Here is a 45,596-nt window from a genome sequence, read left to right as displayed (position 1 = left end):
AACTCCTCCTATATAGTATAGTCGAATATTGCACCTATATATAAGGACATAAAAAAAGCGGCTACTATATAATAGTAGCCGCTTTAATATTTTATTCACCTCATTCATTATGGATGACAAGTAGGATCTAAATAATTTTTCTTACCTGAAGGACAAACTGGAATCTTATCAAACGCATATGGCTTACCTGTAAGAGGATCTTTAATTTCCAATTTAGTACTATACCCATCTCCATCATCATCGGTATCTAAGAAATCAGGAATCCCATCCTGATCTGTATCATCCGGATACTCACCTTCCCTATCAGGGTACTCCGTTTTACTACGCATATCACGCACATACCCATCTCCATCTTTATCCTCTAAATATGACAAAATTCCATCTCCATCATGATCTAAACGCTGCAATGCATATAATTTAAAACTAAAAACCAAAGGAGTATAAGACGGTATTGACCCACCACCTCCAGCGTAATATGCTAATCCCGAAGGCAAGAACATAATTCCTGCTCCAAAATCATTATATTTTATCGCACCAGTTTCAGTATCTCCTACTGCAGTACCAACTTTAAAGTTCGGAAAAGTTTCCCCCCACCCTTTTATCGTTTGAAACAAATTCAAGAAAGTCTGCGGAAACACCACTTCTTCAAACTGAGTAGCTGTTATAACAGAAGGCTCACCTGCTGTTGTCGCAGCTTTTTTACTTAAGTAGGTTCCATTATAAGAAGTCAAAACCCCATCAACATTACATGGCGATTCTCCCGTCCCTTCTCGCAATACCATATAGTACAACTTATATTTAACACCATGTAGATCTACAATCTTAGATTTTAAAGTTGGAAATGTAGGACTATTCAAATACGACTTTATAGATCGCTGAGCTGGATCTGCTGCATCAGTAATTTTTTCAATTTTTACATTTTGATCTTCCGTTTCCCCAGGCTTATTAGTAACTATAATGTAATTTTTATCTAAATAATCTTCAATATCAGCAATATCCGTATTATACTGCTCTGTATAATCTCTTAGAGGCTCTATAGACGCCGAATCGCTTTTAGAACAAGAAAATAGAGAGAGAGTTGCAATAGTTAAAATAAAATAATATTTAATTTTGTTCATTATTGTTGATTTTTAGGTGCGCAAGATACAATATTGATTTATTTTTGTAAAGAATTTAACTCCGATTTTTGAAAATTTATGAGAATAGATAAATACCTATGGTGCGTGCGCTATTACAAGACTCGAAATTTAGTCACCGAGGCATGCAAAAAAAACCACGTCACAGTGAATGGCCAAGTTGCAAAACCTTCTAAAGAAGTTTTTCCGACAGACAAAATTACATTTCGAAAAGATCAAATTACTCAAATCATAACCGTTCTTGACATCCCAGAGAATAGAGTTGGCGCGAAACTTGTCGATATATACAGAAAGAACGAGACTCCTGCTGAAGCATATGCTCATCTGGAATTACTAAAACTATCCAAAGAACATTACCGAAAAAACGGAACAGGTAGACCAACCAAAAAGGATCGCAGGGATATTGATGAATTTGGAAACGACATCACTAACGACGAAGACGAATCTGAATAACACCTAAACTACACGCATTTAATTTTTATTATTTTAAAAAAAACTACAATGAGCAAAAACATCATCTTAACAAACCAAGAAATCGAACATAAAATTAAACGAATTGCCTATCAAATATACGAAACATTTGTAGGGGATGATGAAATCGTGATTGCCGGGATCGCATCCAATGGTTTTATATTCGCTAAAAAATTAGCGACAGCATTAGAATCCATCTCTACCATTAAAGTATCTCTTTGCGAAGTACAGATAAACAAACAAAAACCCGAATCCCCTATAAACACCTCTCTCTCCAAAGATCAATACGCCAACAAAGGATTAGTTCTTGTAGATGACGTATTAAACTCAGGAACCACTCTAATATATGCTGTCCGACATTTTCTAGATGTTCCACTAAAGAAATTCAAAACTGCCGTTCTAGTTGACAGAAACCACAAAAAATACCCTGTGAAAGCCGACTTTAAAGGAATATCTCTTTCAACATCTTTACTAGAACACGTACAAGTTGTATTTGATGATAACAATAACGATTATGCCTTCTTAAGCTAAAAGTTCAAGAATATCAGAAATCGTTTCGTCTATAGTCTTCTCATCTACGCTCACCTTGTATTTGGCTTGATTGTAATAAAAACTCCTTTCAAAGAGATGTGTCGCTATAAACTCTCTCATCTCGTCCTCATTTTTATCAGCAATAAGTGGGCGTTTACTCTTATTATGTAGTAAGCGTCCATATAATGTATCGATAGATGCTTTTAAATAAATAGAAATCACCCCTTCTTTATTCAATAATTCATGATTATCAGCATAACAAGGTGTCCCTCCTCCTAAACCTATAATGATTTCTTCTGGCGATTGTAGCAATTCCAAGAATGTTTCATGTTCCAATTTCCTAAAATATATCTCTCCATGCTTATCAAAAATCTCATTTATGGTTAAATTAACCTTATTTTCGATGCATTTATCCAAATCTAAAAATGGAATTTCTGTAATATTCGATAATTTTTGAGCAATTGTTGACTTACCGCAACCCATATACCCTAATAACACAATTTTTTTCATACTAATAAAACCTTATAAACTAAGACATTGGAAATTTTTCCAAAAAAAAGACAAATTTATAACAAAAATGCTTGGAAACTTCGAAAATAACTCCTTATATTTGCACCCGCATTCAAGGAAAGAATATGACTCGATAGCTCAGTTGGTAGAGCACATCACTTTTAATGATGGGGTCCTGGGTTCGAGCCCCAGTCGGGTCACAAAATTTGTGATTTAACAAAATACTTTCCTTGATAGCAAGACTCGATAGCTCAGTTGGTAGAGCACATCACTTTTAATGATGGGGTCCTGGGTTCGAGCCCCAGTCGGGTCACAAATAAGGTCGAGTAATAGGTACTTGGCCTTTTTTTTTAGGCCACGTGGAGAAACGGTAGACTTGCCATCTTGAGGGGGTGGTGCTCGAAAGGGCGTGTGGGTTCAAATCCCACCGTGGTCACGAAACTCGTGATCAAACATAATATTCATTGATAACAATGACTCGATAGCTCAGTTGGTAGAGCACATCACTTTTAATGATGGGGTCCTGGGTTCGAGCCCCAGTCGGGTCACAAAATTTTTGTGATTAAACAAAATACTTTCTTTGATAATTAATGACTCGATAGCTCAGTTGGTAGAGCACATCACTTTTAATGATGGGGTCCTGGGTTCGAGCCCCAGTCGGGTCACAAAAGGTCAAGTAATTAATTTACTTGACCTTTTTTTTTGACATTATAAAAAAACAATAACCTTACTCTTATTGAAGTAAACACTATTGTTATTGTAATTCAAGCTTATAACAAAAAAGCAAAATGTCAATATTGATATTTTGCTTTTTTTGTTATAATAAACAATCCCAAAACACGTTAAACATTCTAAACCTACTAATTAATTTTTATATGAAACACTCATTACTTATTTTATTATTTTTAGCAACAAGTGTAAGCTGGAGCCAATCTGGATCAGATTATTTTGATCAAGCTTTAAGGAAAGCGGAAAACGGAAACACAAAAGGCGCAATAGTTGACTACACTAAAGCTATTAAACTAAGAGCAAACTTTACTGAGGCATACCAAAACAGAGGCGTTGCGAAATTTAAACTAAATGACATAAAAGGAGCTCTTGCAGACTTTAATAAAACAATCGAATTAGACCCGATGAACGCTGATGCTTTTACTGGAAGAGCTAATGTAAACTACAAGCTAAAAGACTTTCAAGCAGCTATTAAAGATTGTACTTCATCAATTGCTTTAAACCCCAAAGACTATATAGCCTATAACTTAAGAGGTACTTGTTACACTCAAGTTCAAGATAAAAAAAATGCTTGTAAAGATTTTACAAAAGCTATAGAATTAGGCAGTCAAAGTGCTAGCAAAAACAAAGCTACTTTCTGCAAATAAAAAAGCATAAAAAAAGCACCCAACTTTTCTTTTTACAAAGTAAAAGTTGGGTGCTTTTTTTTGTATTCTAACTTATCCTTATATTTGATAGGATATTGAGCTATCAATCTGACCTAGCTTAGTCTAAAACTTATTCTATACAACATATATGTCGATCCTGAAAAAGATAAACACTAAAGCCGAAACCGATAAGAATTCTGGTTTTGGAACTAACTCTAATAATTATGGAGGACGCTTTGTAAATAAGGACGGTTCTCCAAATATTGAAAAAAGAGGAATGCATCTATTACGTCGTATTAGCTGGTACCACACCATGATCGATATGCCTACTTGGAAATTTATGTTTATTTTATTTTCCTTTTATATCTCTATCAATTTCATTTTTGCAATTGTCTATTATGCAATTGGCATTGAACACTTAGACGGAATTGTTGCTTCTCAAAGCGAATGGGCAAAATTTGGGCAAGCATACTTTTTTAGCGCTCAAACTTTCACAACCGTAGGCTACGGACACATTAGTCCCACAGGTTTCCTTACAAGCTCCCTATCGGCAGCTGAAGCATTAATAGGTTTACTAAGTTTTGCTATTGCAACTGGGTTATTCTTTGGAAGATTTAGCAGACCAACAGCATTTCTTAAATTCTCACATAATGCTTTAATTAGTCCTTACAAAGAAGACAAAGCTTTAATGATTCGTCTTGTTCCTTTTAAAAATACAAACTTTACTGATGCCGAAGCTAAAATCACTCTAGGGATTAGTATTGAAGAAAATGGCGTAATGACTAACAAATTCTATTCTCTAGAATTAGAACTAAATCGGATAAATGCCCTTACACTTAGTTGGACATTGGTACACCCCATAACCGAGAAAAGCCCATTGTATAAATTTACAAAAGAAGACTTTGCCTCTACCCATGGAGAAATTTTGGTGTTCATTAAAACTTTTGATGATATGTACAGTAATACTGTTGCAGCTAGAACTTCGTACACCTTTAAAGAGGTATTGTATGGAGCTAAATTTGACCCAATGTACAATCGAAGTAAAGACAATACCAAAACTGTATTACATCTTGACAAACTCAACTCCTATCAGTCTATAAATTTTGAATAAGCCAAAATCAATTATTTTCTTATTTTAAGCATATTTATAGAAATTAAGCTAAATTTGTTTATCAAATATCAATTAATGATAAACAACATAAAAAGTGTTTTTAGCATAAAAGACCTTGAAAACCTTTCTGGAATTAAGGCACACACCATTCGCATTTGGGAAAAGAGATACAACATCCTTGAACCTATGCGCACCGAAACCAACATTCGTTTATATGATTTAGCTAGTTTACAAAAACTTCTAAACATTACACTACTACACGAATATGGTTATAAGATCTCGAAAATAGCAACTTATCCTCAAGAAAAAATTCCACAATTAGTTAGAGAAATCATTTCTAACAAAAACGCAAAAAATCACGCCATTAGTTCCTTTAAAATGGCAATGATGAATTTTGATCAAGAATCATTCTTTAATACATTTAATTGGTTAACCACTGAAAAACCTTTTAAAGAAGTTTTTTATCAAGTGTTTATCCCGCTATTGAATGAATTAGGCTTACTATGGCAATCTGAAACCATATCGCCTGCTCATGAACATTTTATAAGCAACTTAATTAAACAAAAGCTACACATAAATACTGAGAAACTTCAAGTTCAAAAACCAACAAAAACAGACAGAATATACGTGCTTTCATTACCAATGAATGAAATTCATGAACTTGGATTAATGTATATACAATACGAAATTCTTCTTCAAGGTTACAAGACAATTTACCTAGGCGAAAGTATGCCTATAGAAAACCTAAAAGAACTCAACAATCATTTTGACAATATCACTTTTGTTTCTTATCTCACCATACAACCTGACCGTAATATTGTCAATCAATATGTAAGCACTATGAGTTCGGAATTATTAAACAACTCCAACGAAATATGGCTAATTGGCAAAATGGTAGAATACATTGAAACCGAAAATCTAAATCAAAAAGTCCACATTTTTAACTCCATTGAAGAATTAGTGACGCAGATATAATATTTTTGTTTAATTATTTTGTAATTTTGTTAAACAAATGAAAAAAACAATCTCAATTATAGGTTCTGGCTTTTCGGCTTTATCTGCTTCTTGCTACTTAGCCAAGCACGGATATGACGTAACCATTTATGAAAAAAATGCCACTATTGGTGGTAGAGCCCGACAACTAAAAAGCAATGGTTTTACATTCGATATGGGACCAAGCTGGTATTGGATGCCTGATGTATTCGAAAATTTCTTTAATGATTTTGATAAAAAGACAGCTGATTACTATGAGTTAATAAAGCTTAATCCTGCATATCGCGTTTATTTTGGAATTAATGAATTTATAACTATCACTGATAATTTAGAAGAAATTGCTGCAACCTTTGAATCTATTGAAAAAGGAAGTGGGAAGAAACTCGTTACTTATATATCACAAGCCAAAAGCAATTATGATATTGCTATAAAAAAATTAGTATATCGACCTGGAGTTTCTGCTTTAGAATTGATAACACTTGAAACTACACAAAAGTTGAATCAGTTTTTTGGAACAGTCAGCAAAGATATCCGCAAGAAATTTAAAAATGAAAAACTGATTCAAATTCTAGAATTTCCAGTTTTATTCCTTGGTGCAAAACCATCCAACACTCCTTCTTTTTATAATTTCATGAATTATGCTGACTTCGGGTTAGGAACCTGGCATCCTAAAACCGGAATGTATGATGTTGTTCGTGGCATCGAAAGCCTTGCTAAAGAACTTGGAGTCACTTTTAAAACTAACTCTAACATTGATAAAATCATAGTCAAAAATAATATTGCAACTGCATTAATTGTTAATGACGAAATTATTACATCTGATATAGTTTTAAGTGGTGCCGATTATCAACATACCGAAACATTATTAGACAAAAAGCATCGAGCTTATTCGGACTCCTATTGGGAAAGCCGTGTTTTTGCTCCTTCTTCTCTCCTATTTTATATTGGATTTGATAAAAAAATTCAAACCATTTCGCATCATGCTTTATTCTTCGATGTAGATTTCAACCAACATGCTATCGATATTTATGATGATCCCAAGTGGCCAGAAGCTCCATTATTTTATGCCAACTTCCCATCGGTAACTGATAAAACAGCTGCTCCTGAGGGAATGGAAAGTGCTTTTTTTCTAATTCCGCTTGCTCCTGGAATAGAAGATACTGAAGTACTTCGAGAAGAATATTTTGATAAAATAATTACTCGTTTTGAAGCTGTCACTCAACAATCTATTAAAAACAATATCATATTTAAGAAGTCTTTTTGTAAAAATGACTTTATCGAAGATTACAATGCATACAAAGGCAATGCATACGGAATGGCTAATACCTTATTACAAACTGCCTTTTTAAGGCCTAAACTAAAAAGTAAAAAAGTAAAAAATTTATACTTTACTGGACAATTAACCGTTCCTGGACCTGGCGTCCCTCCTGCTTTGATATCAGGAAAACTAGTATCCGAATTAATAAACAAATCCTTTTCATCATAAAAATATGAAACAGTTATTTGATAATGTCTCGTTTAAATGTAGCAAACTGATAACCCAAAGCTACAGTACTTCTTTTTCCTTGGCTGTATATATGTTAGCTCCAAGCATAAGAGATGCAATTTATAGCATTTATGGTTTTGTACGTTTTGCCGATGAAATTGTAGATTCGTTTCATGGGTTTGATAAAAAATATCTAATTGATGATTTTGAAAAAGAATATTATAAAGCAATCGCAACTGGTATAAGTCTTAATCCTATTTTGAATTCTTTTCAGCAAACTGTAAAACAATACAATATCTCAGATGATTTAATCCAGTCTTTTTTAAAAAGTATGAAACTAGATTTAGTAAAATCTGACTATACTAATAAGGAAGAAATTGAAGATTATATTTATGGTTCTGCCGATGTTGTAGGTTTAATGTGTCTTAAAGTTTTTGTTTCTGGTAGTGATTCAAAATACGAAAAGCTAAAAATGGAAGCAATGCGATTGGGTTCTGCTTTTCAAAAGGTGAATTTTTTGAGAGACTTAAAAGATGATAATCTAATTTTAAACCGGAACTATTTTCCTGGAATCGATTTAAACTCATTTGATGAAACTTCAAAAAATAAAATCATAGAAGAGATTGAAGAAGATTTTAAAATAGCCTATCAAGGAATTACAAAACTTCCTGTCGAAGCTAAATTTGGCGTTTATACTGCTTACATATATTATAAAAAGCTTTTGAAAAAACTAGAGAACACCCCTTGTCATGAGATTGGGAATGAAAGAATTCGAGTTTCTAATTATTCTAAAGCCGGATTACTAGCCAAATCTTTTGTTTCTTATAAACTGAAAATGGTATAATTTTTAATAAAAACACAACAATGATTTTCTTTTTAATTTTTATAGGTACGTTTCTCTTTATGGAATGCGTTACTTGGTGTACTCATAAATTCGTTATGCATGGTTTTATGTGGTATTTTCATTCTGATCATCATCAGCCTAAATACACTAATGTGTTTGAACGAAACGATATTTTCTTTGTGATTTTTGCAATCCCTAGTATTTTACTATTCTATTTTGGAACTATAGATGGCATCAATTATTTGTTTTTTATCGGGTTGGGATTGACTTTTTATGGATTTTGTTACTTCATGGTTCATGATGTATTGATTCATCAACGCTTTAAATGGTTTAAAAACACCAAAAACAAATATCTTATCGGGTTAAGAAAAGCGCACAAAGTACATCATAAACATTTGGGCAAGGAACATGGTGAATGTTTCGGGATGTTGTTTGTGCCTTTTAAATACTACAAAATCTAATAAAGAATCATGAAAGTATATAAAAAAGAATCTGTTCAGCACATCAATGCTAGTTTAGAAGAATGTTGGGCATTTTTTTCGAATCCCAATAACCTACAAGTAATTACTCCTACGAACATGGGTTTTGTAGTTACCGATTATGATAATAAATTGGTATATGCCGGACAAATCATTCAATATAAAATAGCTCCACTTTTAGGGATTAAGCTAAACTGGATGACTGAAATTACGGTTGTAAAAGAAAACAGCTATTTTATAGACGAACAACGTTTTGGTCCTTATGCATTATGGCATCACAAACATTTTTTTGAAGCTACTGCAAATGGAACTCAAATGACTGACATTGTACATTATGCTCTTCCGTTTGGTTTTATCGGACGCATTGTAAATGCACTTGTTGTGAGAAATGAACTGAAATCAATTTTTGAATACCGCCATAAGAAGGTTGAAGAAATTTTTAATATTAGATAATGGGTAAACAAAAAGTTAGTGTTTTTTGGTTTCGACGTGATTTACGATTGGATGACAATCGCGGATTATTTCATGCGCTTGAATCCGATTTTCCAGTTATTCCATTGTTCATTTTTGATGTGGCAATTTTGGATAGCTTACCAAAAGATGATTCCAGAGTTAGTTTTATATATGATTCTTTAGAAAAAATCAATACCGAATTAAATACTATAGGAAGTTCTCTTTTGATAAAAAAGGGAGAAACTACTGAAATTTGGAAATCTCTCATCGAAGAATTCGATATTCAGGAAGTGTTTTTTAATAAAGATTATGAGCCATTTGCCATAAAAAGAGATTTTATAATCTCTGATTTATTAAAACAAAATAGTATTTCGGTACTTTCTTATAAAGATCATGTACTATTTGAAGAAAAGGAAATCACTAAATCGGATGGTTTACCTTATACTATATATACGCCTTATAAAAATAAATGGTTAGAAAAATATAAAGTTCTGGGTCAAGCCAAAGAATATAACGCAACAAAGCTTTTTTCAAATTTTCATACAAGTCAATTTGTATTCCCAACAATAAACCAAATTGGTTTTGAAAAAAGTGCTATAAAAGTACAACCACATAATTTAAAAAACATTTCGAATTATCAAGAAACAAGGGATTTCCCTGCATTAGATTCAACCTCTTACCTTTCCCCTCATTTACGTTTTGGCACTGTTAGTATCCGAAAATTAATAAACTGGGCTGCTCATACAAATCAGGTTTTCTTAAGTGAATTAATATGGAGAGAGTTTTTTATTCAAATTTTATTTAGTTTCCCGAATGTTATTAACCATAATTTTAAATCGGCTTACGATGGAATACAATGGTTAAATAACGAGAAAGATTTCCAGCGTTGGTGTTCTGGAACTACTGGTTATCCAATGGTCGATGCTGGAATGCGACAACTTAATGAAACTGGATATATGCATAACAGGGTTCGAATGGTTGTTGCCAGTTTTTTATGCAAGCATTTATTGATCAGCTGGCAATGGGGCGAAGCCTATTTTGCCGAAAAATTACTTGACTATGAATTGGCTTCAAATGTAGGTAATTGGCAATGGGCTGCAGGAACGGGCTGTGATGCTGCTCCTTATTTTAGAGTTTTTAATCCCGAAATTCAACTCAAGAAATTTGATGAAAAGGGAATTTATATCCGAAAATGGATTCCTGAATTTGATTTGGGGTACAATGAACCTATGATTGAACATGCTTTTGCAAGAGATCGTGCGATTGCAACTTATAAGAAAGGAATTTTGAGATAATAATCCGTTTGGTGTAATTATTTCGTCTATTCTGCTCGGGTAATAAAAGTTTTATTTAACACATAGAAACATAGATTTTATGTAAAAAAAAGAGCGAAAAAAGAAATACATTTCTTTCACATAGCTAGCTTTGTGTATTTTAAACAAGTGAAACGCCTATTTTAAGAATACCAAAATCTATGTTTCTATGTGTTAAAACTAATCGTATCCAACGGGTAGTTAATATCTAAATTTTAAAGCCTCTGTCTGAGTTTGAACTTTGACAGAGGCTTTATTTTTTTTTTGTTTCTAGTCCAGATGGGAACGACATCCTCTTGTGGTGGTGTTCACCACAAGAGATATAGTGTCCCGATAGCTATCGGGAAGCTGGATTAAGCTCCTAATATTTCTGATAATTATTTACTTGGATTTTTGCTTTTAGATCAAACATTAAATTATATAACCCGAAGAATGTTCTGTTCATATATATAAAATGTTTCGAACCGCGATTTCCGTTCATCTTTTTGAGGTTTGTATCTTTTGAGAAACGTTCGCCTAACTTAGCTATATTATCAAAAAATTCTTCATCAGAAAAATCGAATGTATCTGACTGGAATGGTTTTGTAAATAATGATAATAAATCATGGAACATTCCTGTAAAATATTCTATTTCTTCTTTGCTATCATCTGTTCTAAGAATTTCTAATTCGAATAGTTTTTGATTAAAAAGTTCTTTATCTGTAATAACTTCTTTATTGATTAACTCAAAATAGGGTATGTAAAAGTCATTTGGAATTTGTTTCATACATCCAAAATCTAAAGCTACCAACTGATTTTTATCGTTTACCAAGAAATTCCCAGGATGCGGATCGGCGTGAACTTTACGTAATATATGAATTTGGTACATATAAAAATCCCAAAGTGCCTGACCTATAAGATTAGATTCTTCCTGATTTGGTTTCTTGGCTGTATATTCTGAAAGATGAATTCCGGTCATCCAATCCATTGTGATGATTTTATCTGAAGAAAACTCTGGATAATAGTTAGGAAAAACTAGATTTTCTATCTTTTTACAGGCTTCAACAACTTCTTGACTTTGCTGTAATTCTAACAAATAGTTCGTTTCTTCTATTAATTTATCTTCTACTTCTTTAAAATATTTATCAGAATCTTTTCCTTGTAGGTTAAACATTCTTATTGCCATGGGTTTTACCAATGCCAAATCAGAAGAAATACTATTAGCAACTCCTGGATATTGAATTTTTACTGCTAGTTGTTTTCCATTTTTTACAGCCAAATGCACCTGACCTATACTCGCAGCATTTACTGAGTTGGGATTAAACTCATCAAAAATTTCATAAGGGGTTTTGCCAAAATTAGTTTTAAACGTTTTTAGCACTAAAGGTGCTGAAAGTGGCGGCACTGAAAATTGTGACAAAGAAAATTTTTCGACATAGGCTTGTGGCAAGAAATTCTTGTCCATGCTTAACATTTGCGCTACTTTAAGTGCACTTCCTTTTAAGCTTTTGAGTCCGTCGTAAATGTCTTCGGCATTATTCTCGTTTAGTTTATCGCGGGTTACATCTGGATTTACAATTTTTTCTCCGTAGTACTTTAAATAATTTACTCCAATTTTAGCTCCTGTTTGAACAAGTTTGCTCGCTCTTTCAATTTTGGAAGTTGGGATATAGTCGATAGTTTTCATTGTTTGCTATATATTTTTTCTTTAAAAATAAATTTCCCAAAATCAAGCAAATGATTCAATGGTGTTACATTCATCAATTCAAAAGAAACATTTACAGATTTTTCGATAAAAAGATCTGTTTTTTCAAAAGCGGGAGATGCATCATCTACCCAAAATTTAAGCGTAAGCAAAAGTTGCATCCATGCTGTTTCCTGAATTGCTTTTTCCTGAAAATTTTGAAGCTTCTCTTGCTGAACTCGATAATCATCTGTTATAATGAGACTGATATATTTTTTAAAACTATCACGAAGTGTAGTTAATTTTACTAAGTTTTTTATCGGATTAGAATTACTTTTCAAAGCTTGAATAACATAACTACGGTTTGCAGTTAGCAATTCAAAAAAAGTAAAATAAAAACTGAGCATTTTATTCTTCATATCATACTCTTGGTACTCTGGGTTTTTATCTAATAATTCAAGTGTGTTTTCGAAAAAAAGATTAAAAATTTCTTTCTCTAATCCTTCAAATGTTCCGAAAAAAGTATAGAATTCGGATTCTTCAAAATCATTTGCTTTAGCAAAATGGAAAACCGATTTGGGATTTTGCCCATGTTCTAAAACGTAATTCATATATAAAGAAACAATTTTATCTTTTGTCAATATCTCTTTTTTAGTTCCCATAGCACTTACTTTTTTTAATTGAGTATAAAGATAAGCAACGTTTAATTATATTTACGTAATGCTAAACAAAACAAGGTGTTAAATATATTATAAACTATTATGAGTAAAAATGTTTTATTAACTGGCGGCTCTGGTTTTATAGGAAAAGAACTTACTGCGTTATTGATTAGCCATGGGTATTCGGTCTCTATATTAACTCGCACCGAAAGAAAACCTAGCAAAGATATCACCTATTATAAATGGAATATAGAAAACAACTATATCGATGAGGCTTCAGTTTTAAAAGCAGATTACATTATTCATCTTGCTGGTGAAGGTATTGCTTCAAAAAAATGGACTGATAAACGCAAAAAAGAAATTATAGATAGTAGAGAAAAACCTATTGAGCTCATTTATTCTGTTTTAAAAAAGAATAATAAATCCTTGGATGCATTTATATCAGCATCGGCTGTTGGTATTTATGGTGCTTTTACAAGTGAAACTATTTGTACCGAAGAAACTCCCGCAGCAAATGATTTCTTGGGAGCAACTTGCCAAAAATGGGAAGCTGCTACCGGATGCATCAAATCACTAGGAATCCGCACTGTTATAATACGAACTGGTTTGGTTTTGGGTAAAGATGATGGGTTCTTAAAAAAATTGGTTCCAATTTTTAAGTATGGTTTCGGTTCTATTGTAGGTACAGGAAAACAATATATGCCCTGGATTCATATTGATGACTTATGCAGCATTTATCTTCTTGCAGTTACAAATACCAATATGAATGGTGCCTATAATGCAGCTGTAACTGATGACACTACTAATGCTATTTTTTCTAAAGCTTTGGCGAATGTATATGGTTATTTTATTTGGTTACCTAAAATACCAGCTTTTGTAGTACGATTAATCACAGGAGAAATGGGTAAAATTATATTAACCGGACAACGGGTTTCTTCTAGAAAAATAGAAAATGCTGGTTTTAAATTTAAATATTCAAATTTAAAACCAGCACTTTTAGTGTGTTTAAAATAACATTTATTTCATTATTCCTACCAAACTTGTATTTACCTTTTTGGATATTTTACTTTCTATCATTGATGGTATCTTAATATTAAAATCATCTGTATTAAGTGGAAAATCTGAAATAATTTCTATGCCTTCGGGTACTTTTTTAAGTTTTGCACTTACTTCTATTTGTTTTATTTTACCATGAATTTGAAGTTTCCCTTTAATGATGTATTCCTTTGGCGTTTCAGTAATATCTTTCATGTCGAATTTCCCAATTTTACCTTTAAAAATAGCTTTCGGATACCGATCACTTTCGATATAATTTTGATTAAAATGAGTTTCCATTAAATCCATTTTAAATCGAAAATCTTTCATCACAGCCACGCAAACAAAACTACTTGTTTCTGGCTCCATAACCATAATTACCGATTTATTGACTGCGTTTACCTCTTCAAAGAAAGGTACTGAAGCTTCAAAATTAATAACACCTATTGAAGTTCTTATTTTATCTTGTGCTGCAATAAAATTAGCGGTAAGTAATAAAATTAAAAAAGTACTTTTTTTCATAATCTTCAGCAATTAAGATTAAACACATTGCATGACATTTTTTGAAAAAAGCCTATTGACAAAAACAAACCAACAACAGACATAAATCAAAAATAGAACTATTCTGAAAAGAGATTAGGTCATTAACGATAGTTAAATGCTCTTTCTTAAAGTTACGAATTTTAATCTACTTTGGTTCTTAAAACAACGCTAAAACTTACACGAAAAACTATTTTAATTTAGTTCTAATAAAACATTGTATTTACTTAAACTTGCCAATGTTTCGATTGAACTATAATTATATTCTTCTGCATGATTTTCGACCTCTTTTTTGACTTCTATATGTTTCAGAGCTTTACAAAAACGTCTTACTTCTTCAAGATTTGACAAAATAAGTCCTGGAACAAGAACACTCTTTCCTTCTTTATCTTTAGCAACCATTGTAAAGTAAGAAGAATTACAATGTTTTATAGCTCCTGTTTGAATATTTTCGGCCTCGACACGAATACCCACAATCATTGAACTTTTACCTACATAATTAACAGAAGCTTTCATAGTTACCAATTCTCCTACCTCAATAGGCTTTAGGAAATTGACTGTATCTACTGAAGCTGTTACGCAATAATTACCTGAGAATTTTGATGCACAGGCAAAAGCAATCTGATCTAGCAATGATAATATGTAGCCTCCATGTATCTTACCGCTAAAATTAGTATGCGACGGAAGCATTAATTCGGAAATGCTTATTCTTGAACAGGCTACTGTTTTAAAATTTGTATTTGTACTCATATTCTATATTATTTTACATTAAATGGGGAATCTTCTTTTTCTACGGCCTTTACAAAGAAACGCGTTTCTCCCCACCAAGGAAATGTTTTATATTTTTCGACATACTCCAATTTTACATAACCTCCTTGAAGCACTTTTAAATCTTCTATAACTTTTTTGTCACCATCTAAAACGGAGAAAGAGAATATTTGGGCTCCAGAAATCCCTTGACTCAGTTCTCCTTCCCATGTTTTCATCATAACTCCTTTATGACTGAGCCTGATTAATTCACCCGAACGGATTCCTGTACTATAAGGTACATAATAAATAAAACTAAAATACCCAATTAGAGCTATAGCTGCAATACCAATGATAATTCCCAGAAATCGTTTCATCCTAATATTTGTTTAATAATTTAGTTTTCGTTGTTATTTGCTCTTGCCAATATATTCTCTGGAAGTGACTTTTTAGCCTTTGCTCCCATTTTCTTCAACTTTTCTACGCTTGTAATTAAATTCCCTCGTCCTTCGACTAATTTACTCATAGCATTTTCATATTCGGTTTTTGAATCATTTATTTTATTACCTATTTTAATTAAATCGGCAATAAAACCTTCAAACTTATCATATAATGCTCCGGCTTGTCTAGCTATTTCAAAGGCATTTTCTTGTTGTTTCTGATTTGCCCACATGCTATCGATAGTTCGCAAAGTCGCTAATAATGTAGTTGGTGTAACAATTACAATGTTTTTTTCAAAAGCTCTATTATATAAGGTAGCTTCTTCATTTAGCGCTATTGCAAAGGCTGGCTCTATTGGTATAAAAAGCAATACAAAATCAGGACTTTCTATTTGATATAAATCATGATAATTTTTATTTCCGAGTTGCTCAACATGACGTTTTATAGAATTCACATGCTCTTTTAAATAATCTGCTTTTAAGCTATCATTTTCTTCGTTAATCCATTTTTCATATGCTGTTAAAGAAACTTTAGAATCTACAATCATTTTTTTACCATCTGGTAAATGAATCACAACATCGGGAAGTACGCGAAGGCCTATCTCATTAGTAAAACTTTGTTGTACTTCGTACTCTCTTCCTTTTTCTAAACCAGATTTTTCGAGAACTCGTTCCAAAACCAGCTCTCCCCAATTCCCTTGCATTTTACTATCTCCTTTTAAGGCTTTGGTCAAGTTCAGCGTTTCTTTACTCATTTGAGCATTCATTTCACTTAATCCTATTATTTGCTGACGTAAAGCCGCATGATAATCAATACTTTCTTTATGTGTATCTTCTACTTTCTTTTCAAAGCCTATTATTTTATCTTGTAAGGGCAACAAGATATTTTTCATATTTTCATTATTCTGCGCAGTAAATTTTGTCGATTTTTCTTCGAGTATTTTATTTGCAAGATTTTCAAACTCTTTGGTAAATTTTTCCTGAAGTTGTTCTACTTCATTTTTTTGTTCTTTATGACGTTCCCATAAATTTTCAAAATCAACTTCTTTTTTCGAAAGCTGAATCGCAAGGCTATCTTTTTCTGTTCGAATAATTTCTTTATCAGAATTTGTTGCTTGAAGTTGTTTTTCGAAATTATTTTTTTCTGATAGAAAATGTTCTTTTTGCTGTTGGAATTGATTTGTCAAAGCAATTAACTTTTCGTTTAAACTTACTTTCTCTGATTGAAATCGTGCGGAAAAAATAAGTTTACCTATAAAAGCCCCAATGAGTAAAGCAATAAGAAAGACCAATAAAAAAGGAAACAGATTCAACATATAGAGACTTTTATAAAAGAGTAAAAATACACAATAATAACTACTCTCAAAGAAGAGAATCTTTTTTTGAGTTTTAAAATTTTCCCATTATACGATCTTATTTCAAACACAAAAATATTTTTTATAAAAAAACTTCAACTTCGACGCAACCTTTTCCACTTTATATCATCTACTAATGTATAATCTTTTAAAATATTAAAAATGAAGAAAATTATTTTAGGCCTATTTGTTGCTTTGGGGATCAGTTCTTGTTCTTTGAACGCTGATAATGAATATCAAAGCTGTGGTGATTATAGTAATGTTACTTTTTCTGGTTTTCCTTTAGAATGCAACTATACTATAAAAGAGATGCCAGCTAAACCTATGGCTGTAGCAATAAAAACGCAAGAAAAAATGGATTCTTTTTTTATCAAAAATACGAATCCTTGTCCTACATCAGTAACTCCAGTAAATCCTAATATCGATTTTACCAAAAATTATTTGATTGGTATTTTTTCTGGACCAAAACCAACTGGTGGATATGAAATAAAAATTAGCTCTATAGTAGAAAACACTTGTGAAATAATAGTACAATACTATGAAAAAGAGCCTCTTCCAAATGAAGCAGGTAATACCCCTGCAACAAATCCATATGATTTTGTTTTAATTCCAAAAACTGACAAACCTATCTACTTAAATAAAGTAAGCCAAAACAAAAATTTTGTTGTTATAGGAAGTTATAGCAGTCAATGTACGGGTCCTGATTGTCAATTATTTTTTAATATCAATAATCTAAATGTACTTCAATACTTTAATGTAGTTGTTGGTCAATATGATTTTAGCAAATACAACTTTCAAACATTGAACAAAAAAGGAGATTATTCTGATTTTGTAAAACTAGTTCCTACTGAAATTTTAAATCTAGATGGTGGAACTAAGACTTATGGCAGCCCAGATTCTACTGACCAAGGAGGAATATTCTTTGAATTAAGTCAAGGCAACAAAGTCACTAAAGTATTCATAGACAACAACAATACACCAGATCAAAGCCCAGAAATAATTACATTTAAGAAAGCAATTAAAGATAAAATTGCAGTATTAAGAAACTAATCTAACTTTGCACGTTAAACAATTAACATAAATTTATTAATTTCTTAAAAAATGAAAAAAATAATCTTAGCTCTTCTAGTTATTATTTCTGTCTCGACTTATTCTGCAAATGTAATTTTTAAGTCTGATAAAATAACTAAACTTCATGGAAGTTGGACTTGGCAAAAATCTACAGGTGGACAAAACGGTAGCTACACCTCAACTCCAAAAAGTATTGGGAGCACTAAAAAACTTGTTTTTACATCTGAGGGAAAAGTGATTACATATAAAAACAATGTTGAAATAAGAAATAGCAGATATCTTATTACTAAAGGTATCAGCGTATTTGACAATCTAGAGCGTGATTTAATCACTTTTGAAGGAATAACTTATGTTATCGAAAAATTAGATTCTAACAATCTAATTATTATAAACAATTTCCCTGACGGATACAGCTCTACTTACAAGAAGTAGAATATTAAATATACAAATACCTTATTGCAATCTAATTTACTTTAAAATTATTTTTTGGAAGACAATTTAGACTTACTTATAAAAAAGTGCATTGACAATGACAGAGGAGGGCAATTGAGAATTTATCAATTGTTCTCTCCTGTATTGTATGGAATTTGTCTAAAATACATGAAGAATGAAGATGATGCAAAAGATGTCTTTCAAGAAGCATTTATAATCGTTTTTCAAAAAATAAAGCAATATAAATTCGAAGGTAGTTTTGAGGGATGGATGAAACGAATTTTCATCAATAAACTCATAGAAACTCTAAAAAAGAGAAAAAGAGATTATCTTTTTTTGGATGTTTTTGATTCTGAAACAGAAATCATCGAAGAGGAAGAACTAGAAGCTATTCCGATATCACAAGAAAAACTAATCGAATATATTCAGGATTTACCCGACCAATACCGAATGGTTTTTAATCTTTTTGTTTTCGAAAAGATGAAACACAAAGAGATTGCAGAAATGCTACAAATTACCGAAGGGACTTCTAAATCAAACTTAAATAGGGCGAAAAAAATATTACAAACAAAAATTTTGGCCGTATTAAATTTTAAAATAGCATGAAAAAGAAAAAAATAGAAGATGTTTTTTCTTCAATAGAAAATTTTTCTAGTGTACCGCCACCAGAATTATGGGCTATGATTGAAGAAAAACTAGACAAACCTAAAAAGAAAAAAGCAACAGCCATTTGGTGGTCGTTAGCTGCTAGTCTTTTAATAGGTTTAGCCATCACGTCTGGTCTATATTTTAACTCAAATGAAGATGACACTTTGATAAAGAATAATAATGTTGTTCTAGATAATCAAGAAAACAACTCGAAATCAAATACAACCCCGTCTACTATTAATACTACTCCTTTAAATAGTAAAACGACAATAACTGTTGCTGAATCTGATAATCCGGTAACTAATAAAACATTAAACAAGAATCAAGAATCGACTAAGAACACAACAACTTCAATCAATAAAAAAAATAAGCCTTCAATACAATTAAACAATAAAACTATCTCAATAGCGGAATCATCAAAAAATAACGCTAAAACGTCTTCATCTAAAGTGAATAGTACTGAAGTTGATAACAATTTAAACAGAGATAAAAATGCGATAATTACTTCTAGCAACGTACAATCAACAAAAATTAACGAAAGTACTTCTTCAGCTAGTCCAAACAAAACTGAAGTTGGTAATACCATAAACAAGAATAAAACCGAAACAATTGTTTCAAATAACAATACGCAATCATCGTCAAAAAACGGCACAAATAATTCTTCCGCTGACCCAAATAATACTAAAATTGGTAATACGATAAACAAGAATAAAACCGAAGCAATTGCTTTAAATAGTAATATCCGATCTGCGTCACAAAATGATACCAATAGTTCTCTATATAAACAAAACATTACTGAAGTTAATAGCAATTTAAAAACAGATCAAAAGAAGGAATTAGCTCTAAATACTAGCTCTGAAAAAGATCTTATATCTTTTAACGATTCATTGAATAAAGTACAAATTGCACTTGAATTACAACAATTAGAAAACAGATTAAATAATAAGGAAGATAAAGAAGAACCAAAAGCTGAAAAAGATCTTTTAAAAGAAAAATGGTCAGTGGGTCTTTATGCGGGTATTGTAAACTCTCAAAGTTATGGCAATAAAAAAACATTGGGTAATGATATTGAATCAAAACAAAATACTGGATATGGTGTTAAAACAAATTACAAACTCAATAAAAAATGGGCTGTAAGTTCTGGTTTCAAAATCAATGAATTAGGACAATCTGTAGCTAACGTTTCTTATTATAATAAAAACCAAAACACATTAGCTGCTGGAATTACAAATGATTTTTTTGCTTCAAATCCAAGTGTTGAATATATTTCGACAAATAGAAATTATGTTTTTTCATCTGACAATAGCAATCAAAAAGTTCAAAGTAGTGGAACAAGTAATCTAACTGGTAATATTGACCAACAATTACAATACCTAGAAATGCCTCTTGAAATTTCTTATTCTATTTTAAGCACAAGCAAAGCAGCTATAATGCTTAACACGGGCGGTTTTATAGGAAAGTTAATTTCTAATGAAATTTTCTTAGATGGTAATTCAATAGGAGGCAATCTAGATGTAAATAACTTCGTATATGGTTCTAAACTAAGTAGTACTTTACAATATGAAATACTTAAACAAACACGCTTATTTGTTGAACCTGGTCTAAATTATTATATCAATCCACTAAAAACACAATCGTTTAACCAATTTCAGTGGGGTCTGAATTTTGGGGTTAACTTTGGATTTTAATTCTGGTTTTTGTTTTAACAACAATTGCATACTAGATTATATTCAAAAAAAAAGCTAGATTCTGAGGGTAGAATCTAGCTTTTTTAATTTATACTTTATTGTTTACTTTTTTATAATCTTATCTCTAAAAATAACTTTATTATTTTCTGTTAAAGTGTAAATATAGATTCCCGATTTTAAATCACTTATCTGAATTACTGAAGTACTATTCTCCTGTCCTCCATTTACATCAACTGGTTTTCCTATCATACGACCAGTAATATCATAAAGTCTTAATTTAAGCTTCTTGTCTTCATTAGTTTTTACAAGAACATTTACAACATCTGTTGCTGGATTAGGATATGCTTTTACTGCAAAACCATTCTTAGTTTCAAAATCTATAGTACCTAAAGTAGATCCTTTTAATTCGAAACGAGCAATTACTGGTCCGTGATCCGATGTTGTATTTACATAATTATTTATATCAGAACGAGGATCATATACTGCGATAGAATTAGCGATATATTCACTATTTAATTCATTTGATATCATGATATGATCTAAGAACCCACCTGAACTCAAGAAACTAAAAGCTCCTGCTTTACTAATATCTAAAGTAAGTGCATTATAATTTGCCGTATCATCTACAAACATTTTATATGAAGAAGGATTTGGTGCAACAACAGATGCTTTTACATCATCATTATAATCTCCCAAAATAATTAAATTAGACTTTGAATAATAACGATCTAAACTATCCTTTAATACTTGAGCATCGTATTTACGCATGTTGTATTTACTAATATCACTTCCGCTATTTGCACGTGCATGAAGATCTACTAAATTAATTAGTTTTTTTACTCCTCCAATATTTGTTTCTATTTGTACCATATAAGGTAAGCGCCCTGATGAGAAAAAGTTAGCATTGGTACCTGGATAATTTACTAACGTTTCAGTTCCATTACGAAGTCCATCATAAAAATCCTTAAACATTACACGCTCCTTTGTAACCGTTGCTGTTTGAGTATTATAAATCACAACTAATTTTTGCGCAGGAAAATTAGGATCAGCAGCATTAAATGAATAAGACCAACTAGGCGAGGTTACTTTATTAAATGTTTTACCACCTACACTTATTTGCTTAATTAATTCATCCATTGCTTTGTCATCAGACACTTCTTGTACAGCGTAAACATCGGCATCTAACTTAATCATTGCTTTTGCAACATTGGCAATTTGTAATGCATTGTCTATTGGTCCAAATTCTTTTCCAGAAGTATCTTTTACGTCAGTTCCAAAAAATTCAAGATTATAGGTTACAACATCAAAAGTATCAGCTTTTGGCAAAGAAGAACCTTTTACTGTCCCAATATTTTCATCTAATGAAGTTCCTGTTACTCTTAATGTACCAGTAATAGTTAATTCTTTTGTTAAAGGTGCAAATCTTGCATAAATTGTTTTCCCTAGCAATGCATCGGCTTCACTTACAAGAACACTTGATGAAAAGCTAGAATCATTAAGAGATAGCTGATAACCTGCAGGTGCAGTAATAGTAACATCACCGTAACCACCAGCTTTAAAAACAAAAGTTTTACTAGTAGAAACTGCATTTGGGCTCACATCTCCAAAATCTAAATTAGGATTTGAAGCTACAAATCCCGGCTCATTTGTTATAGCTACATCATCAATTGTCCATTCAGCTGCATTACCAGTTCCTCCACCTATTGTAGTTTCGTAAACCCAGGCTACATAAGTGTGATCTGTTTTATATGCACCTAAATCAATATATTGTGATTGCACATAAGCAGCTGTTGTTGCAGGAAAATTACCGTCTATTTCAGTCCAATTGGCAGTGTCGGGGCTACTTTTCCCATCATAATTTGTAGAAACCATTAATTTTAAACTTGGTCCTGCAAAATATTTACGAGAATAAAATGATAATAGTGGATATTTATCGAAACTATTTAAACGTAATCTTGGCGAAATCAACCAATCTTTACTTGCTGTTCCAGTATCAGCGTATCCGTTCATTACTACAGCTCTTGGAGCTGAATTAGCATTTGCATCTGTGCTTTCCCATGTCTTAAGTGGCCCAGCTACATTATAAGCTGTCCAACCGCTATTGGTAAAAACATTGATATCATTAAAGTTCTGAATATATGGGTTAATTCCAAAACCTGATACGGTTACTATTTTAGTACTTGCTCCTATAGATTCATTAGTAATTCCCCCCATGAAACTACTAACTGCATTTGGCGTAAAACGTACATAAACTGTTTGTGCTACATTTCCAGCAAAATCTGCTACATTATAAGTTACTGAAGTTTGAAAGTCAACATTATCTTTCGAAACTCTAAAATTAGCCGTTGCTGTAACTATTAATGGAGCGCTAATATTAGAGGCTTGTAATTGATAACTTAAAGCTGATGAACTAAAATTTTGCTCTACAGCTTCATCAAAATTAATTGCAGTAATACTAGTTGTTAATTTAGGTGAAACAACAGCCAAAGTAGTAACATCAATTTTGTTCGCTGTTGCTTGTAAGTTATTATATGGATCTTCAGAAATAGAGTAAACACTATATGCTGTATTTAATGTTAAACCTGTGATAGTTTTTGAATAAATCAATGCTTTATCTGTGATATCCAATACGCCAGATTGTAAAGCTGCTGTTCCGCCTGCGTTCAGACCACTTTTTACTTGTGCTGCTGTAGGTGCAGCGTCGCTAGCTGGCACTACTACATAATATGTTTTTCCTATCTCATTTATTTGATTGTGAAAATCAAACTCATCCGATAATACATTATCAACTTTTGGAAACCCCGCTACGTTTACAGGAGCTACTTTATCACTTCTGATATCTATATTATCGATTGCAAAAGAAGGACGTGAACCTCCTCCTCCAGCTTGTCTCGATATCCATCGAATCTGAACTAAAGGTTGATTATCGCATTCAGCAGGTAAAGTCACTTTTATTAATTGTGAATTTTGCGGATCAGTAATGGCAGTTATTTGTTTTGTTGTATTATTAGAATAAACTGTTGATAATAATGAAACGAAAGGAGTATTATTACCAATTCTGTATTGCAAAACCATTTCATTAATACGTGTATTAGCTGTAGCTGGTGGAATATCATAAGGATTACGAATTGTCATTGCATCATATTGAACTTGAATTCCTGTTGCATTAGTACTACTAAAAGCAAAACCAATAGCTTGATCCAGGCTTCCAGTATTAAGAAAACCAATTTTTTGATCATAGTTATAAATAGCACCTGTTCCAATATTTGCTGCACCAACAACCAGAGGTTTATCTGAAGCTATAACTGCAGTAGTATTAAAAGCTCCCCCTGGTGTTGTACTTACATTCCATCCCTGAAACCCCAATGGGTATGTTGTGGGTTTAGTCGTTAACTCAGAAAAATCTTGTGTATAAGGCAGGCCCTGAGGTGGAGGATTGCTTCCTGCTTGTGCAAAAATATTTGCAGAGAAGCAATAAAAAAAACTTAAAAAAGCCATTAAATGGCGCAAAGAGTAGCGGTTTTTCATACGTTAAAAATTAGTGTTTTTAGAGTTCAAATTTATAGTCTTTAAAGTTAAGCGAATATTATAAAACTTTAAAGTTATTGTTTAAAACTTTACAAGCATTTAGCATCAAATGACATAGTTTTTATCAAATATTTTAAACATCATCAATAATTTGGCGGCATAAGCAAATATTTGACATAATTTTTATTTTTATCTGATTATCAAAATCGCTTATTTTAACAAGATAACACGCCTTATTATTAAATTAAAGATTGTTATAATCCTGTCTTATATAAACTAAAAAAGCCAATAAAAAATCACTTTTTATTGGCTTTTAATTATGATGACCTATTTTTATTCATCTAGCTTATTATTTCCTCGATTCTTACGATTGTCTGGATTTGAATTAGGATAACGATTAGGAGTAATATCCGAGTTTCTATCTATATTCTCTACTGTTTTCTTTGCTTCTTTCTCTGTAGAAACTCCTCTACTCGAGCTTTCACTATCATCTAACTCAATTATTTTTTTAGGAGAAATGGCTACAGAACTTCCATCAACCTTGCGCGCTCGTTCCACCACTTTCTTATTTCCGTCAGCATCGGTTACTTCTTCTTTCTCCAATTTTGTAACGATAGTTTTAGGCTTATGAGAAATATCCTTACCGCTAAAATCTTCGTTATGTTCTTGCTTATTATTCATTTTTTTTGAACCTAAATCTTTACTTTCCATATCATTAAATTTTAGCATTAATACCTTAATATTACGCATTTTAGATTCTAAAAATTAGTCATTTAACATAGCTTTTGGTTTATCAAATGATTTGTCTCTTTAATTTTCTATAAAATAAACTTATCCTGACTTACTCAAAATTCATATTTCTTAGACTCTTTTCTGCAGTATATCTTTTGCACGTAACCTCATCATTATCAAAATAGTAACTAATTACACTCCAAATTACTTTTCAAAATTGTATTTTTATTATTAATTCTCTAATCATATATCATGAACTTCTTCAAAATCAAAACTAGTTGGTCTAATGCTGAGTTTATTGTATTAAAACTTTGTATCGCTTCAGCATATATTTTAATTGGAACTTATTTCCATGATTTTTTTAGTAACTATTATACACCTTTAATCATCTTATTTGGCATTACAGTAATCTGGTCTGTTTATTTGTGGTTAACCAAAATGAAAAACAGTAAGCAGGAATAGGGATAAATTGGAATTACTGGAGAAACAAAACTATCTTTGCACAAAAATTTCAGCATGTCACATCAGCATTTTATTCTTTTTAAACCATATGGTTATTTAAGTCAGTTTATATATGAACTAAAAAGAAAGAAAAAACTATTGGGTGAATTACATAATTTCCCAGATGGTACAATGGCTATTGGCAGACTCGATGAAGATTCGGAAGGCTTGCTTTTGTTAACTACCGATGGAAAAGTTAGTGAACAAATAAGAAGCAAAAAAGTCGATAAGGAATACTATGTTCAAGTAGATGGAATTATTACTCCTGAAGCAATTGAAGAATTACAAAAAGGAGTAGAAATTGGCTTTGATGGCGGAAAATACATAACCAAACCTTGTTCTGCTTTTATCGTTACCGAAATTCCTGATTTTGGTCCTAGAGCAAAAAAAATCCGAGACGAGCGACATGGACCTACTTCATGGGCATCAATTACAGTAAATGAAGGTAAGTTTAGACAAGTGCGAAAAATGACTGCTGCCGTAGGTTTTCCTACTTTAAGATTGGTACGTGTTCGTATAGGAAATGTATATTTGCAGGACTTAAAAGCTGGAGATGTCTTAGAAGTTCCTGATTTTAAATTAGAAAATAATTCAATATGATAATTAGAGAATGTGTCAATTAGATAATTCTTTTGAAATACTTTAATTTTCAATCTTTTAATAAATATAAAATGCTAAACATAGTTCTCGTAGAACCCGAAATACCTAATAATACTGGAAATATTGGTCGCTTGTGCGTAGGTACTCAAAGCCGATTGCACTTAGTTCATCCTTTTGGATTTGTTATAAATGATAAAAACTTAAAACGTTCCGGACTCGATTATTGGATTCACCTTGATGTAACCGAATATCAGAATGTAGCGGAATGGAAAGCTCAAATTCCAGATTTATCACGCGTTTTCCTTATGAGTTCTCATGCCGAAAAATCATATCTTGAAACTGATTTTCAAGATGGCGATTGGTTGGTTTTTGGTAAAGAAAGCGTAGGATTAAGTAAAGAAGTTTTAGAACAGTTTGAGAATCATCTTACGATTCCTATGTCGCCATTAATCCGAAGTTTTAATATTGCAAATTCTGTTGCTTTTGTGGTTGGTGAAGCTAAGAGACAAATTGGTTTGAAGATTTAATGGATTATTTATTCATTTAATTGAATCTGATACCGATTTCCTGCAAGGTTTTTTCAACCTTGTAGGTATTAAAATGTTTTTTCACGCAAATTCGGGAGATTAAAGCAAATTTAATTTTAAAATTAGTCCTAAATAAATCTGCGTGAGGAAAAATTTAGTCACAAATCTCCGTCTGTTCGACTTTAAGTCTCGAGTCAAAAAAGTGTTTTTGGGACTTTGATAAAGAATTGCAAAATTAAAAGAATTAGATAGAATTAAAAGATTACAATGATTCTCTCTTTAAGAAATCTCTATTATATTTATACCTATAAGGTTGAAAAAAACCTTGCAGGATAACGCTCGAAACTCCTAGCCCTGATAGTAGCGGCATCCTTTTATTTTTTTCCTTTAAAAAAATAAAAGATATAGCGAATAGCAGGATTAGCTCCTGAAAAATCTAAGTAATTACAAACTTTCCTTTTTCGGCATCAAAAGTAATATGGTCGTCTTTAAATAATGTGGCAAAACTTCCTGTTGCAATTAAGTTACAAGGTTCGTCCTGTATAACTGTTTCAGGTGTCATAATAATCATTTCGTCGCTTAACTGAATAGCCAAATCGATATCATGTGTGGAAAATAAAATGCATTTTCCAGTTTCATTTGTTAGTTTCTTAAGCAATTTAAACAAAGCTACTTTGTGCAATAAATCAAGATGCGTTGTAGGTTCATCCAAAATAATAAGCGGTGTATCTTGTGCCAAAGCTCGTGCAATTAATACTTTTTGTAATTGTCCGTCGCTTATTTCGTAATGCTTTTTATGTGCTAAATGACTTATTTGCGTGAGTTCTAATGCCTCATTTACTTTGATGATATCGTATTCTGTTAAAGTTCCGATCCAGTTGGTATAAGGTTGACGACCTAAAGCCACCAACTCAAAAACGGATAAATTACTTGACGGCAGCTTTTCAGTTAAAACGATACTTAAATTCTGAGCTAAATCGAGTGGTTTATATTCAAATACATTCTTATCATTTAATAAAACTGTTCCTGATAACGGATGTTGAATTCCTGTTATTGTTCGTAACAAAGTCGATTTCCCGATTCCGTTAGCCCCAATTAAAGCAATGAGCTTCCCTGGTTCTAAGTTCAAGTTCAAGTTTTGGGCAATAGCCACAGAGGCTTTCTTGGTCTTATAGCCAATACTTAAATTTGAAGTTGATAAGATAGTTTTCATTTTTTAAGGTACTAAGGTGCAAAGTAACTAAGGTTCTAAGGTTTTAATGCTAGACTCAGATTATTAAAATCCTTTTTAATATGTAGCAAAACGTTTACTCAAAATTTCTTTTTCGAACTAATAACCAAATAACTACTGGTGCTCCAATTATCGACGTTATTGCATTGATAGGTAATGTGGTTTCTAATCCTGGTAATTGCGATGCTATATCGCAAAACAACATAATTATCCCTCCATAAAAAAGGGTACTCCAATATAAAACAGCATGATTACTGGTTCTAAATGTAAGCTTGGCAATATGAGGAACGGCTAGTCCTATAAAAGCAATTGGTCCTGCGAATGCGGTGACGCTCCCTGCTAAGATACTTGTGGCAAGAATAATTATAAGTCTTGTTTTCTTGAAATTAAGTCCCATGCTTTTAGCATAATTCTCTCCAAGAAGCAATGCATTTAATGGTTTAATGCTAAATGCACTTAAAAGCAAACCAATACCAACACTAACTGCTAAAACTACAATAGACGACCAAGAAAGATTTCCCAAGCTTCCTAATGACCAAAAAGTAAATTTTTGTAATTGTTCTGCCGAACTAAAATAAGTTAGAACGCCAACAATAGCACTGGTAAAACTACCAAACATAAGTCCTACAATTAAAATAGCCATTGTATTTCGCAATCGTTGTGATACTAATAAAACCAGAAACAAAACAGAAATACTACCTAATGTCGATGCTAACACGATTCCGTAGCTTGATAACAAAATTGTGTTTAAAAAAGAAGGTAATAAACCCGCTCCTAAAATTACAATCGCTACAGCTAATATCGCTCCAGAGCTCAATCCTAAAACATCGGGACCTGCTAATGGATTTCTGAATAACGTTTGCATCAGTAATCCACTTGTTGATAATCCTACACCTACTAATACAGCAGTAATTGCTTTGGGCAAACGGTAATTAATTATGATATATTCCCATGTCGATTTGCTTGCTTCTCCTCCTGTTAAACTAGTATAAACTTCTTTGAACGGAATTGTAATCGATCCTAAACAAATATCAAGAAAGAATAGTAACAAAAGTGCTAAACCAAGTATAAAGAACAAAATTGTATTTCGTTTTTGATTCGCCAATTGAAATTAGTTTAATTTAGACGCAAACGTAAATTCATAACTAGGCAATAACTCAGGATGAAATATCTTGATGTAATCTTTAAGAACCAAGTCCGGTCGGCTTGGCGCTAGTTCATAATAAACTGTTCCTCCTGTTGCTCCAAATTTGCTCTCGAATGTATATACATTTTTTGTTTTAAAAGCATCAAACTGGCTGTAATGTGGATTGCTTTTTTCTAATTCCGTCAATGATTTAAAAGAACCTGTTGCAATCCAAACCGAAGCAGTTTTAGCTTTGTCTAATATTTTTTCAAATGATAATCCTAAACTTCCTGTTCCTTCAAGATTTGCCCACAAATAATCGGCTTTGGCATCGGCCATAAATTGTGCCACCCAGCTATTTCCTTTGGCAACATACCATTGATCCATATACATAGAACCGTATAAAACTGTTGAAGTTGCTTTCTTAGATTCTACTAATTTCTTAGCTTCTTTATAACTCGTTACGATTTTATCAAAAAGTTCTTTGGCTTGTGCTTCTTTTCCAAATAATGCTCCGTAAAGTTTAATCCACTCCGCTTTTCCTAGTGGAGATTGCTCCATCCAATCGGCTTGAATAAGTACTTTTAAACCGCTTTTTTGTAAATTATCTAACATCGGATTGTTGTTATCTACCCCAAAAGTGACAATTAAATTTGGTGCTAATTCGATAAGTTGTTCTATATTTAGTTTTTCGTTTTGACCAACATTCTTAACCAAACCTTTATCTATTAATTTTCTGGTTTTCTCAGAAGAAACATAATCGGTATGCGGAAAACCTACCAAATTGTTTTCGACATCCAACATTTCTAAAAACGGAATATTGGTTGTTGATGTTACTACAATTGTTTGTAATGGTACTTGAATGGTTGCATAACTTTTTAAACTATCTGGTATAACTCCGTCTTTTTCTTTTAATACATACGTATAATCTTTCCCCGCATCTGGCCAAGGATTTGAAACTTTTACAACCGAATATCCTGTGAATTTATTAATAGAAAGTCCCGAAGCGTATTCGATACTGTTTTGTCCTATTTCGCCTTTTATCTCTAATGTACTTTCGTTTTTCTTGCATCCTATTACTACTAAAAATGAGATAAGAAAAACGGCTTTATGTAATGATGACTTCATATTTTACAGTTTGAATAGGGACAAAGGTAGCGCAATTTCTAAATTTCTTGTTCACTTTTAAACGTAAAAAATTGAACAAATACTATCTTTACAGGATGAATGGCCTTAAAGTAAAAAATTGCTCTAGCTGCGGAACTGCATTTAATTGTGGTGATTCTCCCGATGGAAACAAATGTTGGTGTAATGACTTCCCTCCTATTTTCGTACCTTCGGAAGTTGTGGATTGTCTTTGCCCAAATTGTTTTAAAAATGCTTGCGCTGTAAAAATAGATGATTTTGTAAATACAATTACACCCGAAATTGCTGTTGACAATAAAGCTTCGGTTTTACCTAAAAATAATACGCTGATTGAAGGAATCGATTATTATCTGGAAAATGGAAATTATGTTTTTAAGGAATGGTTTCATCTAAAAAGAGGAAGCTGTTGCGGAAATAAATGCAGACATTGTCCCTATAAATAATTGTAAATTATTAATTGTTAGTTGTTAATTATGAAAAACAATATTGTAAAAGATAAGAGTTTTGATTTCGCTATTCGGATAGTTAAATTATATCAATACTTATGTGTCGAGAAAAAGGAGTTTACACTTTCTAAACAACTTTTAAGATCGGGAACAAGTATTGGCGCTATGGTTCGAGAAGCTGAACATGCTGAAAGTAAAAATGATTTTATCCATAAATTTGCGATTGCTCAAAAAGAGGCCAATGAATCTGATTATTGGTTAGAATTATTAAAAGCAACTGATTATTTAAACGAGAAACAATTCGAAACCATTTATAATGATGCAATTTCAATATTAAAACTTATAACTAGCATTTTTAAAACTACTAAACAACAGCTTACAATTAATAATTAACAACTAATAAATTAATTAAATGCTTGCGTTAGGGATAGTAGCGGCATCCTTTTATTTTTTTCTTTAAAAAATAAAAGATATAGCGAATAGCCCGACCGAAGGGAACGCCCTTCTTAAATTTACAATTCATAATTAACAATTATAAAAATGGTTTACTTGATTACTGGTGGGGAACGTTCGGGGAAAAGCGGTTATGCACAAGAACTGGCTTTACAACTTACGAATACGCCAATGTATGTGGCGACGGCTCGAAAATGGGATGAAGATTTTCAGAACAGAATAGACAGACACCAACAAGAACGCGACGAACGCTGGACGAATATTGAAAAGGAAAAACACTTGAGTGAAATTGATTTTTCGGGTAAAGTAGCTTTGATTGATTGTGTAACACTTTGGTTAACGAACTTTTTTGTAGATACTAAAAACGATGTTGCATTATCTCTTGATGAAGCGAAAGCTGAATTTTTAAAAATTGCCAATCAGCCAGATGCAACTCTGATAATTGTAACTAACGAAATCGGAATGGGGCTTCATGCTGATACGCACGTAGGAAGAAAATTTACTGAATTACAAGGTTGGATGAATCAGTTTCTTGCTAAAAATGCCGATACTGTTGTACTAATGGTTTCTGGAATTCCGGTTACTATAAAAGGGAAATAAAAGCTGAGAGCTTTCGGCTTTGGGCCATCAACCTAGACCTTTGTACCTTTGAACCCATATTGCTTTGAACCTCTTAAAAGAAAAAACATGAGTTATTTAGATGATATATTAAAATCACGCCGTGATACACGCCATTTTACAAATGATGAAGTTCCTGACGAAGTTATCCAGAAAGCTTTACAGGCTGGACATTGGGCGCCGTCGGTTGGCTTGACAGATGCAACTAAATATTATATCATAAAATCTGATGAAGTTAAAAAAGCTATCAAAGATTTATTTCTAGATTACAATAAAAAAGCCGAATTATTAACCGATGACGAGGAGCAAAAAGAACGTTATAAATCCTTAAAACTAGAAGCTATCGAGGAAGCACCTATTGGGATGATAATTGCTTATGACCGCTCGGTACTAAATAACTTTACTATAGGAACTGTTGGTAGTAATGAAGCCGTAAAATTTAGTTCGGTTTGCGCTGCGCAAAATATATGGTTGTCACTTACGGAGCAAGGTTACGGCATGGGATGGGTTTCTATCTTAAACTATTACCAGTTCAAGAAAATAATTGACTTGCCCGAAAACATAGAACCCCTTGGTTACTTCTGTATTGGTAAGCCCGCAACAAACTACGATAATCAGCCGATGTTACAGCAATTAAACTGGAAACAAAAATCGGAAACTTTCGAGTGTACCGAAATCAAAGCCACAAAGGAGATCTTTATTCCGAAAGCAGATTTTGAAAATAAATCTAAAACGGCATCTTCATCTTCCCTTAGTGAAGCATTACAACATAAAATTGACTCAAAAACTAAACCTCTTGGCGCTTTGGGAATTCTGGAAAAGTTAGCATTACAAATCGGAACTGTTTTTCAGACTTTAGAACCTGAGATTATAAAACCTAATATTGTAGTTTTCGCAGCTGATCATGGAATTGCGAATCATGGTGTGAGCGCATATCCGCAAGATGTTACCCGACAAATGGTTGGTAATTTTCTTGAAGGTGGCGCTGCAATTAATGTTTTTTGTAAACAAAACAATATTGAACTTTCTATCGTAGATGCTGGTGTAAATTATGATTTCCCAACCAATGCGAATTTAATTAATGCTAAAATTGCCAAAGGAACACAGTCGTTTTTACATGTTCCCGCAATGAGCGAAACCGAACTGCAATTGTGTTTCTTAAAAGGTTCTGAAATTGTAGATTCTATTGCAAAAACTGGAAGTAATTGTATTGGTTTTGGCGAAATGGGTATTGGGAACACCTCTACTGCTTCGGTTTTGATGAGTGTTTTGACTGGTTTTTCTATAATTGAATGTGTTGGAAAAGGTACTGGTGTTGATGAAACCAAATTAATTGAGAAACAGGAAATCCTAAAAAAAGCTATTGGAAATTATTCCGGTCAAACCGAATTAAAAGAGCAACTCGCCTATTTTGGAGGTTTTGAAATTATGCAAATGGCTGGTGGAATGTTAGCCGCATATAAAAACAATATGCTAATTCTTGTAGATGGTTTTATTTGTACTGTAGCTTTTTTAATTGCTTATAAAATAAATCCTGATATTAAGAAGAATGCTATTTTCTGTCATTCTTCAACTGAACAAGGCCACCAGAAACTATTAGATTACCTTGAAGCCAAATCGGTTTTGCAACTAGATTTACGCTTAGGCGAAGGAACTGGCTGCGCAATTGCTTTACCTATATTACAATCGGCTGTTGCTTTCCTTAACGAAATGGCTACTTTTGAAAATGCTGGGGTTAGTAATAAATAGTAGTTTTTTAAATAAAATAAAATGCCATTTATAAAAGTATATATACATTTAGTTTGGAGTACTAAAAATAGAATTGCCTATTTAGATTCAGTAGAATTGCGCCGAAAAGTTTGGCAACATATAAGAGATAATGCAAAAGAGAAAGGAATTTATATTGATTTCATAAATGGATATTCAGACCATTGTCATTGTCTTATTTCATTAGGTGTTGACCAAAACATCCAAAAAGTAATACAGTTACTAAAAGGAGAATCCTCATTTTGGATTAATAAAAATAAATTGACTAAAGAAAAATTTGAATGGCAAGATGAGTATTTTGCTGTATCAGTTTCTGAGTCAATCATAGATAAAGTAAGGGATTATATTAAAAACCAAGAAATACATCATGCTAAAAAAACATTTCAGGAAGAATATGAAGAATTTATTCTCAAATATGGTTTTCAGAAAATAAGTAATAAATAAAGATTTGGCTAAAGCCAACAACATAACAAATTCTATATCCTCCAGATAAATCTGGAGTCAATTCAATTTCTAAGATTGTCGATGTATTTTATTGACAATCTTAGAAATTGAATTGCCAACATCTTTAGATGTTGGTTAATAATTATGATAATCAAATTGGCTTTAGCCAAATACTAAACAATTAATTTTTGAATGAAAAAACAACTCCATATATTTTTTACTGCATTAATGTTCTACACAAGGATTCCTTGTCCTAAAAACATCGACCATAATCCTGATTATCTTAATAAAGCCAGTCGCTATTTTCCTTTGATTGGTTGGATTGTTGGAGGGATTTCTTTTCTGACATTTTATGGCGCTTCTTTTTTAGTTTCAACTGCAGCATCTGTAATTATAGGGATGATTGCCGGAATCTTGACTACAGGAGCATTTCATGAAGATGGATTTGCTGATGTCTGTGATGGGTTTGGCGGAGGCTGGACCAAAGAAAAAATTCTATTGATAATGAAAGATAGTGCCATTGGTGCCTACGGAGCCATTGGTGTAGTATTACTATTTTTATTGAAGTTTCAATTACTTTCAGAACTAGTAACCATAGAAACAATTACCAATCAGCAATCGGTATTAAATATACTTTTATTCTTTATTGCAGGTCATTCTATTAGTCGTTTAGCTGCAATAAGTATTGTATTTACACATGAGTATTCTCGTGAAGATGCTACGAGCAAAAGCAAACCTATTGCCAAAAGCTTTAGCTGGAAAGAAGTTTTAGGTTCTTTCTTCTTTGGTTTATTACCTCTTCTAGTACTTTCCTATTTTCAATATCAATTATTATTGGTCGTAATCCCTGTTTTTCTGGCTCGTTATTTTCTGGCTCGTTATTTCCAAAAATGGATTGATGGTTATACTGGAGATTGTTTAGGTGCGACTCAACAAGTCTGTGAAGTTATTTTTTACTTAAGTGTTATAGCAATATGGAAATTTATTTAGTTCGTCATACCGAAACTGTTTGCGAAAAAGGAATCTGCTACGGTCAAACTGATGTAAATATTGCAGAACCTTATGATTTGATTTTTGAAAGCATTGCAAAGCAATTACCGCAAGACGCATTGCTATACACAAGTCCGTTGAAACGTTGCGTATTACTCGTCAAGTATATCCAACAAGAAACTAAAATTTCAAATTATAAAGAGGATAAACGCTTGATGGAAATGAATTTTGGCGATTGGGAAATGAAAAATTGGAACGAAATCTCTCAAGAAGACTTAAATCCGTGGATGGAAGATTTCGTAAATATTCGAATTCCAAACGGAGAATCTTTCATCGATTTACATGAAAGGGTCACTCATTTTATGAAAAACGAAATACTTACAAAAACCACACAAAAGATTATTATCGTTGCGCATGCCGGAGTTGTTCGAAGCATTCTATGCCTTTTAAATTCTCTACCTCTAAAAGATGCTTTCCAAAACAAAGTCGATTTTGGGCAAGTAATAAAAGTTGAAATCTAAATAGAATCAGCTCTTGTTTTATTTACGAATAGCGTTAAATAACCAAACCGAATTGATTTATAAGCTTTTTTAACTTTATATTTGCATTCACATTAAGGTTGTGTATAATTTTTGAGACACATTAAAAGGGAATCAAGTAATTGAAGATTGAAAACATCAAAATCAACATTCGAAAATCTTGAGCTGTACCCGCAACTGTAAACTTAGTTCCGCAAGGAATGCTAGTTGTTAACTACAAAACCACTGTTTTAGGACGGGAAGGAAAACAACGAGACGTAAGCCAGGAGACCTGCCTTTGTTAACAAATATCGAACTCTCGGGAAAAAGAGTTTAGAAATTATGACATTACAAAAGTTTTACATCTGCCTTTCGCTCTTAGTTTGCCAATTCATTTTGGCACAAAATGATTCTATAACAAAATTAAAAGAAGTTGTAGTTTCGGATACTAATCTCAAAAAATTTTCTGATTCACAGTCGATTCAAGTACTTAATGATTCTATTATCAATAGAAATCAAGCTTCTCTAACTTCCCTTTTAAATTATAATACTGTTATTTATTTTAAAGAAAATGGTTTGGGCATGACTTCTGCTCCATCTTTTAGAGGAACTACTGGCGCACAAACTGCTGTTATCTGGAATGGAATTAATATTAATTCACAGTTTTTAGGTCAAGCTGATTTTAATACAATCGGAACAAGAGATTTTAATTCTATAGCTGTAAAAGCTGGAGGAGGAAGTATACTGTATGGTAGCGGCGCTATCGGTGGAAGTATTCACCTCAATAATGATTTGAGTTTTAAAAATAATTTTTCCAACCATTTATTTTTTAGTGGAGGAAGTTATGATACTTACAGTGTAAATTATCGTACTGATATTTCATCAAAAAAATATAGCCTTCAGGTTAGCATTTCTAGAAACAGTTCAGAAAATGATTTTAAATATCCTGGAAAAAGCGATCAAAAAAACCTTAATGGAGAATACTATAACTCGAGTATGAATACAACATTCGGTTATAGAATAGACTCTAAAAATACCTTAAAATTATACAGTCAGTTTTACGATGCAGAGCGTCATTTTTCATTAACCTCTCCCAATGAAACGAAAACGAAATACAATGATTTCAATACCCGCAATCTTTTAGAATGGGAAAGTACATTCAATCGATTTACTTCTAAGTTAAGAGTAGCACATATTGGAGAATCTTATAAATATTTCCCAAATATTGCTTCAGATTCTTTTACTTATGGAAAGGTTGAAACTTCTATTATTAAATATGATTTAGCTTTTGACATAAATGATAAAATCAAACTAAATTCTATTATTGATTATAATCGTAATAAAGGACATGGATCTAATATTGACAATGTGAGTAGAGAAATAGGCTCCGCTAGTTTATTATTACAGCATTTCGTAACTGATAAATGGGATTATACCGCCAGTGTACGTCAGGAATTAACGGATAATTACGGAAATCCTTTTCTTTTTTCTTTAGGAACAAGATATCAATTTACAGATTTTTATCGTGTCAAATTAAATGCTTCAAAGAATTTCAGAATGCCTACTTACAACGATTTATTTTGGGAAGGAAGCGGTAATCCTGATTTAAAACCCGAAACTTCTTATCAGGGAGAAATCGGCAATGAATTTTTTACAAAAAATTTCTCATTATCTGTAACTGCTTATTATAATTCTATTAAAGATTTATTGCGCTGGATTCCTTCTGAAGGCGGAGGAGATACTTGGTCGCCAGAAAATACAAGTAAAGTAAGAGCTTATGGTGCCGAAGTGCTTTTGGAATGGAGAACAAAAATAGAAAACCATAATTTTACTCTTAACGGAACTTATGCTTACACCGTTTCGGAAAGCAAACAATTAATTAAAGGAGAATTATTATACAAACAACTTATATATGTTCCTTATCATAAATTAACTGGATCCGTTTCTTATAATTGGAAAAGAGTTTCTTCTTATTTTCAATACTTATATAACGGAGAAGTTTATAGCACACCATTTAACAATCCCGCAACCAAAGTAAAACCTTATAACATTGGTAATCTAGGAATTGATTATGACTTAGGAAAAAAGAATAGCTACAAACTTGGATTTCAAATACTAAACATTTGGAACGAAAATTATCAGCCCGTTATTAGCAGGCAAATGCCTGGAAGAAATTACACAGTATATATAAATCTTAACTTTTAAAAAAAATGAAAAAATTAAACAAACTATTTTTAGCTGCAATTATAAGCTCTGCATTTTTTGCTTCTTGCAGTAGCGACGATGATAATACCCCACAAGAACCAAGAGGAAATTATGAAAGTGGAATGTTTATTCTGAATGAAGGACAATTTAAAAACACTAATGCATCCGTTTCTTATTTATCAGATGATTTAAAAATCGAAAATAATGTATTTTCATTAGTTAATTCAGGAGCAAAATTAGGCGAAATAGCTCAAAACATTGGATTAAACGGTGATTTTGCTTATATTGTTGTTAACGTTTCTAATAAAATAGAAGTCGTAAACAGATATACTTTTAAGAGTGTCGCTACAATTACAACTGGCTTAGATAACCCTAGATATATTGCTTTTGCAAACGGAAAAGGATATGTAACAAACTGGGGGAATGGTGACATTGCCACAGATGATTATGTAGGCGTGATTGACCTTACTTTAAACACTGTTACTTCTAAAGTTTCTGTAATTGAAGGTCCTGAAAAAATAATTGAGAATGATGGAAAACTTTATGTAGCGCACAAAGGCGGGTTTAAGTTTGGAAATTCTATATCTGTAATTAATACTTCAAACAATACTGTTACAACAAACTTTCCTGTTGGAGACTTACCAAACGCATTAGTAAAAGACAATGGAACTTTATATATCTTATGTGAAGGAAAACCATTCTATGCCGATGTAGAAACTGCTGGAAAAATTGTTAAAGTAAATTTAAGCACTAATGCTGTTTCTTCAACAATTAATTTCCCTGGTATAACACATCCTGGATTCTTAGCTATTGAAAATAATAAACTGTATTATACTATTGGAACTGATATTTACTCTGCCGCAACTAGTATAACAACTCTACCAACTACTCCAATATTTAAAGCAACTAAGACTTCTAATCTTTATAGTTTTGCAGTAAAGAACAATAAAATATATGTTGCAGATGCAGTAAACAATCAAGATCCTGGGAATATTTATATTTATTCTTTAACAGGAACGCTATCTAATGAATTTAGTACTGGAGTCTCACCAAACGGATTTTACTTCAATGACTAATTAAAATCATTCTCTACTTACTTTCAATAAAAAAGGCTTTCTAACGAAAGCCTTTTTTATTAATTTATTCTATCCTTTATCTATCTTGTAACGCTCTCAAAAGTCCTTCCGGAGCTTTATCCAAATACATTTGATTACGAATACCATCTATTGATTTTGAATCGGTAAAATATTCAAATTCTTTACCTTCTTTGGGCGGAATCATTTTACCAGTTCCTGTAATTTTAGAAACTGCAGCACCTAATAACGGCTCAGTAGTATAATCTCCTAAAACCCCCAACGCATTTACAGATTCTAATACACTATATGTTGGTGTTAATCCGTTAGTATACTCTCCAAAATCTACTGAGTTAACAATCTTCAATACAATAGGCTGCATAGCATATTTATGACTTGGATTTCTATTGGTTTTACCAAAAGTAGGCGAATCATAAAGGGTAACCGACCCCACATTTTTACCTATAGTAACATCACCTATTTGCACTACATCAATGTATGGCTTTAAGCCATTAATAACCAACTCACTTGCAGATGCTGTACTTTTAGTCGTTAATATATATACTCGAGTTAAATTCAAACTATTCAAAGCAACTCCATTAAATTTATCTACAAACCTATTATTAAGTAATTCCGGATCTTCAGTTTCATAATACCTATTGAGTTTACTATTCCATTTTTGTTTAGAGAAAACCTTATTAGTAAACTGTCCTGTAATCATGCTTGCCAATCGGGTTGCCGTTTGCACAGAACCTCCGCCATTATATCGCAAATCAAGCACTAACTCGGTAATACCTTTCCCTTTTAATTCTCCAAATGCTGCATTTAGTTGATCATCATAGTTGCCATAAAAACCATTATACATCAAATACCCTATTTTATATCCATTTTTTTCAATCACATTATTGATAAAAATTGGATTTTCATCCAAAACTGATTTAGTAAGCGTTACCGATTTCCCATTTGGCACAAATGTCGTTCCATTATAATCCGTTAAATTTATAGTATAACTATCTGGCGCAAGCAACGTTTTATAATTATCGTAAGTAATTTGCGTTCCGTTAATACCATAAAATAAATCGCCGCGTTTCACTCCTTTGCTTGCAGCATCCGAGTTAGGAAGAATATAACGTACAAAACCAATCAAATCATTAGAACCTTTGGATTTTGGACTTAATTTAAAATCTATTCCATTATTTTTTGATGTTCCCTGAAGTTCCTGTTCCAACACCGTATAATCATCAACAATCCAACTAAATCTATCTATTGACGGATCTACACGTAAAGAATTAAACAATGTTTCTGGATCTGGATACCCTCTTAAAAAAGAATTTAGTGCTTCTTGATTATTATTAAAACGATCATCGGCTAAATTAGGAACATCCCCTTGCCATAAATAATACTGATTCAATCCTTTCCAGATAAAATCCTGTACCTGCAAACTATTAGGAGCGGCCACGTCATCTTGATCCTGACAAGCTTGAAAGCAGAATATAGCTAAAAATAATAATATTGCAGTTCTAAATATTGTCTTCATAGTAATAGTGTCAATATAATATTAACGTAAAAATACTACCTTTAGTTTTATTTAATGCACATTTGTAACAAAAATAATTCTGTTTCGTCTTGATACTATAAGCGAACCTATAATTTGTAATTTTTATGAACCAAATCGTTTTCATTCAGTTAGTAAATCCTTTTAAAGACAAAGTATTTCGTCTGGCAAAACGATTACTCACAAGCACAGAAGAAGCTGAAGATGCTTCGCAAGAGATTTTAGTAAAACTATGGAATAAAAAAGAAACCTTAGACACTTATAATAATGTTGAAGCTCTTGCCATGACAATGACAAAAAATTATTGTCTCGACCAATTAAAATCAAAACGAGCCAGCAATCTTACTCTTGTACATACTAATTACACAGATAGAGAACCGCGATTAGATCAAAAAGTAGAAGATAATAATAGTTTAGAATGGGTAGAAAAAATAATGAGTCAATTACCTGAACAGCAACAAATTTTAATTCAGTTACGAGATGTCGAACAATATGAGTTTGAAGAAATCGCTAAAATAGTTAACATGAACGAAACGGCTATACGCGTAGCACTTTCAAGAGCTAGAAAAAAAATAAAAGAATCTATGCTTAATACACACCAATATGGAATCAGATAGAATAGAAATAATATTAGAAAAATACTTTCAGGGAGAAAGCACTATTGCCGAAGAAAATGAATTAAAAAATTACTTTTCTTCTTTGAATGTTGCGCAGCATTTAGAACAATACAAACCAATTTTTGGTTATTTCTCTCAGGTAAAAGAACAACGTTTAACGCAAGAAATTCCACTCCAAACTAAAAAACGTAATGTTGCGTGGTTATCAATTGCTGCTTCGGCTGTCCTTTTACTAGGAATAGGTTCTTATTTTTACCTCAACAACACAAATAATACAACTCCTGTTGTTGCAAAATCAGAATTAGGAACTTATGACTCTCCAGAAGAAGCTCTGGCTGCAACCCAAAAAGCGCTCGCTATGGTCTCTCACAATGTTAATACTGGTATAGAAAGTGTCCAGTATATTAAAGAATACGAACAATCAAAAAACTTAATTTTCAAACAAAATAAAATTAGATAAGATGAAATCAACAATTCACGAAAACAGAAAAACTAATAGACAAAGCCTAAGTAAAAATTTCATACTAACATTAGTTTTCGCATTAGTTAGCCATGCTTTTTACGCACAAGGAGCTTTTGATAAATACGATGGTCAAGACGATGTGACGTCTGTAATTGTAAACAAAAAAATGTTCGATTTAATGAGTAAAGTAAAAGTAGATGCTTCTGATAAAGATACACAACAGTACTTAAACCTCATCAAAAAACTAGACAACCTAAAGGTGTTTACAACACAAAGTACTAAAGTGGAAGCCGACATGAAACTTACTGCAGATAAATACATAAAATCAGCAGGATTAGAAGAATTAATGCGAGTAAATGATAGCGGAAGAAACGTAAAAATTTATGTGAAATCTGGGTCAAGTGCCACTCAAATAAAAGAGCTATTCATGTTCATTGATTCAGGTAAAAATGAAGATACCGTTTTACTATCTCTAACTGGTAATTTTGATTTAAACGAAATCTCAGTACTTACTGATAAAATGAAATTACCAGGAGGTTCTGATTTGAAAAAAGCATCTAAAGGAAAAAAATAACATGAAACAGATAACCAATATTTTAGTTTTTTTAGGATTATTACTTATAGTAAGCTGTAATTCTGACTCTACATTGCAGAAATATTTTGTAGAAAACACAGAAAACAAAAATTTCATTGCACTAGATATTTCGCCAAGTATTCTCAATATAAACAAAGAAAAGCTATCTGCCGAACAAAGCGAAGCATTGAACTCTTTCGACAAAATGAACATTCTCGCTTTTAAACGAAATGATAAAAATCAGGCTGAATATGAAGTAGAAAGAACCAAAGTAAATACTATTTTAAAGAATCCGAAATACCAGCAATTAATGAAATTCGGTTCTGGGAAAGACGGTGCCTCAGTAAGCTATGTTGGGACTGACGAAAACATTGAAGAATTTGTAGTTTACGCCAATAGAAACGAAAATGGTTTTGCAGTAATTCGCGTTTTAGGAAAAAACATGAATCCAAACAATATCATGACATTAATGACCGTTCTTAAAGAATCTAATATAGATATGGAACAACTTAAACCGTTACAACAACTGATTAAATAATTCTTACTTTAAAAACAAAAAGCTCCAATTATGGAGCTTTTTTTATATCAGAATTTGAGATTATTTACTCAAATACATTTTTCTTCTTGAATACAATTCGTAGAATTGATCATCTTTTAAGTCGTCAATGAACAAGATACTTTCTCCTGTAGATTTCATCTCTGGTCCTAATGCTTTATTTACATTATGGAATTTACTAAAAGAGAATACTGGTTGTTTAATTGCAAATCCTTTTAATTGTGGATTAAACTTAAAGTCAGTTACTTTATTATGACCTAACATTACTTTTGTAGCATAGTTTACATAAGGTTCTCCATAAGCTTTTGCAATAAATGGTACTGTTCTCGATGCTCTAGGATTAGCTTCGATAATGTAAACCGTATCGTCTTTTATAGCGAACTGAATATTTATTAAACCTACAGTTTTTAAAGCTCTAGCAATTTTTATAGTATGATCTTTTATCTGTTGCATCACGAATTCTCCCAAGTTAAAAGGAGGCAATGTTGCATTACTATCTCCTGAGTGAACTCCACAAGGCTCAATGTGTTCCATGATTCCAATGATATAAACATTACCATCAGCATCACAAATAGCATCAGCTTCAGCCTCGATTGCTCCAGCAAGATAATGATCTAAAAGTAATTTGTTTCCAGGAATAGTTTTCAATAAATTGATTACGTGCTCTTCAAGTTCTTTTTTATTGATTACAATTTTCATTCCCTGACCACCTAATACATAAGAAGGACGAATCAATAATGGGAAGTCAAGCGTATCTGCCAAGGCCGAAGCTTCATCAGCAGTTTCTGCGATTCCAAATTGCGGGAAAGGAATATTTAATTCAGTCAATAATTCTGAAAAACGTCCTCTATCTTCAGCTAAATCTAAGGCATCAAAACTAGTTCCGATAATTTTTACTCCGTATTTAGATAATTTTTCAGCTAATTTCAAAGCAGTTTGTCCACCAAGCTGTACAATTACTCCTTCTGGTTTTTCATGCTGAATGATATCGTAAATATGCTCCCAGAAAACTGGTTCAAAATATAATTTATCAGCAGTATCAAAATCAGTCGAAACTGTTTCAGGATTACAGTTAATCATGATAGTTTCATAACCACATTCTTTAGCAGCCAATACCCCGTGAACACAAGAATAGTCAAATTCAATTCCTTGTCCGATACGGTTTGGTCCTGAACCTAAAACTATTATTTTCTTTTTATCCGTAACAATACTTTCGTTATCTACATAACGTTCTCCATTTGCTTTTTCAATTTCTGCTTCAAAAGTCGAATAGTAATAAGGTGTTTTAGCTTTAAATTCGGCTGCACAAGTATCAACCAATTTAAACACACGATTAATATTCATTCCCATTCTTAAAGTATGAACTTCGCTTTCCAAACAATTCACCATATGAGCAATTTGTCTGTCGGCAAAACCTTTTTGTTTCGCTTCAAGCAAAAGTTCTTTTGGTAAAGTAGCTACCTTATAGTTAGAAATTTCTTTCTCAAGTGTATAAAGTTCTTCATATTGTTTCAAGAACCACATATCTATTTTTGTAATTTCATGAATACGGCTCAATGGAATTCCCATTGCAATTGCATCATAAATTACAAAAACACGATCCCAACTTGCAAAAGTTAGTTTCTCGATAATTTGTTCGTAGTTTTTATATCCTTTTCCATCAGCACCTAAACCATTACGTTTAATTTCTAATGACTGAGTTGCTTTGTGTAAAGCCTCTTGAAATGAACGTCCGATTCCCATAACCTCACCTACAGATTTCATCTGAAGACCAAGAGTTCTGTCAGCACCTTCAAATTTATCGAAGTTCCAACGAGGAATTTTTACAATTACATAATCCAAAGTTGGTTCAAAAAGAGCCGAAGTTGATTTTGTAATTTGATTTTGTAATTCATCCAGATTATATCCTAACGCTAGTTTAGAAGCAATTTTTGCAATTGGATATCCAGTTGCTTTTGATGCTAATGCTGATGAACGAGATACACGTGGATTAATTTCAATCGCAACGATATCTTCTTTTTCATCTGGCGAAACTGCAAATTGCACGTTACAACCTCCTGCAAAATTCCCAATACTACGCATCATCAGGATTGCATAGTCACGTAATTTTTGGAATGTTGCATCAGATAATGTCATTGCAGGTGCAACTGTAATCGAATCTCCAGTATGAATTCCCATTGGGTCCATATTTTCGATAGAACAAATGATTACTACGTTATCATTTTTATCTCTCAAAAGCTCTAATTCATATTCTTTCCACCCCATTAAAGCTTTATCAATTAAAACTTCATGTATTGGAGAAGCCTCAAGTCCTCTTGTTAAAAGCTCATCAAAATCTTCTTTTTTATAAACAATAGCCGCTCCAGTTCCTCCAAGAGTAAATGAAGGACGAATAACTAATGGAAAACCAAATTCCTGAGCAATTTCTTTTCCTTCTAAATAAGAAGTTGCAGTTTTTGCAGGTGCCGTTGGTACATTAATTTTTTCAAGAAGTTGTTTAAACTGCTCTCTATCCTCGGTAATATTGATCGCATTTACATCAACACCGATTAATTTCACCCCAAAATCTGCCCAGATTCCTTTTTCATCAGCTTCCAAACATAAATTCAATGCCGTTTGTCCACCCATTGTAGGTAAAACAGCATCAATTTGTGGATGTGCTTTCAAAATTTCAATAATCGATTTTGTAGTTAGTGGCTTCAAATATATATGATCGGCCATACTTGGATCGGTCATAATAGTCGCTGGATTTGAATTTATCAAAATAACTTCAATTCCTTCTTCACGAATAGAGCGTGCTGATTGCGATCCTGCATAATCAAATTCGCAAGCTTGACCAATAACAATAGGTCCTGAACCTATTATTAAAACTGATTTTATTGATGTGTCTTTAGGCATTTTAATTGTATTGTGTAGTTATATTTTCGCTTAATGTTTAACTCTAC

Annotated in this window: 46 protein-coding genes, 5 tRNA genes and 1 riboswitch; of the genes, 36 read left to right on the top strand and 15 right to left on the bottom strand. The window is 32.2% G+C overall.

What is annotated here, in order from left to right; translation table 11 throughout:
• Nucleotides 1-107 precede the first annotated feature (107 nt).
• Nucleotides 108-1,118: an FKBP-type peptidyl-prolyl cis-trans isomerase gene (locus OIU80_RS18355; protein ID WP_264288426.1), complete on the bottom strand. Its 1,011-nt coding sequence runs from the start codon at nt 1,116-1,118 to the stop codon at nt 108-110.
• Between the two features lie 78 nt (nt 1,119-1,196).
• Here OIU80_RS18355 and OIU80_RS18350 point away from each other — a divergent pair, with 78 nt between their 5' ends.
• Together OIU80_RS18350 and OIU80_RS18345 are read left to right on the top strand one after the other, a co-directional pair.
• Nucleotides 1,197-1,589, top strand: coding sequence for an RNA-binding S4 domain-containing protein (locus OIU80_RS18350; RefSeq protein WP_195738429.1), 393 nt, complete (start codon nt 1,197-1,199; stop codon nt 1,587-1,589).
• A gap of 48 nt (nt 1,590-1,637) precedes the next feature.
• The gene (locus OIU80_RS18345) at nt 1,638-2,138 is read left to right on the top strand and encodes a phosphoribosyltransferase family protein (RefSeq protein ID WP_264288425.1); all 501 of its coding nucleotides are present in this window, start codon (nt 1,638-1,640) and stop codon (nt 2,136-2,138) included.
• Here OIU80_RS18345 and OIU80_RS18340 read toward each other — a convergent pair.
• Nucleotides 2,130-2,648, bottom strand: coding sequence for a shikimate kinase (locus tag OIU80_RS18340; RefSeq protein WP_264288424.1), 519 nt, complete (start codon nt 2,646-2,648; stop codon nt 2,130-2,132). The genes OIU80_RS18345 and OIU80_RS18340 overlap by 9 nt on opposite strands.
• Before the next feature lie 127 nt (nt 2,649-2,775).
• Here OIU80_RS18340 and OIU80_RS18335 point away from each other — a divergent pair.
• The 13 genes from OIU80_RS18335 to OIU80_RS18275 all read left to right on the top strand — a co-directional run bounded on the left by OIU80_RS18335 (nt 2,776) and on the right by OIU80_RS18275 (nt 10,685).
• Nucleotides 2,776-2,848 (top strand) — tRNA-Lys (locus tag OIU80_RS18335).
• Between the two features lie 40 nt (nt 2,849-2,888).
• Nucleotides 2,889-2,961 (top strand) — tRNA-Lys (locus OIU80_RS18330).
• A 40-nt stretch (nt 2,962-3,001) separates the two neighbouring features.
• A tRNA-Leu gene (locus OIU80_RS18325) sits at nt 3,002-3,084 on the top strand.
• Nucleotides 3,085-3,123: 39 nt separating this feature from the next.
• Nucleotides 3,124-3,196 (top strand) — tRNA-Lys (locus OIU80_RS18320).
• 44 nt (nt 3,197-3,240) lie between these two features.
• A tRNA-Lys gene (locus OIU80_RS18315) sits at nt 3,241-3,313 on the top strand.
• A gap of 210 nt (nt 3,314-3,523) precedes the next feature.
• Nucleotides 3,524-4,024, top strand: coding sequence for a tetratricopeptide repeat protein (locus OIU80_RS18310; protein WP_264288423.1), 501 nt, complete (start codon nt 3,524-3,526; stop codon nt 4,022-4,024).
• A 148-nt stretch (nt 4,025-4,172) separates the two neighbouring features.
• Nucleotides 4,173-5,135: an ion channel gene (locus OIU80_RS18305; RefSeq protein WP_264288422.1), complete on the top strand. Its 963-nt coding sequence runs from the start codon at nt 4,173-4,175 to the stop codon at nt 5,133-5,135.
• A 75-nt stretch (nt 5,136-5,210) separates the two neighbouring features.
• Nucleotides 5,211-6,110 carry a MerR family transcriptional regulator gene (locus OIU80_RS18300; RefSeq protein WP_264288421.1) on the top strand — a complete coding sequence of 300 codons (900 nt, stop codon included), beginning with the start codon at nt 5,211-5,213 and terminating at the stop codon, nt 6,108-6,110.
• A 37-nt stretch (nt 6,111-6,147) separates the two neighbouring features.
• The gene (locus OIU80_RS18295) at nt 6,148-7,614 is read left to right on the top strand and encodes a phytoene desaturase family protein (RefSeq protein WP_264288420.1); all 1,467 of its coding nucleotides are present in this window, start codon (nt 6,148-6,150) and stop codon (nt 7,612-7,614) included.
• Between the two features lie 4 nt (nt 7,615-7,618).
• Nucleotides 7,619-8,458, top strand: coding sequence for a phytoene/squalene synthase family protein (locus OIU80_RS18290; protein WP_264288419.1), 840 nt, complete (start codon nt 7,619-7,621; stop codon nt 8,456-8,458).
• A 20-nt stretch (nt 8,459-8,478) separates the two neighbouring features.
• Nucleotides 8,479-8,919, top strand: a complete 441-nt coding sequence (locus OIU80_RS18285) for a sterol desaturase family protein (protein WP_035628707.1) — start codon at nt 8,479-8,481, stop codon at nt 8,917-8,919.
• Nucleotides 8,920-8,928: 9 nt separating this feature from the next.
• Nucleotides 8,929-9,390 (top strand): SRPBCC family protein, encoded by a 462-nt coding sequence (locus tag OIU80_RS18280; RefSeq protein ID WP_264288418.1) that lies wholly within the window; start codon nt 8,929-8,931, stop codon nt 9,388-9,390.
• On the top strand, nt 9,390-10,685 hold the full coding sequence (locus OIU80_RS18275; protein WP_264288417.1) for a cryptochrome/photolyase family protein: 1,296 nt from the start codon (nt 9,390-9,392) through the stop codon (nt 10,683-10,685). Before OIU80_RS18280 ends, OIU80_RS18275 begins: the two co-directional genes overlap by 1 nt.
• A 379-nt stretch (nt 10,686-11,064) precedes the next feature.
• Here the strand turns inward: OIU80_RS18275 and OIU80_RS18270 are convergent, their stop codons facing one another.
• Nucleotides 11,065-12,369, bottom strand: coding sequence for an ABC1 kinase family protein (locus tag OIU80_RS18270; protein ID WP_264288416.1), 1,305 nt, complete (start codon nt 12,367-12,369; stop codon nt 11,065-11,067).
• Nucleotides 12,366-13,028, bottom strand: a complete 663-nt coding sequence (locus OIU80_RS18265) for a TetR family transcriptional regulator C-terminal domain-containing protein (protein WP_264288415.1) — start codon at nt 13,026-13,028, stop codon at nt 12,366-12,368. Before OIU80_RS18265 ends, OIU80_RS18270 begins: the two co-directional genes overlap by 4 nt.
• 99 nt (nt 13,029-13,127) lie before the next feature.
• On the opposite strand from OIU80_RS18265, the gene OIU80_RS18260 reads away from it, so the two are divergent.
• The gene (locus OIU80_RS18260; RefSeq protein ID WP_264288414.1) at nt 13,128-14,039 is read left to right on the top strand and encodes a TIGR01777 family oxidoreductase; all 912 of its coding nucleotides are present in this window, start codon (nt 13,128-13,130) and stop codon (nt 14,037-14,039) included.
• 3 nt (nt 14,040-14,042) lie between these two features.
• Here the strand turns inward: OIU80_RS18260 and OIU80_RS18255 are convergent, their stop codons facing one another.
• The 4 genes from OIU80_RS18255 to rmuC all read right to left on the bottom strand — a co-directional run bounded on the left by OIU80_RS18255 (nt 14,043) and on the right by rmuC (nt 17,103).
• Nucleotides 14,043-14,582 (bottom strand): YceI family protein, encoded by a 540-nt coding sequence (locus OIU80_RS18255; RefSeq protein WP_264288413.1) that lies wholly within the window; start codon nt 14,580-14,582, stop codon nt 14,043-14,045.
• Between the two features lie 213 nt (nt 14,583-14,795).
• Complete coding sequence (locus OIU80_RS18250; protein ID WP_264288412.1) at nt 14,796-15,350, bottom strand: acyl-CoA thioesterase; 555 nt, start codon at nt 15,348-15,350, stop codon at nt 14,796-14,798.
• A gap of 8 nt (nt 15,351-15,358) precedes the next feature.
• Nucleotides 15,359-15,724: a hypothetical protein gene (locus tag OIU80_RS18245; protein ID WP_039112203.1), complete on the bottom strand. Its 366-nt coding sequence runs from the start codon at nt 15,722-15,724 to the stop codon at nt 15,359-15,361.
• Nucleotides 15,725-15,744: 20 nt separating this feature from the next.
• Entirely contained in the window at nt 15,745-17,103 is a 1,359-nt protein-coding gene (rmuC, locus tag OIU80_RS18240; protein ID WP_264288411.1) for a DNA recombination protein RmuC, read from the bottom strand.
• Between the two features lie 201 nt (nt 17,104-17,304).
• Here rmuC and OIU80_RS18235 point away from each other — a divergent pair, with 201 nt between their 5' ends.
• From OIU80_RS18235 to OIU80_RS18220, 4 genes are read left to right on the top strand one after another with little or no spacing between them, the layout of a single operon-like run.
• The gene (locus OIU80_RS18235; RefSeq protein WP_264288410.1) at nt 17,305-18,192 is read left to right on the top strand and encodes a protease complex subunit PrcB family protein; all 888 of its coding nucleotides are present in this window, start codon (nt 17,305-17,307) and stop codon (nt 18,190-18,192) included.
• A gap of 51 nt (nt 18,193-18,243) precedes the next feature.
• Entirely contained in the window at nt 18,244-18,645 is a 402-nt protein-coding gene (locus OIU80_RS18230; RefSeq protein ID WP_264288409.1) for a hypothetical protein, read from the top strand.
• Nucleotides 18,646-18,699: 54 nt separating this feature from the next.
• The gene (locus OIU80_RS18225; RefSeq protein ID WP_264288408.1) at nt 18,700-19,251 is read left to right on the top strand and encodes an RNA polymerase sigma factor; all 552 of its coding nucleotides are present in this window, start codon (nt 18,700-18,702) and stop codon (nt 19,249-19,251) included.
• Nucleotides 19,248-20,981: a hypothetical protein gene (locus OIU80_RS18220; RefSeq protein WP_264288407.1), complete on the top strand. Its 1,734-nt coding sequence runs from the start codon at nt 19,248-19,250 to the stop codon at nt 20,979-20,981. Before OIU80_RS18225 ends, OIU80_RS18220 begins: the two co-directional genes overlap by 4 nt.
• A 102-nt stretch (nt 20,982-21,083) precedes the next feature.
• Here OIU80_RS18220 and OIU80_RS18215 read toward each other — a convergent pair whose 3' ends face one another.
• Nucleotides 21,084-24,509, bottom strand: a complete 3,426-nt coding sequence (locus tag OIU80_RS18215; RefSeq protein WP_264288406.1) for a T9SS-dependent choice-of-anchor J family protein — start codon at nt 24,507-24,509, stop codon at nt 21,084-21,086.
• 333 nt (nt 24,510-24,842) lie between these two features.
• Nucleotides 24,843-25,220 (bottom strand): hypothetical protein, encoded by a 378-nt coding sequence (locus tag OIU80_RS18210; protein ID WP_264288405.1) that lies wholly within the window; start codon nt 25,218-25,220, stop codon nt 24,843-24,845.
• Between the two features lie 273 nt (nt 25,221-25,493).
• On the opposite strand from OIU80_RS18210, the gene OIU80_RS18205 reads away from it, so the two are divergent.
• The 3 genes from OIU80_RS18205 (at nt 25,494) to OIU80_RS18195 (ending at nt 26,869) form a co-directional block, all read left to right on the top strand.
• A complete protein-coding gene (locus tag OIU80_RS18205) occupies nt 25,494-25,703 on the top strand; it encodes a hypothetical protein (protein ID WP_264288404.1) in 210 nt (69 codons plus the stop codon).
• A 54-nt stretch (nt 25,704-25,757) separates the two neighbouring features.
• Nucleotides 25,758-26,342, top strand: a complete 585-nt coding sequence (locus OIU80_RS18200) for a pseudouridine synthase (protein WP_264288403.1) — start codon at nt 25,758-25,760, stop codon at nt 26,340-26,342.
• A gap of 71 nt (nt 26,343-26,413) precedes the next feature.
• Nucleotides 26,414-26,869, top strand: a complete 456-nt coding sequence (locus OIU80_RS18195; protein WP_264288402.1) for a tRNA (cytidine(34)-2'-O)-methyltransferase — start codon at nt 26,414-26,416, stop codon at nt 26,867-26,869.
• A 436-nt stretch (nt 26,870-27,305) separates the two neighbouring features.
• On the opposite strand, the gene OIU80_RS18190 is transcribed toward OIU80_RS18195, so the two are convergent.
• From OIU80_RS18190 to OIU80_RS18180, 3 genes are all read right to left on the bottom strand, one after another.
• Entirely contained in the window at nt 27,306-28,082 is a 777-nt protein-coding gene (locus tag OIU80_RS18190; RefSeq protein ID WP_264288401.1) for an ABC transporter ATP-binding protein, read from the bottom strand.
• Nucleotides 28,083-28,176: 94 nt separating this feature from the next.
• Nucleotides 28,177-29,205, bottom strand: a complete 1,029-nt coding sequence (locus OIU80_RS18185) for an iron ABC transporter permease (protein WP_264288400.1) — start codon at nt 29,203-29,205, stop codon at nt 28,177-28,179.
• 6 nt (nt 29,206-29,211) lie between these two features.
• On the bottom strand, nt 29,212-30,354 hold the full coding sequence (locus OIU80_RS18180; protein ID WP_264288399.1) for an ABC transporter substrate-binding protein: 1,143 nt from the start codon (nt 30,352-30,354) through the stop codon (nt 29,212-29,214).
• A 71-nt stretch (nt 30,355-30,425) separates the two neighbouring features.
• On the opposite strand from OIU80_RS18180, the gene OIU80_RS18175 reads away from it, so the two are divergent.
• The 9 genes from OIU80_RS18175 (at nt 30,426) to OIU80_RS18135 (ending at nt 38,889) form a co-directional block, all read left to right on the top strand.
• Complete coding sequence (locus tag OIU80_RS18175) at nt 30,426-30,815, top strand: DUF5522 domain-containing protein (protein ID WP_319004977.1); 390 nt, start codon at nt 30,426-30,428, stop codon at nt 30,813-30,815.
• A gap of 30 nt (nt 30,816-30,845) precedes the next feature.
• Nucleotides 30,846-31,211, top strand: coding sequence for a four helix bundle protein (locus tag OIU80_RS18170; protein WP_264288398.1), 366 nt, complete (start codon nt 30,846-30,848; stop codon nt 31,209-31,211).
• Between the two features lie 147 nt (nt 31,212-31,358).
• Nucleotides 31,359-31,871 (top strand): bifunctional adenosylcobinamide kinase/adenosylcobinamide-phosphate guanylyltransferase, encoded by a 513-nt coding sequence (cobU, locus tag OIU80_RS18165; RefSeq protein WP_264288397.1) that lies wholly within the window; start codon nt 31,359-31,361, stop codon nt 31,869-31,871.
• 87 nt (nt 31,872-31,958) lie between these two features.
• Nucleotides 31,959-33,638 (top strand): nicotinate-nucleotide--dimethylbenzimidazole phosphoribosyltransferase, encoded by a 1,680-nt coding sequence (gene cobT / locus OIU80_RS18160; protein WP_264288396.1) that lies wholly within the window; start codon nt 31,959-31,961, stop codon nt 33,636-33,638.
• Nucleotides 33,639-33,659: 21 nt separating this feature from the next.
• Nucleotides 33,660-34,100, top strand: coding sequence for an IS200/IS605 family transposase (tnpA, locus tag OIU80_RS18155; protein WP_264288395.1), 441 nt, complete (start codon nt 33,660-33,662; stop codon nt 34,098-34,100).
• 192 nt (nt 34,101-34,292) lie between these two features.
• Nucleotides 34,293-35,090: an adenosylcobinamide-GDP ribazoletransferase gene (locus OIU80_RS18150; protein ID WP_264288394.1), complete on the top strand. Its 798-nt coding sequence runs from the start codon at nt 34,293-34,295 to the stop codon at nt 35,088-35,090.
• The gene (cobC, locus tag OIU80_RS18145) at nt 35,075-35,611 is read left to right on the top strand and encodes an alpha-ribazole phosphatase (RefSeq protein ID WP_264288393.1); all 537 of its coding nucleotides are present in this window, start codon (nt 35,075-35,077) and stop codon (nt 35,609-35,611) included. The genes OIU80_RS18150 and cobC overlap by 16 nt, the downstream gene beginning before the upstream one ends.
• A gap of 78 nt (nt 35,612-35,689) precedes the next feature.
• A riboswitch (cobalamin riboswitch) is annotated at nt 35,690-35,922 on the top strand.
• 28 nt (nt 35,923-35,950) lie between these two features.
• Nucleotides 35,951-37,813, top strand: a complete 1,863-nt coding sequence (locus tag OIU80_RS18140; RefSeq protein WP_264288392.1) for a TonB-dependent receptor plug domain-containing protein — start codon at nt 35,951-35,953, stop codon at nt 37,811-37,813.
• Nucleotides 37,814-37,818: 5 nt separating this feature from the next.
• A complete protein-coding gene (locus tag OIU80_RS18135; RefSeq protein ID WP_264288391.1) occupies nt 37,819-38,889 on the top strand; it encodes a YncE family protein in 1,071 nt (356 codons plus the stop codon).
• Nucleotides 38,890-38,965: 76 nt separating this feature from the next.
• Here OIU80_RS18135 and OIU80_RS18130 read toward each other — a convergent pair whose 3' ends face one another.
• Nucleotides 38,966-40,423, bottom strand: a complete 1,458-nt coding sequence (locus OIU80_RS18130) for a S41 family peptidase (RefSeq protein WP_264288390.1) — start codon at nt 40,421-40,423, stop codon at nt 38,966-38,968.
• 125 nt (nt 40,424-40,548) lie between these two features.
• On the opposite strand from OIU80_RS18130, the gene OIU80_RS18125 reads away from it, so the two are divergent.
• The 4 genes from OIU80_RS18125 to OIU80_RS18110 are packed head-to-tail and all read left to right on the top strand — an operon-like array spanning nt 40,549 to nt 42,633.
• The gene (locus OIU80_RS18125; RefSeq protein WP_264288389.1) at nt 40,549-41,058 is read left to right on the top strand and encodes an RNA polymerase sigma factor; all 510 of its coding nucleotides are present in this window, start codon (nt 40,549-40,551) and stop codon (nt 41,056-41,058) included.
• Nucleotides 41,045-41,518 carry a hypothetical protein gene (locus tag OIU80_RS18120; RefSeq protein ID WP_264288388.1) on the top strand — a complete coding sequence of 158 codons (474 nt, stop codon included), beginning with the start codon at nt 41,045-41,047 and terminating at the stop codon, nt 41,516-41,518. The genes OIU80_RS18125 and OIU80_RS18120 overlap by 14 nt, the downstream gene beginning before the upstream one ends.
• A 1-nt stretch (nt 41,519) precedes the next feature.
• Nucleotides 41,520-42,095 carry a DUF4252 domain-containing protein gene (locus OIU80_RS18115; RefSeq protein ID WP_264288387.1) on the top strand — a complete coding sequence of 192 codons (576 nt, stop codon included), beginning with the start codon at nt 41,520-41,522 and terminating at the stop codon, nt 42,093-42,095.
• Between the two features lies 1 nt (nt 42,096).
• The gene (locus tag OIU80_RS18110; protein ID WP_264288386.1) at nt 42,097-42,633 is read left to right on the top strand and encodes a DUF4252 domain-containing protein; all 537 of its coding nucleotides are present in this window, start codon (nt 42,097-42,099) and stop codon (nt 42,631-42,633) included.
• Between the two features lie 60 nt (nt 42,634-42,693).
• Here the strand turns inward: OIU80_RS18110 and carB are convergent, their stop codons facing one another.
• The gene (gene carB / locus OIU80_RS18105; RefSeq protein ID WP_264288385.1) at nt 42,694-45,549 is read right to left on the bottom strand and encodes a carbamoyl-phosphate synthase large subunit; all 2,856 of its coding nucleotides are present in this window, start codon (nt 45,547-45,549) and stop codon (nt 42,694-42,696) included.
• Nucleotides 45,550-45,596 lie beyond the last annotated feature (47 nt).

The organism is Flavobacterium frigoritolerans (assembly GCF_025847275.1).
Taxonomy (GTDB): Bacteria; Bacteroidota; Bacteroidia; order Flavobacteriales; family Flavobacteriaceae; genus Flavobacterium; species Flavobacterium frigoritolerans.
Note: the sequence above shows the minus strand (reverse complement) of the source record. Positions and strands in the feature narration are given on the sequence as shown.

Bases quoted from the DNA above. Each gene is read 5' to 3' on its own strand.
- OIU80_RS18355 (WP_264288426.1), bottom strand. From the start codon at position 1,118: ATGAACAAAATTAAATATTATTTTATTTTAACTATTGCAACTCTCTCT.
- OIU80_RS18350 (WP_195738429.1), top strand. From the start codon at position 1,197: ATGAGAATAGATAAATACCTATGGTGCGTGCGCTATTACAAGACTCGA.
- OIU80_RS18345 (WP_264288425.1), top strand. From the start codon at position 1,638: ATGAGCAAAAACATCATCTTAACAAACCAAGAAATCGAACATAAAATT.
- OIU80_RS18340 (WP_264288424.1), bottom strand. From the start codon at position 2,648: ATGAAAAAAATTGTGTTATTAGGGTATATGGGTTGCGGTAAGTCAACA.
- OIU80_RS18310 (WP_264288423.1), top strand. From the start codon at position 3,524: ATGAAACACTCATTACTTATTTTATTATTTTTAGCAACAAGTGTAAGC.
- OIU80_RS18305 (WP_264288422.1), top strand. From the start codon at position 4,173: ATGTCGATCCTGAAAAAGATAAACACTAAAGCCGAAACCGATAAGAAT.
- OIU80_RS18300 (WP_264288421.1), top strand. From the start codon at position 5,211: ATGATAAACAACATAAAAAGTGTTTTTAGCATAAAAGACCTTGAAAAC.
- OIU80_RS18295 (WP_264288420.1), top strand. From the start codon at position 6,148: ATGAAAAAAACAATCTCAATTATAGGTTCTGGCTTTTCGGCTTTATCT.
- OIU80_RS18290 (WP_264288419.1), top strand. From the start codon at position 7,619: ATGAAACAGTTATTTGATAATGTCTCGTTTAAATGTAGCAAACTGATA.
- OIU80_RS18285 (WP_035628707.1), top strand. From the start codon at position 8,479: ATGATTTTCTTTTTAATTTTTATAGGTACGTTTCTCTTTATGGAATGC.
- OIU80_RS18280 (WP_264288418.1), top strand. From the start codon at position 8,929: ATGAAAGTATATAAAAAAGAATCTGTTCAGCACATCAATGCTAGTTTA.
- OIU80_RS18275 (WP_264288417.1), top strand. From the start codon at position 9,390: ATGGGTAAACAAAAAGTTAGTGTTTTTTGGTTTCGACGTGATTTACGA.
- OIU80_RS18270 (WP_264288416.1), bottom strand. From the start codon at position 12,369: ATGAAAACTATCGACTATATCCCAACTTCCAAAATTGAAAGAGCGAGC.
- OIU80_RS18265 (WP_264288415.1), bottom strand. From the start codon at position 13,028: ATGGGAACTAAAAAAGAGATATTGACAAAAGATAAAATTGTTTCTTTA.
- OIU80_RS18260 (WP_264288414.1), top strand. From the start codon at position 13,128: ATGAGTAAAAATGTTTTATTAACTGGCGGCTCTGGTTTTATAGGAAAA.
- OIU80_RS18255 (WP_264288413.1), bottom strand. From the start codon at position 14,582: ATGAAAAAAAGTACTTTTTTAATTTTATTACTTACCGCTAATTTTATT.
- OIU80_RS18250 (WP_264288412.1), bottom strand. From the start codon at position 15,350: ATGAGTACAAATACAAATTTTAAAACAGTAGCCTGTTCAAGAATAAGC.
- OIU80_RS18245 (WP_039112203.1), bottom strand. From the start codon at position 15,724: ATGAAACGATTTCTGGGAATTATCATTGGTATTGCAGCTATAGCTCTA.
- rmuC (WP_264288411.1), bottom strand. From the start codon at position 17,103: ATGTTGAATCTGTTTCCTTTTTTATTGGTCTTTCTTATTGCTTTACTC.
- OIU80_RS18235 (WP_264288410.1), top strand. From the start codon at position 17,305: ATGAAGAAAATTATTTTAGGCCTATTTGTTGCTTTGGGGATCAGTTCT.
- OIU80_RS18230 (WP_264288409.1), top strand. From the start codon at position 18,244: ATGAAAAAAATAATCTTAGCTCTTCTAGTTATTATTTCTGTCTCGACT.
- OIU80_RS18220 (WP_264288407.1), top strand. From the start codon at position 19,248: ATGAAAAAGAAAAAAATAGAAGATGTTTTTTCTTCAATAGAAAATTTT.
- OIU80_RS18215 (WP_264288406.1), bottom strand. From the start codon at position 24,509: ATGAAAAACCGCTACTCTTTGCGCCATTTAATGGCTTTTTTAAGTTTT.
- OIU80_RS18210 (WP_264288405.1), bottom strand. From the start codon at position 25,220: ATGGAAAGTAAAGATTTAGGTTCAAAAAAAATGAATAATAAGCAAGAA.
- OIU80_RS18205 (WP_264288404.1), top strand. From the start codon at position 25,494: ATGAACTTCTTCAAAATCAAAACTAGTTGGTCTAATGCTGAGTTTATT.
- OIU80_RS18200 (WP_264288403.1), top strand. From the start codon at position 25,758: ATGTCACATCAGCATTTTATTCTTTTTAAACCATATGGTTATTTAAGT.
- OIU80_RS18195 (WP_264288402.1), top strand. From the start codon at position 26,414: ATGCTAAACATAGTTCTCGTAGAACCCGAAATACCTAATAATACTGGA.
- OIU80_RS18190 (WP_264288401.1), bottom strand. From the start codon at position 28,082: ATGAAAACTATCTTATCAACTTCAAATTTAAGTATTGGCTATAAGACC.
- OIU80_RS18180 (WP_264288399.1), bottom strand. From the start codon at position 30,354: ATGAAGTCATCATTACATAAAGCCGTTTTTCTTATCTCATTTTTAGTA.
- OIU80_RS18170 (WP_264288398.1), top strand. From the start codon at position 30,846: ATGAAAAACAATATTGTAAAAGATAAGAGTTTTGATTTCGCTATTCGG.
- cobU (WP_264288397.1), top strand. From the start codon at position 31,359: ATGGTTTACTTGATTACTGGTGGGGAACGTTCGGGGAAAAGCGGTTAT.
- cobT (WP_264288396.1), top strand. From the start codon at position 31,959: ATGAGTTATTTAGATGATATATTAAAATCACGCCGTGATACACGCCAT.
- tnpA (WP_264288395.1), top strand. From the start codon at position 33,660: ATGCCATTTATAAAAGTATATATACATTTAGTTTGGAGTACTAAAAAT.
- OIU80_RS18150 (WP_264288394.1), top strand. From the start codon at position 34,293: ATGAAAAAACAACTCCATATATTTTTTACTGCATTAATGTTCTACACA.
- cobC (WP_264288393.1), top strand. From the start codon at position 35,075: ATGGAAATTTATTTAGTTCGTCATACCGAAACTGTTTGCGAAAAAGGA.
- OIU80_RS18140 (WP_264288392.1), top strand. From the start codon at position 35,951: ATGACATTACAAAAGTTTTACATCTGCCTTTCGCTCTTAGTTTGCCAA.
- OIU80_RS18135 (WP_264288391.1), top strand. From the start codon at position 37,819: ATGAAAAAATTAAACAAACTATTTTTAGCTGCAATTATAAGCTCTGCA.
- OIU80_RS18130 (WP_264288390.1), bottom strand. From the start codon at position 40,423: ATGAAGACAATATTTAGAACTGCAATATTATTATTTTTAGCTATATTC.
- OIU80_RS18125 (WP_264288389.1), top strand. From the start codon at position 40,549: ATGAACCAAATCGTTTTCATTCAGTTAGTAAATCCTTTTAAAGACAAA.
- OIU80_RS18120 (WP_264288388.1), top strand. From the start codon at position 41,045: ATGGAATCAGATAGAATAGAAATAATATTAGAAAAATACTTTCAGGGA.
- OIU80_RS18115 (WP_264288387.1), top strand. From the start codon at position 41,520: ATGAAATCAACAATTCACGAAAACAGAAAAACTAATAGACAAAGCCTA.
- OIU80_RS18110 (WP_264288386.1), top strand. From the start codon at position 42,097: ATGAAACAGATAACCAATATTTTAGTTTTTTTAGGATTATTACTTATA.
- carB (WP_264288385.1), bottom strand. From the start codon at position 45,549: ATGCCTAAAGACACATCAATAAAATCAGTTTTAATAATAGGTTCAGGA.